A 57,671-nucleotide genomic window follows, 5' to 3' on the forward strand; every position below is an offset into this window, starting at 1 on the left:
AGCCGGCCACATCCGCTACGAACACGACGCCCAGGGCCGCATCACTCTCCGCCAGAAGAAGCGCCCCTCACGCACCCCCGACACCTGGCACTACCACTGGGACGCCGAAGACCGCCTCACCGCCGTGGTCACCCCGGACGGGACCCACTGGCGCTACCGTTACGACCCCTTCGGCCGCCGCACCGCCAAACAACGCCTCACCCCCGACGGCACCACCGCCGAAGAAACCCTCTTCACCTGGGACGGCACCACCCTCGCCGAACAAACCACCACCTCCCCCGACCTCCCCCACCCCGTCACCCTCACCTGGGACCACGACGGCCTCCGCCCCATCGCCCAAACCGAACGCATTACCGCCGCCGGCGCACCCCAGCACGTCATCGACACCCGCTTCTTCGCCATCATCACCGACCTCGTCGGCACCCCCACCGAACTCGTCGACACCACCGGCGACATCGCCTGGCACACCCGCACCACCCTCTGGGGCACCACCACCTGGCCCCGCCACAGCACCACCTACACCCCCCTCCGCTTCCCCGGCCAATACCACGACCCCGAAACCGGCCTCCACCACAACTACTACCGCCACTACGACCCCGAAACCGCCCGCTACACCAGCATCGACCCCCTCGGCCTCACCCCAGCCCCCAACCCGGCAACGTACGTCCACAACCCGCATGTCGCAGTAGATCCAGAAGGGCTGGCGCCTAAATGTCTGAATGGATTGGGTGTACACGGCAAGGATGCCAATGGCAATTTTCTGGCGGGTACTGCTGAAGGCCAGAAGCTTGGCGACGACATTCGGGTACGCTCCGCCCAGTCCGTCTTCACTCCTGACGGTAGGTTGGCCGAGCAGGTTGTGGGTGAATCAGATTTGATTATCCCTGGACGGCTGCTGGATAACCCTCATGTCATCAGCCACCTGACAGTCGACGGAAGTTCAATGGCGGATTGGGGTAAGTACTCTACGCCTACCCATCAAAGTCCTTACGGGGATTTCCAGGTGCACTTCTATCATAATGTCAAAACAGGGGAAATTGCGTTCGACTCAGATTATAAATCGGTAATGAATCGAAGGTGAGTAAAATGATCGTCACGCTGAAACGGGAGCTTGCTGGATCGGATGTGAGCCACCCTTCATCCCTGCGACCCGGGGTGGAGTATCCCGTCTTGGAAGTTTATGCTGAAATGAATGGTGATAATTTCTTCCGGGTTGAGAGTGGCAGCGGAAATCCGGCAATGTTTGGATCCCGATTTTTTGAGGTTCAGAGTCGGCGCATGCCGGAATGTTGGATTCTTCGAATCATCGAACCCGGTAGTGTGCTCATCCAGCCTGCGGCCTGGTCTCGGCAGGGGTTCTGGGAGTCGTTCTTCGATGGTGAGCAGAATGCGCGCGATCTGTATGTGAGGTGGCGGGAAGAAGTGATTCTGGGTTCGTGACGGGGGATTTCGGTTGCCGATCTTGAGGTCAAGGTGTCGCGCGGTAGGGCAGTAGAAGGTCTCGTGATCCGGAAACGGTTAGAGAAAGGGACAGGCCGGCGCCGATGACCGCGATCCTGCACGAAGCCGCTCTCCGTATGGGATTCGGGGGTCCCGAGACGACGAAGGCGCAGCTCCTCCACCTTGTCGCCATGAGCGAGCGACCCGAACTCACTATTGTGGTGATGTCGTTCGGCGGGGGAGCCTTCCCGGGCTCGGGGCAGCCCATCGTGTACGCCTCGGGGGACGTTCCCCAACTCGATACCGTGCAACTCGACACGGATCACGGTGTCGAGTTCCTGGATGCGGAAGCGCAACTGTCGAGATATCGATCGGTGCTGGATCGGATGGAGTCCTGTGTTCTGCCGCCGCTCGAATCACGGAATTTCATTCACGGCTTGGCGAGTGATCTCTGAGAAGGGGTAATGGTGTCAGAACTTGAGTGGCAGAAGTCTTCTTACAGCGGGCAAGGTGCGAACTGCCTGTACTTCGCGGCTGCTTCCGACGGCACGGTACGCATCCGGGAGAGCGCGCAGCCCGGCGTCGTTCTAGCCGCGGCTCCGGAAGCGCTCCGAGAACTCATACGCGAGATCAAGGCGGGGGAGTACGACGATCTGACCTGATTCCCGTGAACCGGCCGGCTTCGGGGACCTGAAGCTTCCGCTTTGATCGTGGCCCCTGGAAGGTGGGGGACGGGGATGACTCTCCCGGTGCGGTGCGGTGCGGTGCGGTGCGGTGCGGTGCGGTGCGGTGCGGTGCGGTGCGGTGCGGTGCCGGGCCCAGGGACGGGGACGGCACCCGCCCGCACGTCGGCTTGACGGGCGTGGCGGTACCGGGCGATGGAACCGCCGACGCCCAGGGCCGCATCACCCTCCGCCAGAAGAAACGCCCCTCCCCCACCCCGTCACCCTCACCTGGGACCACGACGGCCTCCGCCCCATCACCCAAACCGAACGCATCACCACCGCCGACGCACCCCAGCACGTCATCGACACCCGCTTCTTCGCCATCATCACCGACCTCGTCGGCACCCCTACCGAACTCATCGACACCACCGGCGACATCGCCTGGCACACCCGCACCACCCTCTGGGGCACCACCACCTGGTCCACCGACAGCACGGCCTACACTCCTCTCCGCTTCCCCGGCCAGTACCACGACCTCGAAACCGGCCTCCACCACAACTACTTCCGCCACTACGACCCCGAAACCGCCCGCTACATCACTGTGGACCCACTGGGTATCGAGCCGGCGCCAAACCCGTGGTCCTACGTGGCGAACCCTCACATCTGGACCAACCGCCTCGGACTTGCGCCTGATTGCGCAGATTCATTCCCGATTTATCGGACGCCGAAGGCGAGGGACGCTGAATATGAACTGGCGCATGGGCCGAACCCGCTCAACCATCAAGCCGGTGTAGACATAGGGGGCGGTTTTAGATCTGACGGTTCGGTGTATTTTGGTGAACGGAGTGTGGCGGCTGAGTACATAAGTCCTACCGGGCGAAATTTTGCAACCGGAATGGTTCGTTATGACATGCATCCGAAATTCCTTGAAGAATTCACGGATCCTAGATACATGAAGGTGTACGACTGGGGTGGCCCAAGTGGAAATCCCAGGATGGAATTCGTCATCCCTGTGGATAAGCTGGATCGTATTTTCGAGTTGACGCTCGGGGGGAGTTGGATTCCGGGTGAGGGGAGAGGTTAGATTGCTTGACGTACATCAGGAGATCAATGTCGTGGTCACGGCAATCCTGCCGTTCGGGCTAAAAGTAGACATCGATGGCATGGGCGGGGTCATTGACCAGACAAAACATCCTTCATGGTGGGATGATGTGGAGCCTGCGGAAATTGGTGATCTCCTTCATGCGGTTGTTCTCGACCCTACGAGGTCGCCTCCGCGTTTGAGTGCCTTGCGCAAGGATATTGAGACGGCGCGCCGCCTCCGGTCTCAGGGGTAAATGGAATGAAAGGCGATTCAATCCCTCGATGAACGCTCCGATATTCCTTTTCCTGACGAATTTACAGAGACAGTCCGCGCGCGACTTGGCCCGACTCCAGCTCGGGGCCGAACGTCGAGGACGGCGTAGCGTTTGTTCTGGATCAGAAGGTTACGGGAGTGGGGACGAGATGTCCTCTGGTCCGCCCCGGCGCGGGTGAGTGATGTCCCTGGTGGCTGAATTATGATTTGTCGGGAGGCGAAGTCTCGTGTTTGTGATGCCCGTCTCCAAAGAGGTCGTGGAGTTCCTTGAGGGGATCATCGAGGTGATGGCGGGGAATATTGGCCTGTCATACTCCGAGGCTGTGGCACGTATCAATGGGAAGTGGCTGACGTAGCAATTGATGGGTCAGTCGATCTCATCGAGCGCGAACTTCCTGAGTATTGGGCTCACCGGATCTGCTACGGCAATGCTCCCTCCGGGAAACCAGAGGCGGACCGTGTGCGATGGAAGCTCCTTCCGGCTCCACCCTCAGGCTCGTATTATTGGACGGTTTGATTCAAGAGGACAGGATTTCTGGGGGTGTTGTGTACCTGGTACGGGATACGTCAAAGGGAACCGAGTTCGGGTTGGGAGGAGTCGAGGGTGCAGATGGACTGGACCAGCGTGCTGCTGAACCCGGAAGGTATTCATCGCGTCTACTCGCAACCTGGGGAGGGAGACGCAGCTTCCTGAGTCCGATCCGCGGGGTGAGAGGTCACCCCTGCTTCGGGGCGCGTTCGAGAGTGGTCACCATGACGGCTCCGTGCAGCCTGTTCGGGCCGGAGGCACGGAGCCGTCGTGGTTGGGCAAGCTCTTTGGGTCTGGTCAGGCGTGTAGGTGGCCCTGCTTGACGGCGGCTATGAACGCAGACCAGTGGTCGGACGGGAAGGTGATCACCGGGCCGTGCGCGTGCTTGCTGTCTCGTACGGGAACGGCGCCGGTGAGGTCGTCGGAGACCTCGACGCACGCGCCGCCGTCCTGGTTGCTGTATGTGCTCTTGCGCCATGAGGCGGCGCTCAGGTCGTTGATCCGCACGGCACTTCCTCCAGCTTCCGCAGGATGAACTTCCGCGACTCGGCTGGAGACAGCGCCAGGTCGCGCACTGAATCGTACGCCTTCTGGAGGCGCACAACCGGCGCGGTTTCCTCGATGAGTTCACCCCGGTACCCGTTCTCGGTGTAGGCCACGGTCCGGCCGTCCGGAAGCAGCAGGTACCACAGGTCGAAGCCCAGCAGCGCGTGCAGCCCCGCGCTGTTCGGCAGCACGTGGACCGTCACGTTGTCGCGGTCCGCCAGCGCTGAGAGGTGCTCCAACTGTGCCGACCACGCGGCTCTTTCCCGGAGCGGTGTGAGGAGTGTGGCCTCGGAGAGGATGGTCCTGAAGGGTGGGGAATCCTCCTGGACCAGCAACTCCTTACGTCCCATCCGGGCGTTGACCTGCTGGTCCAGCTCATCGCCCTTGAGGCCGCCCGCTGCCAGGACCTCCCGTGCGTACTCCGGGGTCTGGAGGAGTCCTGGCAGGACGCTCGCCGCGAAGTGCCACAGGCTGACGGCCTCCGCCTCAAGTTTCATGTAGCGGCGGTACTGCTCGCGGAACTGGGTGTGGTCCGCGCGGGCCAGTTCCCAGAGAGCGAGGAGCATTCCGGGGGTGCCGTAGTAGTGGTCCAGGGCCTGGACGACCTCGGGGCTGCCGAGCGTCTCCCCCTTCTCCATTTTGCCGAACAGGCTGTGGTCCCAGCCGAGGCGTTCCCCGAGCTGGCGGAGCGTAGCGCCCTTGCGGGCGCGCAACTGCCGTAGCTCCTCGGCGAACCGGTGGCGCGGTTCGCGGCTGCGGCTCGTCGCGAGGCGTCGTTGCGGCAAGGTGGCTCCCCTCCGGCGCCCGGGGCCGGCGCCGCCGGTCGCCCCGGGGGCCCTGCGTTCCCGTGCTGATGCCGGGGCCGGGGACGTCGTGCCTGCTCGGCCCGGCGTTCCGCGCCACACCCGGCGGTCGATCTGTGATGGATCGACTGCACACCGTAATGCAGGTGGTGCGGGCGCGTCGGCGGAATCGTGAAGGTGGTGACCGGCCCTGGACCGGGCGGTACGCGAGCTGGCAGTTCCGCCTGCGGTGCGACGGTCCGTCAGGCCCCCCGGCGCCCCCGCCGGACGCCGCCCCGCCTCCCCGCCGGACGCCGCCCCGCCGCCCCGCCGTCACCCGTCCAGCAGTGACGACACCCGTTCCGGGTGCAGGGGGCGGGCGTAGTACCAGCCCTGGCCCGTGTCGCAGCCGATGCGGCGCAGCCGCTCCGCCTGGTCGGCGCTCTCGACGCACTCGGCCGTGACGGTCAGGCCCAGCCGGTGGGCCAGCCCGACCAGGGCCTCCACGATGGTGGCGTCCGCCGGGTTGGCCTGGGCGCGGTCCCGGAACCCCCGCACGAATTCCCCGTCCAGCTTGAGGACGGAGGCCGGGAGCCGGCTCAGATAGGCGAGGTTGGAGTAGCCGGTGCCGAAGTCGTCGATGGCGATGGACACCCCCATCTCGCTGAGCGCCTGAAGTGCCTGGAGCGGGCGGCCGGCGGAGCCCATGACCGCCGACTCCGTCAGCTCCAGCTGGAGCAGGCGCGGCGGCAGCCCCGTCTCGGCGAGGATGGCGGCGACGTCCGCGACGAGGTCGGAGTCCCACATCTGGCGCACGGCCACGTTGACGCTGACGAAGATCGGCGCGTGCGGGCGCTGCAACTGCCAGAGCCGGGCCTGGCGGCAGGCGCTGCGCAGCACCCAGCGGCCCAGCTCGACGATGGTGCCTTCCTCCTCGGCCAGTGTGATGAACCGATTCGGCCCGAGGGTGCCGAACTGCGGGTGCCGCCAGCGCACCAGCGCCTCGACGCCCTCCAGCACCCCGCCGTCCAGACTCACCAGCGGCTGGTACTCCAGGGTGAACTCGCCCCGTTCGATGGCCGGCCGCAGGGTGCTGGCGAGCGCCTGGCGGTTGATGCGGTCGGCGTTGCGTTCGGGGTCGAAGAGCGTCCAGCGGGACTTGCCGTCGGCCTTGGCCCAGTAGAGCGTGGTGTCGGCGGCCTGCATCAGCGCGGTGGCGGTCGTCCCGGCGGCGGCGCGCTCCACCACCCCGATGGAGGCCGACAGCGACAGCCGCTGCCCCGCCAGGTCGAACGGCTGCCGCAGCGCGTGGAGCATCGCCTCGGCCAGCTCGGAGAGCTGCTCCGTGCCGGTGGAGTCCTCGACGAGGACGGCGAACTCGTCCCCGCCCAGGCGCGCGACGAGATGCGCGCCGCGCCGGCCGTATCCGGCGCGGTCCGTGCAGAACGCCAGGCGCTGGCCGACGGCGTGCAGCAGCCGGTCGCCGACGCGGTGCCCGAGGGTGTCGTTGACGGCCCGGAAACCGTCCAGGTCCAGGTAGCACAGGCCGATCCGGCCGGTGCCGGCCGACGGCTCCGCCGGGTCCAGGACGGCGGCCAGCCGTTCGAAGAAGTGGGCGCGGTTGGGCAGCCGGGTCACCGGGTCGTGCATCCGCAGCTTGCGCAGGCGCGCCTGGAGGCCGCGGCGGTCGCTGATGTCCGCCACCGACAGCAGTGCCCGGGGCCGGCCGCCGTCCGCCGCCCCGCTTTCCGGCAGCGGGTCGACGGTGACCTCCGCCCAGAGCGGCTGCCCGTCCTGCTGCTTGAGCCGGCGCGTGCACCGCAGCCGCCCGCCCCGGCCGGTGAGCACGTCCCGGTACGCGGCCCAGGTGCGGGCGTCGTGGCCGAGGTTCAGCAGATCGGCGGCGGGTTCGGTGGCGAGCCGGGCGGGATCGGCGCCGAGCAGCGCGCCCAGGGCGGGGTTGGCGGTGACCACCGCGCCGTCGTCGTCGAGCACGGCCATGCCCAGGCGGGCGGCGTTGAAGGCGGCGCGGTAGTCACTCTGTTCGGCCGGGGTCGCGGTGCGGGGCGCCCCGGGGGCGGCGGGCGCGCCGGGGGTGGCGTCCGGGGGGAGGGGGCCCGGGGTGGGGGAGGAGTCAGGGGCGGGGGAGGCCGCCGCCCCGGCGGGCGTCTCCCCCGCGGAGCGCGCTCCGGCCGGGAGGGCGCCGGGGGAGGTTCCCGGCGGCGTCTCCGCAGGCGCCTCCCCGGACGGCCCGAGGGGTGGCCCCACCGACGGCCCGGCGGACGGCTCCCCGGACGGCTCCCCGGGCGCATCCGGGGACGGGGGCGGGGGCGCGGGGAAGCCGGCCGGGAGCGTCCGGTCGGCCGGGCCGGACGGGTCGGCCGCGCCGGGCGCGGGCGCGGCCGGTGGTGCCGGGGGCCGCGCGGCCCGGGCCCCCCGCGAGCGACGGTAGACACGGCTACGTTCCGTGAACGTCGGCAGGGTGAGTCCCGGCGCCGTACCTGGCCTCTTGGGTGATCCGCTCACCGTTCACTCCCGCGGGGGGCTCGTCTGGAGGGTCGCGGAAACCGCCTGCCCGGGCGGGCCGCCGGCCGCCGGACGCAGGGGATCCGCGCTGGAAATGTGGCGATCATAGAGGTTGGTGGCGACTCCTTCCATCGAACGGCCCAGGGATGCCCAGGGAGATAGGTACGGATGGGTGACGGCCCGATCGTTTCTGCGCCCGGGCGCCGGGCCAGGGCGCGTGCGCCCCCCAGGTGTGACGTTGAGTTACGTATAGGCATACCGGTTCCCTCACCCGTGCGGAGCAAGGAAACAGGCTGCGTACGTCAATATCCCCGCAAGGTGGACAGGTGTCCTGTCCCACGTCCGGGGAGGCCGACGTGCTGCACTGGCTGACGTCCGGGGGGACGGGGGATCGGCCGCGCCGGTCGCGCCCACGGCTCCGCAGGGCGGCGGCGGGCGCGATGTCGTTCACGGCCGTGCTGGCCACCTCGCTCGTCGCCGGCCCCGCCACGGCCCACGCGCTCGCGGACGCCTGCGCCCTGACGCGCAGCGCGGTTCACCACTCCGAGGGGCTGAGCAGCTGGAACGGCACCTATCCCCGCCCGCACGGCGAACTCCGGGCGGTGATGGCGTTCCTCTCCTTCCCGGACGCGGAACCGCTCGACACCCCGGACGAACTGGTGGCCGACCACTTCCCCGACACCACGGAGTACTTCACGCGCGCCTCGTACGGGAAGTTCCGCCTCCGCGTGGACCCGGTGAAGCGCTGGCTGGAGATGCCCGCCGACTCCACCACCTACGGGATAGGGCGGGACTGGGACACCGCGCTGCGCGCCGCCTACCTCAGCGACGCCGTCGGGCTCGTCGACCGGGTGGTGGACTTCTCCCGCTACGACATCGTCTATCTCGTCGCCGACCCCAACGCCCCCGGCGTGGACTCCGACGCGACCAAGGTCGTCAACTTCGACCAGCCGATGCGGGTGGACGGCACCGACCTGCACCGGATCGTCACCGTGTTCGAGCAGCGTCCCCCGGACCGCAGCGTTCTCGCCCATGAGACCGGACACGTCTTCGACCTGCCGGACCTCTACCACCGCCCGCGGAGCGGCACGGGCGACTGGGACACCCACGTCGGCGACTGGGACCTCATGGGAAGCCAGTTCGGACTCGCCCCGGAACTCTTCGGCTGGCACAAGTGGAAACTCGGCTGGCTGGACCGGGGTGAGATCGACTGTGTGCGAGAGCCGGGCCGCAGCGCGCACCTGCTGGTCCCCGTCTCCGCGCCGGCCGGGCGGAACGCGCCGGCCGGGCCGCGGCTGATCGTGGTCCGCACCGGGCTGACCCGCGCGCTCGCCGTCGAGGCGCGCGCCGCGACCGGCAACGACGCGGCGACCTGCACGGAGGGCGTACTGGTCTACCGGGTGCACAGCGAGACGCCCTCCGCCGAGGGGCCGGTCGAGGTGCTGGACGGGCACCCGCGCTCCGGGGCCTGCTGGGAGGCGTCCGTCTACCCCGAGCTCGCGGACGCGCCGCTGGGCGTGGGGGAACGGCTGCGGGACCCGGAGAGCGGGGTGAGTGTCGAGGTGCTCGGCACGGACACCAGTGGCCGCTGGACGGTGCGGGTGGAGGTGGAGCCGGAACCGTCGAGGGTGCTGTGAGGCGTGCGGGCCGCGCGGGGCGTGCGGGCCGGGCGGGGCGGGGAGTGTGCGGGGCGGGGAGTGTGCGGGGCCGGACGCCGGAGCCCGGTCCCGGCGGGCGTGGGGGTGGATTCGAGCGGGTGGCCCCGGCCCCGAGGCGTCGTGCGGGGACGGATCCGGAGACGGATTCCGGGGAGGGCCGGGGGAGAGGGGAGCGGGCCGGGGCCGGGGGAGAGCCGGGCCCGGAATGACGAAAGGCTTTCCCGCCGGAACGGAAAAGCCTTGGTCAACGGTATCGAACCGTGAGTACGCCGCCAGGGACTCGAACCCCGGACCCGCTGATTAAGAGTCAGCTGCTCTAACCAACTGAGCTAGCGGCGCCCGATGGGAAAAACCCTAGCACCCACCTCCGGGTGGACGAAAATCGGCCGTCCGGACCCCTGCCGCACCCGTTCGTACGCCTGCCGCGCCCCGTCGCGCCTGTCCGCGCCCGCGGGCGGGCCGGTCGCGCTCCGTCCGGTGGTGGACCCGTCCGGCCCGATCCGGGGTGGACGGCCGGAGCCGGCGGCTGCCCGGCCGGTGATCACGCCCGCGGCCCGCGACACGTCCGCCCGGTGCCGTCCAGGGAGAAGCCCGGGGAACTCCTGTTCTGCCGGTGCGAAGGCCGGAGTACGTCATCGCCTGGCCGGAGACCGGGAGCAGCACGCCCCGGGGGTGAGGTTCAGCGCCGCCTGCTGCCCGTCCCGGCGAGCAGTGGGCCGGCCGGACCCCGCCCCGGGCCACCCGTCCCGTCCGGTCCGCGCCGGCCCGCGCCGGCCAGGACCGCGCGGGCGCAGGCCCAGTGCAGTGCCTCGTCCCCCGGCAGCCAGGGGGTCCGCACGTCGGGGGCGACCAGCCAGCGCGTGGGGGCCGGGCGGGTGGGGTCGGCCGGGGGAGCCAGGGAGGGAGGGGTCTCCTCCCGGGCGGCCGGACCGTCGGGGGACGCGCCCGCCCCGCCGGTGGTGACCGCCGTGCCCGGGGCCCCGGCTGTTGCCGTCGCTCCGGTGTGCGTCTCCGCCGCCGCGGGTGCCGGTGGCGGGGGCTCCGCCCCGCCGTCCGTCCGTGCCGCCCCGTCCGTACCCGCATCGATGCCGGTCGTGCCGGTCGTGCCGGTCGTGCCGGAAGCCTCCCGGGCCGGCGGGCCCGGTGGGGGGACGGTCACCATGTCGCCCCGGCCGTGGCAGAGCAGCGGCGGGACCAGGTCCGCCCACTCCTCCGCGGCGAGCCGGGCGGGCAGCCGCCGGGCCGTGCCGGGCGCGGTGAAGAGCAGCAGCCGGCCCCGGTGCACCGCCACGGGCCCGGTGCCCGGGCCCTCGCTCCACAGCCGGTCCAGCATCCGCCGCCCGAACACGCCCGGCGCGCTGACCACGTCGAACGCCGTTCCGCACGGGAGGTGGACCGGCGCCCCGGGCCGGGCCGACCAGTGCGCGAGCACCCGCTGCGGGGCCTCGGCGGCGGAGGCCAGCCAGGCCGCCCCGGCGGCGTTGGCCCGCGCCGGGAGGAGGGACGGGTCCTCGGCCGCGGGCGCCCGGAACAGGGCGAAGCTGCTCGGTCCTTCGGAGTGCTGCCACGCGCGCGGCTGCCAGTCGCTCATGAGGTCCATGTCTATCGCTCCGGGGCCGCCATTTCCGGTCCTTGCCGGAATTTTGCGGGCGGGAGCGGAACCTGAGGGTCACGGGCCGCCGCGGACGGGACGCCGCGCGGGGCCGATCCGGGGCTGCGCGGGGCCGTTCCGGGGCAGTGCCGGGCTGTTCCGGAGCCGCGCGGGGCGGGGCCGAGCCGGCGTCGGCCCCGCTCAGCCCGCCGTGGGCCCGTGGCCGCGGAGCAGCTCGCGGCCGAACTCGATCATGCGCCGGGTGTAGTCCTCCGACCACCCGGCGCGCTCGGCGACGGCCGCCTCCGGCAGCCGGTCGAACCGCCGGGGATCGGCGAGCTGCGCCGCGGCGATCGCCTGGAACTCCGTCGCCCGGTCGGCCGCCGCGCGGAAGGCCAGGGCCAGCTCCGTGGAGCGGCTGAGGAGCTGCCGCGGGTCCTCCATCGACTCCAGGTCGAAGAAGTGCTCGGGGTCGGCGGCCGCGCCCGGGGGCTCGAAGAGCAGCGCCGCGGGCCGCCGGTGGCGCGGCGCCCGGCCGCCCTCGCGGTCGTCGCGGTGATCGGGAGCCGAATGCGGCTCGGTCATGAAGGTGCCTCCCGGCTGTCGGATCGCTCGGTGTCGGGGCGGGGTGCCGGCGATTCCACACAAGGCCCCACTTCCGCACACCGCCTTCCATTGTCCAGGGACGCGCAAGGGGGCCCGCGGCGCCCGTCGCCACCCCGTTCTCCGGCCCTGCCCGCGCCCCGGGGGCCCGTCCGCGTCCGGCCGGCCGAATCACCCCGGGCCCGTGCGTGACGGCCCAGGGGCGCCCGGCCCGCCTCCCGGCGTCATACCTCCCAGGTCACCCGGTGGCGGCCGAGGTGGGTCAGCACCGCGTGGTTGGCCTCCCAGCCGTCGGGGAACTTCACGGTGACGCCGAGCTGGACCGGTTCGGTGGACGGGTGCCCGTCCAGCAGCTCCGTCACGCCTGCCCGGCACACCACCACACAGGCATGGCGGTGGCGGGAGGCCAGCACGCACAGGCGGCCGGTCTCCAGGTGGAACGCCGTGGCGTCGGGCCGCCCGGAGAGCGGGTGCAGCACCACGGTCACGTCGAACTCGCGGCCCTGGAGCCGGTTGGCCGTGTCCACCGCCACGCCCTCCACGCCCAGCGCGGCGAGCGCCTCACGCACCGCCGCGGCCTGGTCGCGGTGCGCGGTGCCGACGGCGATCCGGCGGGCGGTGAGCGGCGCGCCCTCCTGCCGTTCGTCGGCCGTCACCCCGCCGCGGTCCAGCAGCCGCCGCACGACGAGGGCGAGCGCCGCCACCGCCTCCGGGTCGGTGCGGGGGGTGTGGCGCGCGGGCAGCTCCAGCAGGCCCCAGCCGGCGGCCGCCGCCTCGTCCAGCACCCGGTCCACCGGCGAGCCGTCCGCCGGGGCCGTGAACGACAGCCGGCGGTCCCCGGGGCCGGTGCCGCTGCGGAACGGGGTGTAGGGGTAGAACGCCTCGGACACCAGCGGCGCCGCCGAGGCGGGCAGCCGCCAGGACACCGGCAGCCGGTGCTGCGGCAGGTCCGGGTGGTGCGCGAGCAGGGTGGAGACGGCGCTCGCCGACGGGTCGTAGCTCAGCCCCGCCCACTGCTCGGCGCCGACCACGGCGAACGGGTCGAGCTGCCCCGGATCTCCGACGAACAGCGCGCGTTCGAAGAGACCGGCGACGGCCAGCAGCGCGTCCGAGCGCATCTGGTACGCCTCGTCCACGATGGCGTGCGGCCAGGGCTCGGTGTTCCGGACGTGCGCCCACTTGGCGGCCGTCGAGAGCACGACGGCCGACTCCGCCAGCTCGGCGATCTTCGCGGACTTGCGGACGGAGGGATGCCCGTCGAGCACCGGGTCGTACGGGGAGGGGTCGCTGCTGTGCAGCCGGCCGACCGGGAGTTCGGGGTCGGCCGTCGCCAGCCGGTCGACGAGGTCGTCCACCTGGGCGTTGGTCTGTGCGACGACCATCAGCCGGTGCCCCGCCGCCGCCAGTTCGCGGGCGGCCCGGACGACCAGGGTGGACTTGCCCGCGCCGGGCGGGGAGTCCACGACCACGCCGCGGTGCGGTCCGTGCAGCGTGTCGTGGAGGATCGCCGCCGTGGCGCGCGCCGCCTCCGCGCCCGGGTCGAAGGCGCGGGGCGGAGGCGGCGGCGCGGCGGGATCGCCGGGGCCGCGCGGGCCCGGGGCGCCGGGCGCCGCCGTGCCGGATGTCGCTGTGCCGGACGTCGCGGCACCGGGCGCCGCCGTGTGGGGCGCGGGCGGGACGGCCGAGGCCGGCGGGACCGGCGGGACCGGCGGGATCGGGGACGTGGAGGAGGGCGCGCCGGTCACAGGAAGTCCTCGGGGGTCGTCGGGTCCGGGCCGGTGTCGAGGACGACGGGGCGCGGGGCCGGGGCCGGCGGGGCGGCGCTGCCCGTGCCGTCGTCGAGGACCGGGGGGCCGCCGTGGGTCCACGGTGTCCGTTCCGGGTCGGGCAGCTCGGGGCCGCCGCGCGGCGCGTGCTCGAAGAGCGTCCAGCAGATGTGGTCGCCCGGCTCCGGTACCGATCCCTCGGCGGGCACCTTGCCCCGGCCCATCCCGCCGGTCAGCCGGACGGTGACGCCCTCCGGTCCCCGCGCCACGCACTGCCCGGGCTGCGAGCGGCCGTCCGGCAGGACGCGGTGCACCACCGTCCCCTCCGCCAGATGCGGCAGGTCGTCCGTCACCACCGTGACCAGCGGCCGGGGCATGGGGCGCGGGCCGTCCGAGACGGCGGGCTCCACGGCCGTCACCTCTCCGGCGAACGCCTCACCCGCCAGCCGCCGCTCGGCCATCACCAGCGGGTCGTCCAGCGCCTCCTGGGCGTCCAGCCGGGCCTGCGCCGTCTCGCGGGTGGCCAGTTTCTGCGCGGCCGTCACCGCGTCGTCCCGCTTGGGCTGCGGGGGCTCGCCGGCCCGGACGCGGTCCCGGTGCGAGGTGTAGGACCAGCGGTCCCGCTTCCAGCGCTCGGCCACGTGCGCGCCGGGCGGCAGTGCGCGGAGCAGGTCCACGCCTCGCCACACGGCGTCCCAGACGGGGCGGAGCTGGCTCTCGACGAGCGCGCGGACCTCCTCCCCGGCGGCCGTCACGTCCTGCCACGCGGCGTCGAGCCGCCGGCCGGTGTGCCCGGCCTCCTCGGCGTGCGCGGCGGCGGCGCGCGCCCGGTCGTAGCGGGCCATCGCCGGGGCCAGCCGGCGGTTGTCGAACGCCGGGTCGGTCGCGGGTCCGGCGGGCGGGCAGACCAGCAGGCCGTCCTCGTCGCGCTCCAGTTCGGCACGGAGCGCGGCTTCGGCGCCGGTCAGCCCCGCGGGCGGGTCGATCCAGCCGAGCAGCGCGCCGAGATGCTGGTCCTCGGCGCCGCTCTGGCCCGTCGTCCAGTGCCGCGTCAGCAGGCCCGTCATCGGCAGCAGCAGGGACGAGCCGGGCACCCGGGCGCGTTCCCCGTAGTGCGTCAGCCAGCGGCCGAGCAGCGGCACCCCCGGCGGGGCCGGACGCGGCGCCTCCGGGTCCTGCTCCGCGGTGCGCCGGAACCGCATCGAACGGCCGAGGAGCTGGACGAACGCGACCCCCGCCCCGCTGGGGACGAGGAGCTGCGGCGCGTCGGCGCAGAGCTCGGCCTGGACCGTCACCTTCCTGCCGCTCTCCGGGTCGGTCTCCCGGCGCTCCTCCGTCTCCACGGCGTCGGCGTAGCCGTCGAGATACGGCAGCAGGACCTCCGCCAGCTCGGCCAGGAACGCCGAGCGCAGCTCGCGGTCGCGCGGCTGGGGGACGACCAGCAGCCGGGGCGCGGCGCGGTCGGTGCCGGCGAGGGCGCCGAGCGGGGCGCCCGCCTCACCGGCCGTGGTCAGCGGCACGAACACCAGGGGCCGGCCGGAGAGGTGACGGTGCAGCACCGTGGCCCCGGGCCGGGCGTGCCCGCTGTCGGCCGCCTCCAGCCGGGCGAGGGTGGTGATCAGCGACATCCGGCCCCTCCCGCCGTACCGGCCGTCGCCAGGGCCTCCGCGCGCAGCGCCGCCGCCCGGCGGAGCGCGGCCACCGCCGGGTCGGACGGATCGCCGGTCTCCCCGCGGGCGGCGCCGAGCGCGCCCGCCACGGTGGTCAGCCCGCCCAGCTCGCCGCGCGCGCCGCGGCCCAGCGCCTCCACCGCCCCGCTGCCGCGCGCCTGGGACCGGCAGTGGAAGGCCAGTTCGCAGGCGGCCAGGCAGTCCGGGGCGTAGGCCGGGGGGACCGTGTCGACGGCGGCGGCCAGCTCCCCGGCCGGACGGGTCGGCGTGCGGCCGTCGTCGGTGAGGCGCAGATCGAAGGTGGTGTCCTCCGGCAGGGCGGCGGCGATCTCCTCCAGCCGGGTCATCCGTTCCAGCTGGCGCCGGGTGACGGCCAGTTGCTTGCGGATGTCGACGGGCTCGGCGGTGGGGAGGTTGGAGAAGTCGCGCGGGCAGACGAGCAGCACGGTGGAGCGCACCCGCGCCCCGGCCTCCGGGCCGGCGGGCGCGGGAGCGTCCGGGGGGACGGGCGCGGCGGCCCCGGCCGGGCCGTGCTCCCGCGCCGGGTCCTGCGCCTGCGCCGGGCGGTGCTGCTCCGCCTCCGCCGGGGCCTGCGCCTGCCCCGGGTCCTGCGCCTCCGCGGGGTCCTGCTCCTGCGCCGGGTGCTGTGCCTCCGCCGACCGCGGGGCCACCGGCCCCCCGGCGGCCGGTGCCGGATTCCGGGTGGCCGGCGCGGCGGTCCCGGCGTCCCCCTCCACTGGTCCCACCGGTCCCACCGGCCCCGCATCCGGAGCCGGCCCCGGTGCGGCGGTCGTGGCTGCTTCCGCCGTGGCCGCCTCTGCCGTCACCGCTTCCGCCATGGCGGCCGAGGCCGCGTCCCGGAGCGCCAGGACGTACACCGCCGCCTGCCGCGCGGCGGCGCCGACCTTCGCGGCATCCGCCGAACCGTCCAGCACGGGGAAGGACTTGACCTCCACCACCGTGCACACCCCGTCCGGGTGGACCACCACGGCGTCCGGCTCCAGGAAGACCGGCGAGCCCGCCACCTCCAGCCGCACCATCGGATGGAACATCAGCGTCCACGCCCCGGCGGCGAAGGCCTCGGCGAGCGCGGCCCGGGTGCGCGCCGCCCGCCCTTCGGGGCCGGGGGCCGCGAGGTCCGGCACCCGCACCTCGCCCGGCTCCGGCGGTTCCCCGCCGCCGAGCCGCCCGTGCACGAGCCGGATCAGCTCCGCGCCGCCGTCGGCCCGGATCCGCGCCTCGAAGGCGTTGCCCCGGACGAAGGCGAACTCCGACCGGCCGAACGGCGCCGGGGCGCCCAGCGCGCGGGCGAGCGCCGTCTTGTCCACCCCGGCGCCGTCCAGCAGCGCCCGTCTGCGGCAGCCGGGGTTGGCCGCCAGGGCGGCCAGGGCGCGGGCGTCCAGCGGGCGGGGCGTGGTGCCCGGCCCGCGCAGCTCAGCGAGGCGCTGCCGGAGCGCCGCCACGGGCCGGGGCGCGGGGGTCCGCGCCGCCGTCGGCTCGGGCGTCGGGTCCGGGCTGGGGAGGGAACCGTTCACCCGCCGAAGTCTCGCATCCCCCACGGACAGCCGGGCGGGCCCCCGCCCGGTGCGCCCTCCCGCCCGCCGGACGGGCTGCCCCGCGGGCCGAGGGGGCGGCGGGCCCGGGAGCGGGCTCGTACAGGGCAGGCGCGGTGGGGGTCGATCGCGCCGGTTCGGCCGGTCCCGTCGCTCCTGTTGCTCCGGTCGTACCCGTCCTCCTCGCCGTCGGCGCCGTCCCCGTCGTCCCCGCCGGTCCCGGCGTGCGGGCCTGCCCCGCGCTCGCCGCCGTGGGGCTGCCCGCCCTGCTGCCCGGTGCCGGGCCGTTCGCACCGACGGCCGCGGGGCGGTTCATGCCGCCGCCGGCCGAACCGTCCGCCGGGCGCCCCGACGAACCGTTTCCCCCGTCCTCCGCCCGCCGCCCGGCGAGACGTTCACGCAACCGGTCGGCCAGGCGCAGTGCAGGCCGGGTGGCGAGCAGCCCCAGGCCCATCACCGCCGCGCCGGCCACCGCGTCCAGGAAGTAGTGGTTCGCCGTGCCCATCACCACCAGGGTCGTGAGCAGCGGATAGGCGACCGCCGCGGCCCGGGTCCACCGGCCGCGGGCCGTCCGCCAGATCACCAGACCGCACCAGAGCGCCCAGCCGACGTGCAGACTCGGCATCGCCGCGTACTGGTTCGTCAGCCCGCCCAGGCCGCGCGGGGCGCTCGCCTCCCCGCCCCACCAGCCGTACGCCGCGTACTGCGCCATGGAGTCGGTGAAGCCGTGCGCCGCGGCCAGCAGCCGCGGCGGGCAGGTCGGCAGGAGGCTGAAGCCCACCAGCCCGGTCAGTGTGGACAGCATCAGCCAGGTGCGGGCGGCCCGGTAATGCCCCGGGCGGCGCCGCCACAGCCAGATGAGCACCGCCGGGGTGACGAGGTAGTGCAGCGTCGCGTAGAAGAAGGCGGCGGGCACCCCCAGTGCGGGGGACGCGGTGAACCAGGCGTTCAGCGGGCGTTCCCAGGCGAGACCGAGCCCGTCCTCGGCCCGGAGGAGGGCCAGCCCGTGGTCGACGGCCGTCCCGGTGTCGCCGCGTACCACCAACCGCCCCGCCGAGTACGCCAGGTACACCAGCGCGATCAGCGGCAGCTCCGCCCACCGGCGCGGGGCCGGGCGCCCCGCTCCCGGCGGCCCCCACCGTCCCGGTCCCGGCGCGGGCCGGGACGGTATGCCCGCCGGGGCGGCAGGCACGGTGCTCTCCACTCTCTCCGCTCTCTCCACGCGGACGATCCCCCGTTCCGTCGGGCCGCCCGGAGGTGGCCGCGCGGCACACGGCGATCGGTCCGCGCACCGGCCCTCCGGGCGACCCGCGGACGCGGAGTTCACCCGGATTCCAGCCCCCCGTCAGGGCCTTGACGGGCGGAGAGACGCGGGGGCGGGGGCCGGGGTTGATCGGGGCCCGCCCCCGGCGCGGTACCGCGACTCGGACCCCGGGCGTACCGGAGACGCGCGCCGTCACCCGCCGAACCACCGCCGCCGCCCCTGAGGCCGCCGTCGCAGGGGCCCGGTGGGGCGCGGAGGGCACGATCCGGCCGGGGGGCCGGCGGCAACCGGATCCCGGTCGGTGGTCCTCCGGGCCCGCCGTCTGGCGCGGGGGTACCGGACCGGACGGAAGCCGGGTCACCGGAAGCAGGGAACGGGGCCCGGTGACGAGGTCCGGAGCCGGTCACGGGGCGTCGGTGAGCGATGGCGGCCGACCGTCTCCCGGTCCCGTCCCCCGGCCCCGTTCCCGGCCCGTCCCCCGGCCCCGTCACCCCGGTCCCCGCGCCGGGGGCGGCCGTTGCCGCCTGGCCCGTGCCGTCGGCTGCCCCGGGGCGGCACGGGCCACGGCGTCACCGGCCGGATCGGCGCACCGCGGCATCAACCCGCCCGGATCAGCCCCTCCGCACAGCTCACGCTGCCCGGACCGCTCACGAACCGCGCAGCGCCAGGAAGCCGGCCACCGGGGCCGAGTGGCGGTGCGGGGCCAGGGCGCGGGCCGTCCCGTCGAGCATCGCGCGGATCCGGGCCGACCGCACCTGGGCCAGGAGCGCGAGCACGTCCCGGCCGGTCTCGGCGGCCTCCTCGAACTCCCCGGCCCGCGCGAGGTCCCCGGCGAGCTGGGCGGCGAACAGCGCCCGGTTCCGCACGAAGTGGGAACCCTGGAGCCGGACCGCCTGCCGGGCGTGGTCCGCCGCCCGCCGCCAGTCGCCCAGGGCCGACCAGCACTGCGCCTCCAGGCCCTCCAGTTCGGCCTCGCCGAAGAAGGACATCCACTCCGGGTCGTCGTCCGCCGGCCCGCGGGCGAAGAGGGCGCGGGCGCGCAGCAGCGCCTGCGCGCAGCCCGCGTGGTCCCGGAGCCCCGCGAGCCCGCCGGCCTCGCGCAGCGCCAGCAGCGAGCGCAGCCGGTGGGAGGAGAGCCGCCGCGCCGCCTGCTGTGCGGCCTGCGCGGCCCGGACGGCCTCCCGGGGCCGGTCCGCGTCCCGGGCCAGGAACGCGGTGTTGCAGAAGGCGTGGGCCTCCAGCGCCGGGTCCCCGGCGACGCGGGCCGTGGCCAGCGCCTCCGCGTAGTGCGAGCGGGCGTCCTCCAGCCGGCCGGAGTCGTGGGCCAGCCAGCCCACGGAGAGGGCGAGTTCACCGGCGCCCACCTGGAGCCGGTCGGTCACGGACCGGCGGGTGGCCCCGGCGTCGAGGAGGGCGTAGGCGGTGCGCAGTTCCCGGCCGGCGCGCCGGTAGAGGTCGTCGCCGCCGTGCCGGTCGTCGTGGAGGCGGATCGTCCGGACGGCGGCCTCGACGGCCTCGGCGTCGGACGCGCCCGCCCGGCGGGGGGAGGCGGCGGCGTCCGCCGGGGTCAGGGCGGCGAACGCCACGGCGGCGGTGGAGCCGGTCATGAAGGCGCGGCGCAGCACGTCGCTCTCCTCGGGGGTCTCACAGGACGGTCGGGGGACGGCGGCGGGGACGGGCGCCCCGGGCGCGACGGTGAACAGCTCGGGAAACGGTGGGGGAGGCGCGCCGGCGCCGTGGGCCCGCGCGTCCGGGGGCGCTCCGGGAACCGGGCCGCGGCCCCCGCGGCCGCGTACCGAGGCGCGCGGCTGGAAGCCCAGGTCCTCCAGCGACCGTCCCGGGAACATGTGCCGGAACACGCGTTCGTAGGCGTAGTTGGGGCACCGGATCTCACCGGACTCCACCCGTCCGACGTACCGGGCGTCGCACGACACCTGCTCGCCGATCTCCCGGGCGGCGCGGCGCACCGCCGCCGCGAACTCCGCGGGCGACCGGGAGCCGCGCACCTCGCGGAAGGCGGTGTTCGGCCGTGGTGCCGCACGCCCGCCGGGGGACGGGGACGCGGCGGGGGGCGTCGGTGCCATGCCACTCCTCCTCCTGGGTGCCGGCCCCGGGCGGGGCGGGGGGTTCGCACGAGCCGCGCGGCGGTGCGCCGGAGGCGCCGCCGATGGCAGCAGACCGTACTCGTTGTAGCGGAGTTGTTACACGGAGTTTGATGACAAACCGGATATCCCGCCTCTGATCCGCCATGAACCGCCATCCTTTCCGGGGGTCTGCCGCCGTAGCCATTGACAGCCCTTGTCGTTGTCAGGGGGTCAGCGGTCACTGAGGGACGCGGAGCGATGGGCTCCCTTCGGAGGAGGGGTTTCTCGTGGTGAAGTCCGGCGTGGAGAGCGGCGGCTCACGGACGGCGGCCGGGCGTGGCCCGGCGGACCGGGACGGCGCCCGGGAGCGCGCGCCGGGCGAGGCGCGCGGTGGGCCGCGCGCCCCGTACGGCGGCGCGCAGTGCGTGCGGCGGGAGCAGGGGGCGGTCCCGGGGCACGGTTCCGGCCGGTGCGATCTGGTCACCGTGCCCGCCCGGCAGGGCCTGGAGGCGGTGGACATCCTCCGCCGCCGCGGTGGGCAGCGGGCCGCGGGCGGCGGCGAGGGAGGTGAGGGCGGCGGCGGCGCCGGGGCCGCCGGGCGGATCGGGCCCGTGCTGCACGACGGAGGCTGCGACACCATCGGCTTCCTGGTCCCCGCCGGCACCGCCGAGCGCTGGGACCTCCCGGGCAGCGCCTGCGTCCGCGCTCCCGGCGCCGGAACCCGCCAGGCGGCGGCCGCCGGCGCACCGCCGGTCGACGGCACGGGCTGGCTGCTGCCGCCGGACTCCGTGGCCGAGGTCACCGACCCGGCCGTGCTGCGCGCGGCCCTGGGTGAGGCGGGCCGCCTGATCGAGGCCGTCGACCGCTGCCGGTGAGCCCGCCGTACCGGCCGGCGCGCTCGTTCCGCCTGCTCCCACCCGGCCTGCCCGGTGCGGGACCGGAGGGTGTGGCGTCAGGCGGGTGGTCTCCGGCGGCCCGCCGGGGCGCCGGCGTTCGGCGGCCCGGTCACCGGGTCGTTCCCGGAGGACGGCGGCACATCGCCCCCCGGGCCCCGGGCCCGTCGTGATCACGCCGTACGGCCGGGCACGGTGTGGCGGCCGATCCCGTCCCGGGACTTCCCGTCCCGGCGCTGCGGCCGGATCCGTGGTGGGCGCCGCGGCCGGTGACCCGCTCGCGTCCCCCGCCCGGTCAGGGCCGATACTGGTCCCCATGGCGAAGGGCAGGGACGCGGCGCGCGGCGATGGTGGCCGCGGGCGGCGGCGGGCGGCCGAACCCGCAGGTGAGCGGGTGGACGGCGGACTCGCCGAACTCGTCCCGGACCGCGAGCGGCCCCGGGCCTGGACGCTGCTGCTCGACGGGGCGCCGCAGTCCCACGTCGACCTGGCCGACCCGACCCGGCTGGACTTCGCCTACCAGCGCCGGCTCGGCCATGTCATCGATCTGGCCGCCCCGCCCGGCCGCCCGCTGCGCGTGCTGCACCTGGGCGGGGGCGCCTTCACCCTGGCCCGCTACACGGCGGCCACCCGGCCCCGCTCCACCCAGCAGGTCGTCGAGATCGACGCCGGGCTGATCGCCTTCGTCCGGCGCGAACTGCCGCTGGACCCCCGATCCCGGATCCGCGTGCGCACCGCCGACGCCCGCGCCGGGCTGGCCGCCACCCCGGACGGCTGGGCCGACCTCGTCCTCGGCGACGTGTTCGGCGGGGCCCGCACCCCCGCCCATCTCACCTCCACCGAGTTCACCGCCGACGTCCGGCGGGTGCTCCGCCCCGGCGGCTGGTACGCCGTGAACGTCACGGACGGCCCCCCACTGACGCATCTGCGGGCGCGGATCGCCACCGTCCGCGCCGTCTTCCCCACGGCGTGCCTCGCCGCCGATCCGGCCGTGCTGCGCGGCCGGCGCTTCGGCAACGCCGTGCTGCTGGCGGCCGACGGGGAGCTGCCGGTCGCCGAGTTCACCCGCCGGATCGCGGGGGACCCCCACCCCGGGCGGGTCGAACACGGGCGCGCGCTGGACGACTTCACCGGTGGCGCCGCGCCCGTGCCGGACGCGTCGGCCCGGCCGTCCCCGGCCCCACCGGCACACACCTTCGACTGAGACGGCCCGGCCCGGCCCGGGATCGGGATCGGGATCGGGGCCGGGACCGGGACCGGCGAGTCCCGCTCGGCCGCGGGGCTCGATGCCCCGGCCCCGACCCGGCCGGACCGCGCCCGGCCGACCCGCGCCCGTGCGGCCCGCTCCCGTCCGGACCGCCCCCGTACAACCCGCCCCCGTCCGGGCCGCCCCCGCCTCGGCGCGCCATGCCGCGGGAAGAGAGGTGCCCCGGAGCCTCCCGCATCCGGAGAGGGACGGCCCCGAGCCGGCCGTGGGCCTGATATGGGGGCCGCCCGCCCCCGCGCGACGGGAACGGGCCGCTGTTCGGCCGGCCCGGGGCTCAGCCGTCGACGACCTGGACCTGCGGCGGGTGCCCGTTCCACGTGCAGAACACCGAGGTCGTCCGGGTGCCCGCGGTGAAGTCCACCCGGATCCACTCCGATTGCTCCCAGACCTGCATCTGCCAGCCCGCGTCCGGGGTGGCGGACACCAGGCTCGCCGAGTGCTCGCGGAGGTCCAGCACGACGCGCCCGCCCGTCACGGGATAGCTCTTGATGTCACCGTCCGCGGACGGGGGAGCCGCCTGGCCCTCGCTCCGCGGCGGTTGTGGCGTCCTCCCGCCGTTCTCCGCCCGGCCCTCCGGGGACGGCTTCGCCGAGGGCTCGGTTTTCCGGCCGGTCGGGGACGGCGAGGGCGGCGGGGAGGACTCCGCGCCGGCGCCCGGCCCGTCCGGGCCGGAGGACTCGTCCGCGTCATCGCCGTCCGCCGCGCCCGCGTCGCTCGCTCCGTCCCCGTCGGCGGCTTCGACCAGCGGGAGGGCGCGCGGCCGGTCGTAGGCCGTGCCGGTGAGCGCGGTGTGCACGCCCCACCACGACAGGGTGGTGGCCGCGCCCGTCGCCAGCAGCCAGGCTCCGGTGTGCAGCAGTCCTCTCCTCATGGCGCTCCATCCTCCCTCGCCCCCGCGGCAGTTGACGAACCGTCCCGTCACGGGTGCCCGGGACGGGCCGCGCCGGCATGGCGTACGGTGCGGTGCCATGGCACGTGTGCTCGTGGTCGAGGACGACCAGTTCGTCCGCTCGGCCCTGATCCGGCACCTGTCCGACGCCTCGCACAGCGTACGCAGCGTCGGGACGGCGCTGGAGGCGCTCCGCGAGGTCGCCCAGATCGGTTTCGACGTGGTCGTCCTCGACCTGGGGCTGCCGGACCTGGACGGGGCGGAGGCGCTGAAGATGCTGCGCGGCATCACGGACGTCCCGGTGATCATCGCCACCGCGCGCGACGACGAGACGGAGATCGTGCGGCTGCTCCATGCCGGTGCCGACGACTATCTGGTGAAACCATTCTCCGTCGAACATCTGTCCGCGCGGATGGCGGCGGTGCTGCGCCGGTCCGGCTCGGCGGCGGGGAGTGAACCGCCGGACCGGGTGCTGCGGGTCGGCGGGCTGCTCATCGACCCTCTGCGCCGCCAGGCCGTCCTGGACGGGGCGGAACTCGACCTCACCCGGCGCGAGTTCGACCTGCTGGCCTTCCTCGCGGGGCGGCCCGGTGTCGTGGTCTCCCGGCGCGAACTGCTCGCCGAGGTGTGGCAGCAGGCGTACGGCGACGACCAGACCATCGACGTCCACCTCTCCTGGCTGCGCAGGAAGCTGGGGGAGACGGCGGCCCGGCCACGCTACCTGCACACCCTGCGGGGTGTCGGCGTCAAGCTGGAACCCCCGCGATGAGCGGCGCGCGCGGGTGGCGCACAGGAGCGGGGGCGTGGCTGCCGGAGCGGCGCCCGGCATCGGCGGGACGGCGCGCGATGGGGGAGCCGGCGGGACGGCGCGCGATCGGGGAGCCGGCGGGACGGCGCGCGATCGGGGGCCGCCGATGAGATGGGCGCTGGTGAAGGTCTGTCTGGCGGTCACCGCCATGGTCGCCGTCGCGTTCGCGGTACCGCTGGGGCTGGCGGTGCGGGAGATGTCCCGGGACCGCGCCTTCGCCCACGCCGAGCGGCAGGCCGCCGCCATCGGCCCCGCGCTGGCCATCACCACGGACCGGGACGCGCTGGAACGCGCCGTCGCCTCCACGGAGTTCGGCGCCGACGGCCGGATCGCCGTCCATGTGCCGCCCGCCGCCCGCACCGACGCGGACGGTACGGCCGGGGCACGGGGCACGGGTGGCCCGGGCGGCACAGGTGGCGCGAGCAGCGAGAACACCCCGGACGGCCCGGACGGCCCGGACAGCCCGGAGGGTTCGGACAGCACGGACCGTTCAAGCGGTTCAAGCGGTTCAGGCAGTTCAGGCAGTGCGGACGACCGGAGCGGTGCGGACGACCAGGGCCGCGCCGGCGGTACGCGGACGGAGGGCGAGCGGGCCGTGGCGGCGGTGGAGATCGGCGAGCGCCGCGCCTCCGCCGGTGACCTGGCCGCCGCCACCCGGCTCGGCCGGTCCACCGTCACCGCCGTGGACGGTGGCTTCGCGCTGCTCCAGCCGACCGCGGTCGGCTCCGGCAAGACCGCCGTCGTCGAGGTGTTCGTCCCTCATGGCGAGGTCACCGCCGGACTGCGCACCGCCTGGCTGGTGCTCGGTGGCGTCGCCCTCGTCCTCGTCCTGGGCTCGGTGGCCGTCGCCGACCGGCTCGGTACCCGGATGGTCCGCCCGGCCGCCCGGCTCGCCGGGGCCGCGCAGGAGCTGGGCTCGGGCCGGCTGGCCACCCGCGTCCCGGAGGACGGGCCGCCCGAGCTGCGCGCGGCGGCGTCGGCGTTCAACGCCATGGCCGACCAGGTCGTGCGGCTGCTGGCCAACGAACGCGAACTGGCGGCCGACCTCTCCCACCGGCTGCGTACCCCGCTCACCGTCCTGCGCCTCAACACGGACTCGCTCGGCGAAGGGCCGGCCGCCGACCAGACCCGGGCCGCCGTCGCTCAGCTGGAGTCCGCGGTCGACCAGATCATCCGCACCGCCCGCGAGCGCCCCCTGGCCGCCGGGGGCGGGGAGCCCGTCGCCCCGGGCGGTGGCGGCGGCCGTGGACTGGCGGGCGCGTCCGCCGCCGGCTGTGACGCCTCCGAGGTGATCCGTGAGCGGATGGGCTTCTGGTCCGCGCTCGCCGAGGACGAGGGCCGCTCGGCGGGGCTGGCCGGCGTGGAGCGCGCCGCGCAGGTGCCGGTCGCCCGCGCCGACCTCGCCGCCGCCCTGGACGCGCTGCTCGGCAACGTCTTCCGGCACACCCCCGAGGGCACCGCCTTCGCGGTGGACGTCCACCACGCCGAGGACGCGGTGGTGGTCCTGGTCTCCGACGCCGGGCCCGGCATCGACGACCCGGAGGCGGCGCTGCGCCGCGGTCACGGCGACGGCGGCCCCGGCTCCACCGGCCTGGGCCTGGACATCGTCCGCCGCGTCGCCGAGTCGACCGGGGGCGACGTACGGGTGGGGCACTCGGTGCTCGGCGGCACGGAGGTCCGCATGTGGCTGGTGCTGGACGGCCACCGCCGCCCGAACGGCCGCCGCCGCGACCGCCTGACCCCCCGCGGCCGGTGGTGGGCACCCTGGACCCGGCCCGGGGTGGGCAATCGACGGGGTATGGGCCCGGTGGACGGGGTCGGCGCGGCATTCTCCCCGGGCTCGGGAGAACACCGATCCCGTGTTCCGGCCTCGGACGACTGACGCGCGTCGGTGCCGACCGAACCTGGGTGAGGCGGGCATACCGTGCGCACGCCGGATGTTCCCTCCTCGTCGCACAGCACTCGGAGGAAACTCCGGAAGCCGCCATGAGCCGGTACGAGCATCCCGGCCGGGGCGCCACGCGCGGGACGCATTTACTCCCGAGCGGTTGCAGTTGTCTCGCCACGCGGTAATGTGGTTACCGAGCCAGGGGCCGTGGGCCGCTGGAAGTGGAGCCAGGTGACCTGGGGCAGACCAGGAGCCTGGCTCGGCGTCTTTCCGGGGGCTCAGCAGCCGGTGGGGATGGAGAAGTCCATCACGACCTCCCCGAGGATGTCCCTGTAGCGGGCGTTTCCTTGCTTCTGGGCGCGTACAGCGCCCGCGACGATGTCGGACATCCACAGCAGTGGTTCGGCCGAACCCACTACGTGCTCCGCGCGTAAGACGGTGCCTTTCGGCAGGCCGCGACGTGCCTCGATGACTGTCGTCACATCTGGTCACGACATCACGCTACGAAACCCCGGGCAGGCCGGTTCACGGTCAAGCTCGCTCCTTGGCTCCGGCTTGAAGCTCGTCGGTTAAGCCGGGGCGATCCCCGTCTTAAGGGAGGTATAAGCCGATCGCCGCACTGCGCTTTGCGGTGATTTGCCGGATTCCGCTGAGCTAACGTACGAGCTGTACCGCCCCCGCCGTTGCGTGCGGGGGCCGGACGGACGCGCGGCGTGTGGCGGCGCGGGGCACCGGAAGGACGAGCCGGGGCTTCGGGACCGCCGCCGCCGGGCGCACCCCCCACAGGTGCGCCCCGGCCGGTGCCCCCACCCCGGCCGGGGCGCCGTGGTGGTTCCGTGAGCGCCCCGCCCGGTGCGGGGCCGGCAAGGGCGCGTTCGCCCCGTCTCACGCCTCCGAAGGGCGCCCCTGTCTCACGCCTCAGGAGTGGGCCCCCTGTCTCATGCGCCTCCGGAGTGGGCCCTCGCCTCACGCCTCCGGGAGGAAGGAGCGCCCCGCCTCACGCCTCCGAGGGGAGCGCTGCCACCGGAGGCGGATCGATCACCCCGGCGTCCTCGTACCGGTCCCCGTCCGGCCCCGGCTCCCACGTGGGCTCCGGCAGGACGCCCGAGCGGGCCAGCCGGGAGTACCAGTACGCGCTCGACTTCGGGACGCGGCGCCCGTCCGCGTAGTCCACGCGGATCAGCCCGAACCGCTTGGCGTAACCGAAGGACCATTCGAAGTTGTCCGTCAGCGACCAGAGGAAGTAGCCGCGGACGTCGGCGCCGTCGGCGATCGCCCGGTGCACGGCGGCGAGGTGGCCGTGCAGGTAGGCGATCCGCTCGGGGTCGTGGACGGCGCCCGAGGGGCCGGGCCGGTCCTCGTAGGCGGCGCCGTTCTCACTGACCGTCAGCGTCAGTCCGGGCGCTTCGCGGCTGAACCGCGTCAGCAGGTCGTACAGCCCCGTCGGGTCGACGGACCAGCCCATCGCCGTGGTGTCGCCCGGCGGCTGGTGGAAGGCGACGTCCTCGGCGCCGGCCCAGGGGGAGTGGGCGCTCGCCCCGTGCCCGTCCCGGCGCGGGCCGGTGCCCGCCGCGTCGCCCGCCGAGACGACCGACGGGTTGTAGTAGTTGAGGCCCAGGGTGTCCAGCGGCTGGTGGATGGTGGTGAGATCGGTGCCGCGGACGAAGGACCAGTCGGTGAGATGCGCGGTGTCCGTGAACAGCCGTTCGGGGTAACGGCCGTGCAGCACGGGGTCGCTGAAGACGCGTGTGGCCACGGTGTCGATCCGCTCGACGGCCTCCGCGTCGGCGGCCGAGCCGGTCAGCGGGCGGACGACCGCCGCGTTGAGGCTGATGCCGAGCCGCGCCCCGCCGGGCAGGGCGGCGCGGAGGGCCATGGCGCCCAGCCCGTGGGCGAGGTTGAGGTGGTGGGCGGCGCGCAGGGCGGCGACCGGTTCGGTGCGCCCGGGGGCGTGCACCCCGGAGCCGTACCCGAGGAAGGCGCTGCACCAGGGCTCGTTGAGGGTGGTCCACAGCTCCACGCGGTCACCGAGCGCCTCGGCGACGAGGTGGGCGTAGTCGGCGAAACGGTGCGCCGTGTCGCGCTCGGTCCAGCCGCCCGCGTCCTCCAGCTCCTGGGGCAGGTCCCAGTGGTAGAGGGTGAGGGCCGGGCGGACGCCGGCCGCGAGCAACCCGTCCACCAGGGCACGGTAGAAGTCGAGCCCCCGCCGGTCGGCCGGGCCCCGGCCGGTGGGCTGGACGCGGGGCCAGGCCACGGAGAACCGGTAGGCGCCGTAGCCGAGGCGCCGCATCAGTTCCACGTCCTCGCGCCATCGGTGGTAGTGGCCGGTGGCGGTGTCCCCGGTGTCGCCGCCGTCCGTCTTCCCGGGGGTGTGGGAGAAGGTGTCCCAGATGGAGGGGGTGCGGCCGTCCTCCCGTACGGCCCCCTCGATCTGGTAGGCGGAGGTGGCGGTGCCCCAGAGGAATCCGGGCGGGAAGCGGCGCTCACCGGTCGGCGCGGAGTCGGCAACGGTCATGGAATCGCTCCCAGATGAAGGTGCGGACGGGTACGGACGGGGACGGACGATGACGGACGGGGACGGCCGGAGACGGCCGAGGCCGTCCCGGCGGGACCGGACCGGAATGGAGGGCCGCGGGCCGGTACGGAGGAGCGCGGGCCGGTGCGGAGGGCGGCGGGGCCGGGCGGGGCGCCGCCGGAATGGGCCCCGGAGGGCTTCGCCGGGCGGGGACGCACCCGGTCACCCCTTCACGGCACCGGCCCGCTTGTGGCCGAAGACTCCGTGGACGCCGATCGTCACGACCGTCCGGCCGTCTCTCCCGCCACCCGTGCCGTCCGCCGCGCCTCCGCCGTCGTCGGCGCGGCCCGCCGGCGGTCCGGCGCCGAGCGCCGCCGCGAGCGTCCAGGCGTCGGTGCGCCGGAGGAGTGGTGCGGAGCGGCCCGCTCCGCCGGCCGATGGGTGGTCTGAGGTGTGGGCTGACCTGCGCATGGCATCCTCCTCGCCCTCTCGTGGGATTCCCGGGCCGCGGCCGGCCCCCGGTCGCTCCACGGGCGGCGCGGACGGTGCGCGCGCAGGCCGGCGGAGCCCGGCCGGGTCATGGCGAGAGGTGGACGACCGACTGGGCGATACTGCGTGAGAGCGCTCTCACGGCGATGCCCTGAAGGTTCACGGCTCCGGTGGGAGAGTGTCAAGGCCGCGTCAGCGGAACGTGCCGACGGGGGAGTGATGTTGAATGGTCCAACAGCCACGGACACGGCTGCCAGCGGGAGGCGCACCATGCCGATGACGAGGAAACACGGGGGACGGCCCACCCTGGAGGAGGTTGCCGCGCGCGCCGGAGTCGGCCGCGGCACCGTCTCCCGCGTGATCAACGGTTCTCCCCGGGTGAGTGAACGGACCCGGACGCTCGTGGAGAGCGCCATCGCCGAACTGGGCTATGTGCCGAACCGGGCGGCGCGTGCGCTCGCGGCCAACCGCACCGACGCGGTCGCCCTGGTCATCCCCGAGACGGAGACCCGCCTCTTCGCCGAGCCGTACTTCTCGGACATCATCCGGGGCATCTCCACCGAGCTGGCCGAGACGGAGATCCAGCTCCTGCTCACCCTCATCCGCACCCCGAAGGAGCGCCACCGCCTCACCCAGTTCCTCGGCGCGCACCGGGTGGACGGGGTGCTGCTCGTCTCCGTCCACGCCGACGACCCTCTCCCGGACCTGCTGGAGGAGCTCGAGATGCCCGCAGTGCTCAGCGGCCGCCGCGCGGCCGGCGAGTCCGTGCCGTACGTCGACTCCGACAACGTCGGCGGGGCGAGTGCCGCCGTCGAGCACCTGCTCGGGCGCGGCCGGCGGACGGTGGCGACGATCACCGGCCCGCTCGACATGTACGTGGCCCAGTGCCGTCTCGACGGTTACCGCCAGGCGATCGCGGCCTCCGGCGGCGAACCGGACGAGACGCTGGTCGAACGGGCCGACTTCACCGAGGAGGGGGGCCGCCGCGCCATGCGCCGGCTGCTGGAGCGCCGCCCGGACCTCGACGCCGTCTTCTGCGCCTCCGACGTGATGGCCTCCGGCGCCCGCCAGGTGCTGCGCGAGGCGGGCCACCGCATCCCGGAGGACGTGGCGCTCGTCGGCTTCGACGACTCGCCCGTCGCCCGCCACATGGACCCGCCGCTGACCAGCGTCCGCCAGCCGATAGAGGAGATGGGACGCACGATGGCCCGGGTGCTGCTCCAGCAGATCGGCGCCCGCGAGACGACGGGCCATCAGGTCGTCCTCCCGACGGAACTGATCCGGCGGGCCTCGTCCTGAGGGAAGCCTCGTCCTGAGCGAGGTCCCGCCCTGAGCGAGGTCCCGCCCCTGAGCCGGCCTCCGCCCGAGCGGTCCCGGCCGGTGCCGGGAGCGGAGGACGCGGGCCGGTCCGGCGGCCTCCGCCTCCGCGACCGCCAGGCCCCGGGGACCAGTGGCCGGACCCGCCGCCCCGGCCCTGACCGGCGCCGGTACCGGCCGGGCGTCAATGACCGAATTTCGCGCACGGTTGCGGGAATCCCCGTCGTGGTCCCGGGAGTTGGGTCCGGCATGACGACACTGGGACTCATCGGCAGCGGAAACATCGGCTCCACCGTGGCGCGGCTCGCGATCGAGGCCGGGCTACAGGTGGTGGTCAGCAACTCCCGGGGGCCGGAGACGCTGGTCGGGCTCGTCCAGGAACTGGGCGACCGGGCGCGGGCCGGAACCGCGGAGGAGGCGGCGGCCGACGGGGACCTCGTGGTCCTCTCCGTCCCGTTCAAGGCGTACCGCGAGGTGCCGGCCGAACTGCTGGCCGGCAAGGTGGTGCTGGAGACGCTGAACTACTACCCGCAGCGCGACGGGGACTTCCCCGAGCTGGACGCGGACGAGATCACGAGCAGCGAGCTGGTCCAGGGGCACCTCGCGGGCGCGAAGGTGGTCAAGGTTTTCAACAACATCTACTTCGGCCACCTCCTCGGCAACGCGCGCCCCTCGGGCGACCCGGACCGCAGCGCCCTGCCGATCGCGGGCGACGACGCGGACGCGAAGGAGCAGGCCACGCGGCTGCTCGACAGGCTCGGCTGGGACACGGTGGACGCCGGCACGCTGGCCGACAGCTGGCGCTTCCAGCCGGACACGCCGGCCTACGGGGGTCCGTACATGGCCGATCCGGGTGTCGGCGTCGAAGGCATCGCGGAGGACCCCGGGACGCCGGCCCAGGTCGAGAAGGTGGAAGCGGCGCTGGCCGCGGCCCGGCGCTGACCGGAACCAGGGCGCGGCCGACCGCGAGGGGAGCCGGCCGCGCCCACCCCAGCCCGCTCCAGCCCAGCCCAGCCCAGCCCACCCCGGACCCGGCGCGGACCCGGAGTCGCCGGGCCGGGCGGGTACGCACCAGCGGTGTGCGGGCCGGCGGCGCGCGAATCAGCGACGTGCGAACCAGCGACGCGTGATCCAGGGGTGTGCCGAGAACGGGGGCGTGAACCAGGTACACGCGAGCCGACGGGCGCGCGGACCAGGAGCGCGTCGCCCGATCCCAGCCCGTCCGCGCGGGGGCGGCGGGTCGCGGCGGGTCGCGGCGGTCCCTTCGGCGGGGCGGTCAGGACCGGGCCGCCCCGCCGCGCCGCCTTCCCTGCCCTCGCCTCTGCCGGGATTCCTCCTCCCGGCGGGCGTGGGTGACCGATTCGATGAGCGCGATCTCGTCGGCCCCCGGGAGTGGTGGATATTCCGGCAGGTGGAGGGGGCAGGCGTAGAGGGTGATGCCGGGGCCGGATGCGCCGGACCTGGTGGCCACCCGCACCAGCGCGTCGGTCCGTTCGCACCCTGCGCACTGCTTCATCGCCCCGCCGCCTCGGGCCGGTGGGCGGTGGCGCCGGCCGGCCCGGGCTCGCCCTTCCCCGTCTCCGCCTGCCGGGTTCCGGCCGCGCGTACCCCTGCCGTCCTGGGCCCGTGGGTCTCCGCGATGACGCGGTTCAGGGCGGTGTGCAACTGTTCGGGGTCGGTGTGGAGCCGGGGCGTGGGCTCGACCTTCCAGAACGGGCTGCGGCCCCGGGTGTGCCCGGCGGACGGGACCTCCAGCCAGCAGGCCGGTCCGTAGACGTCCACCGCCGGGAGCCGGTCCCAGCGGGCCGCCGTCCCCGGTGGCACCAGCCAGATCACCCGGTGCAGATACCCGTCCCCGATGACCCCGCCGCACACGTCCCCGAGCAGCGCCAGCGCCCGGTCCCCGAGGTACGACGGGGCCCTGACGGCGTCCCAGTGAATACCCACCCGCTGCATCTCGTGGTGGATGGGCGGGCGCCAGGCCGCCGACGGCGCGATGCTCGATTCCATGGGTCGCTCCTTGCCGCGTTCTCCGAGAGGGCGGTGCCGGCCGTTTCCTGTCAGGACGGTGGTCCGGGCACCTCGTTCGTGAACACGCTATGGAGTGGCGCGGTTACCCGGCCAGGGGCGGAGTTCACCATCCGGGCCCCTGGGCCGGGCCCCGGTGGGACGCGCCGTCCTACTTCTTCACAGGCTCGGATCCACTCCGAGCCGCGCCGCCAGGTTGCGCAGGGCGCAGTTCCGGCGGCGTGAGGTCTCCAGCATCTCCCGTACCGTCGAGGTCGCCAGGGTCTGATACCGGATCCACTCCGGCTGGTCCCGCTCCACCTCCAGCAGGGTGGCCAGAGCGCCCTCGCAGTCCCCCGACTGATACCGCGCCTGAGCCACGTCCACGCGGTGAGCGGCGCTGTGTACCGGCCGGGAGATCGCCGGCAGCTCCACCCGCGCCGCGAGCATCAGGGCCTTGCCCGGTTCGGGTGTCTCCCCGGCGAGTGCGGCGTTCACCTGCTGGGTCCTCACGTCCACCGGCGAGAACGCGGTCCCGTACGAGCGGAGTGGCCCCGAGCGCACGGCCGTGGCCTCCGCCAGGTTCAGGAACTCATCGGCCTCGTCCCCCCGCCCGCGCCGCGCGGCTGGGATCGCCGCGGCGAGCAGCACGTTCCCGTAGACGGCCAGTTGAGCCTTCGTCGCCTTCCGGAACACCGGCTCGATCTCCTCGGCCTTCCGTTCCGCGACCCGCTGGGCCTCCTCCCAGCGCCCCTGACGCAGCAACACCCAGGAGAGGGTGGAGACCCCCATCGCCGCCATGAGGGGATCCGAGGCCCGGGCGGCGGCGTGAAGCTGGGCTTCCACCGCCTGGAACGCCCACGCGGTGTGCCCCGCCTGCGTCGCCAGCGAGGCCGCGAGCTGATAGGCGAGGGCGAGTCCGGCCCACACCCGGGGCGCTTCCGCCGCCGTGGCCTCCCTCGCGACGGCCCGCCCCTCGTGGAGCAGGAGGGGGAGCCGGCCGGCCAGGGTGCTGTAACCGCCCTGCCAGTAGAGCGCTGTCGCCTCGCGCACGGCGTCGGCCCACGCGTCCTTGTCGGGCGGTGCGTCCGATGCGTCGTCCACCGGTACTCCCGGCAGGCCGGTGACGTCCTGGATCGCGTCGCGCAGGGCGAGGAGCCCGCCGGTCCGGTCCTCGGGTGGGCGCGAGGTCACGGTCGGGCTGCCGAGGAGACGTTCGAGTTCCGTGTCCAGGGCCGCCGCGATGGCGCGCAGCGTGGTGAGCCGCGCCGACCGGCGTTGCCCCTGCTCCAGTTTGCGAATGGTGTCGACGTGGATGCCGGACCGCGCGGCCAGCTCCTCCTGCGTGACATCGCGGAACTCCCGCAGGGCGCGGATCCGGTCGCCGATGGTGCTCTGTCCCGCCATGGTTGCCCCCCGTCGGGAAACGTGCGTCCTCCGCTTGACGCGTGGGGTGGAGGGCCGTGAGGAGAACAGCGATGCGGACGCACCGGCGATCTCACGGCGTGCCCCACTCCTCGGTGCGGCTCGTCACTGTCAGCTTACGGGGAGTGCCCTCTGCGTGAAGGGGCTGTGGACAAGCGGGGCGCCGCTGGACGGAGCCGCCCGGGCGGACGCCATCCGGAGCGGAGAGTCGCCCAGGGGAGCGGGGAGGGGCGCCGGGACTCGTCCGGCCATCGTTTGGCCATCGTTTGGCCGGACACGGAAAAAGATCAGCCGCCGACCCGTCTCCGCAGGTCGGCGGCTGATCATCAAGGGTGAGTAACGGGACTCGAACCCGCGACATCCTGGACCACAACCAGGTGCTCTACCAGCTGAGCTATACCCACCGCGACCGGTCGAACCGGCCGAGAAAAAGTGTACACGTTCCGCAGCGGCGCTCGCGCCAGGCTTCGGGCGGGCAGGCCGGGAGCCGTCAGGCCGGGGCCGGCGCTCCCCTGCCGGTCAGGGGTGTGGCGGCCCGTCGTCCGTCGGCGGGGGAGGCCCGCCCTGCGGTCACCGGTGAGAAGACCGGCACCCCGGCACCCCGGCGTCCCCCACACCTCGTCGCTCCGGCGCCCCGCCGGCCACCGGACGGGCCGGGACACCGGCGACCCCGGCGTCCGGCGTGCAGCCGGAGCCGGGGCGGCCGGTGGTGGGGCCGGAGCGGCGGCCGGGTGGCCTCAGCCGTCCGCGGTCCGCCGCTCCGCGGACACGGTGTGCTTGGCCGCGACGGCCTTGGCGGTGGCCGAGTCCGGGCCGGGGGCGGGTACGAAGACCGCCTCCCGGTAGTAGCGCAGCTCGGCGATGCTCTCCCGGATGTCCGCGAGCGCCCGGTGGTTGCCGCTCTTGTCCGGGCTGTTGAAGTAGGCCCGCGGGAACCAGCGGCGGGCCAGCTCCTTGATCGAGGAGACGTCCACGATCCGGTAGTGCAGATAGCTCTCCAGGTCGGGCATGTCCCGGGAGAGGAAGCCCCGGTCGGTGCCGACGGAGTTGCCGCACAGCGGGGCCCGGCCGCGCTCCGGCACGTGCTCGCGGACGTAGGCGAGCACCTGGCGCTGCGCCTCCTCCAGCGTCGTGCCGCCGTCGAGTTCCGCGAGGAGGCCGGAGGCGGTGTGCATCTCGCGCACCACCTCCGGCATCGTTGTCAGCGCCTCGGCGGGCGGGCGCACGACGATGTCCACCCCGTCACCCAGCACGTTCAGCTCCGAGTCGGTGACCAGGGCGGCCACCTCGATCAGCGCGTCGTGCTCCAGCGAGAGGCCGGTCATCTCGCAGTCGATCCACACCATCCGGTCGTTCATGGCCCTCACCCTACGGGCCGGTCGCGCTGACCGGGCACGGTGGACCTGCTCACCGCCCTTCCGCCGTGCTCCACGAACCGTCCGGCGTACGCCTCCTGCTCCGGCGGGGAGGATTCCGCCACCGGCGCGGGGTGGGGCGCGCCGTGCTGGACGGCGGCCGCGCGCCGCAGCGCCGCCAGCGAGGCGGCCCCTTCCGGCCCGGCGCCCTCGGGGCCCGCCGGACGGTCGTGCCGGTCGAGGCGGTCGGGACGCTCCGGGCGCTCGCCGCCCTGCGGCCGCCGGGCCCGGTAGGCCGCCCGGTACGCCGCGGGGGAGGAGCCGAGCTGCCGCCGGAAGTGGCCGCGGAGCGCGACCGGCGACCGGAAGCCGCAGCGGCCGGCGACCTCGTCCACGGAGTAGTCGGAGGTCTCCAGCAGCCGCTGGGCCTGGAGCACCCGCTGGGTGATCAGCCACTGCAACGGCGCGCTGCCGGTGAGCGACCGGAAGCGGCGGTCGAAGGTGCGCCGGCTCATGTAGGCGCGGGCCGCCAGGGTCTCCACGTCGAACTGCTCGTGGAGGTGTTCCAGCGCCCAGGCGACGACCTCGGCGAGCGGATCCGAGCCGATCTCCTCCGGCAGCGACCGGTCCAGGTAGCGCTCCTGGCCGCCGGTGCGCCGGGGCGGTACCACCAGACGGCGGGCGAGCGCCCCGGCGGCCTCGGCGCCGTGGTCCGTCCGCACGATGTGCAGGCAGAGGTCGATGCCGGCGGCCGTCCCGGCGGAGGTCAGCACGTCCCCGTCGTCGACGAAGAGTTCCCGGGGGTCCACGTGGACCGACGGGTAGCGCTTCGCGAGCGTCGGGGCGTACATCCAGTGGGTCGTGGCGGGCCGGCCGTCGAGCAGGCCGGCCGCGGCGAGCACGAAGGCGCCCGTGCACAGCCCGACGATGCGGGCGCCCTCCTCATGGGCTCTGCGCAGCCCCTGTAGTGCCTCCTGTGGTGGTGGCGACGTGATCGACCGCCAGGCCGGGACCACGACGGTCCCGGCGCGGGCGAGTGCCTCCAGGCCGTACGGCGCGGTCAGTTCGAGACCCCCGGTGGTGCGGAGGGGAGCCTCTTCACCGGCGCACACCAGAAGCCGGTAGCGGGGAACACCGGCGTCCTGGCGGTCGATACCGAATACGGAAAGCGGGATGGAGCTCTCGAATATGGGGCCGCCGCTGAAGAGCAGCACTGCGACGATCTCCCGGCGGCGGCGGCCGGAGAGCTTCCGGGCGGCCTCCGGTACGGTCGTGGAGTCCTGGCTCATGGCACTAAGCCCCCCTTGGTGGTCGCAGCTCCTCGATAGTGTCGAACCTGCACGTTTCCCCTCGGTCCTGCACGAGTCCCCCGCCGTGAATGGCCAAGATCGAATCTACTGTGTCCGATGTGGTCGGCGAGACAAGTTCACCACCCACCGCTAAGTCGACATGGCAACTTGGCGTAAAGCATTCGATCACGAAGCGTCGCACTCGACGGCGTCGCTGGGAAGTGGGCCCCGTGGCCAACAAGCCGCCGCCGTAGGGAGTGCGGGCCGGCTCCGGTCCTTTCTTCGCAGGTGGGAAGGGGGGCGGGGGCGCTGTTCGGCAACGGGTGTACGGGGGCGCGAAGTTGGCTGAAAAGGAGTGTGACCACCAGTTCGGGTCAGGTGGGTGTACGGACTAAGCTGCGCGCGCGTGTGTGCGCCGCCCGTGCGCCCCCTGCATGCGGGTGACGGGCGGGTGACGGTGCGGGGCGCCGAGCCTGCGGGAGGGTCCTTCCGGGGCCCGCCGCCACGCCGTCCCCGGGTCACTCCCGCAGCCCTCCCGTGAGCCTTCCCGTGAGCCGTTCCGGGCGCGGTGGCGTGGGCCCGCGCCGCGCCGCCGGACGAGGTGGGGCGGCCTGCCGCCGCTCGCGCTCCCCGCGCGGGGCCCTTCCCCCGCCGGTGCCCCGCAAGCCCCCTTCCGCGCGGGCTCCCCACGGCTCTGCGCCGGTTCTGCCTCCGCGCGCGCCCGGCTCGCGCGGCGACCGCCGTCCCGGTCGTCCCTCCGCCCGCCGGATGTCCGCCACACCGGGTGGCCGGAAGGCATTGCGCTCCGGGCCCTCCTCCGGCATGCTCCCGGGACAGCCGCACCAGCGGCCGCGCCGGTGGGGGCTTCCGAGCCGCCGGGCGGCGGAGCCTGGGCAGGCGCGCGAAGTCGCCGTACCCTTGGGGGTACGGGCTTGGGAAGATGATTCCCGGACTATCCGCCCCTGCGACCGCTCGGCCGCCAACCGTCGTTCCCTCCCAAGAGGACTGTCTTCGCCGAGATTCCGATGGCCGGTCACGAGATCCCAGAACCCGCCGACCGCAAGAGGGTCGCCGATCCCCTGGCGCACCCGGAGTCGGCGGAACAGACGCGCGTACTCCACGACCCCGCCTTCCTCCACGGGGTCGTCGTCGGCTTCGACGGCTCCACCTCCAGCGAGCGCGCCCTCGCCTACGCCATCGGCATGGCCCGGCGCACCGGCAACGGTCTGATCATCGTCCATGTCGCCAACCGGCTCCCGGCCACTGTCTGGGCCGGCTGCGAGCCCCCCGTCTTCGTCGACGTCCCCGATCACCGCACCGAGGTGCTGGGTCTGGAGCTGGCCTGCGCCGACCATCTCACCGGGATCCCGTGGATCCTGGTCGAGCGGGGCGGGGACATCTGCCACGAACTGGAGGAGGTCGGCCAGGAGTACGCCGCCGACGCCATCGTCGTGGGCACCACGCACGGGCTGGCGGGGCGCCTCTTCGGGTCGGTCGCCGGACGGCTCGCCCGCCGGGCCCGCCGCCCGGTCGTCACCGTGCCCTGACGGACCGCCGGCCGGCCCCGGCGGACGCCGCCGCCCGGTCCGCCCATGCCCTGATGGTCACCCCCGGGGCCATGACGTCACCTCTGGTGGCTTCGCGCCGTTCCCGGTCGTTCGTCACGCAGGCCGGGCGGGGTCCGCACGCCGATCCGCCGTTTGAAACGCCCCCGTGCCTCCGTACGCCCCCGGACGCTTCTTTCACGCCTCGCCGGAAACCGGTCCGGCGGCCGGTTTCCGCCCTCCGCCGCGCCCGCGCGGTCGCGCCGCGGTCCCGGGAGCCCCACGGGAGTGGCACGCCGCCACGATGAGAACGGTGGGTTTCAACTCGTGCGGGCGCGATCGTCGCGGATCCCGCCACGCAGACTCGCGGCGCGGGCCGATACGCCATCATCCTGTCCCCCGCTACATCGACGCACTTCGAACAGCTCCGCGCCGAGGGCCATAAGCCGCGCGACAAGGGCTTCACCCGTCCGATGGCTCAGCGGGCCGCCGGGCCGGCATGGGAGCACTTCGCAGATGCGGGTGAGGGCAGTGAATCGGATCGCCTTGGCGCGGCCGTTCTTGAGGGTGGACAGGTTGACGGCACGTTCGTGCAGGGAAGGGGCGTTACGCTGCCGCGGTACGGAGTTCATTTCGCGTTTTCCCTGAGAGTGAGTTCGAGTGGGTATGGCGCTGGGTGTCGCGATCCTCACCATGGGGACCCGCCCCATGGAACTGGCGGCGCTGCTGTCCTCCGTCCGTTCGCAGACCACGCCTGCGACACGCACGGTGGTCGTCGGCAACGGGTGCTCGCTCGCCGACCTGGGGTTGCCGCACTGGGTGGAGACGGTGGAACTCGCTGAGAACCTGGGGGTGACCGGCGGCCGGAACGTCGCCCTGGAGCATCTGCGGGACATGGATCTCGTCCTGGACCTGGACGACGACGGGCTGCTGGTCTCCGACACCGATTTCAAGCGGATCGTGGAGCTGTACGAGGCCGACCCGCGACTGGGAATCGTCGGGTTCCGGATTGCGGACGAGACCGGGTTCACCCAGCGCCGCCACGTCCCGCGCCTGTGCTCCGGCAACCCGATGCGCGGGGGGCGGGTGACGGCGTTCCTGGGCGGAGCGCACGTGTTGTCGGGGAAGATGCTCGAGCAGGTCGGCCACTGGCCCGACGCCTTCTTCTTCTCACACGAGGAGACGGACATGGCCTGGCGGGCGATGGATGCGGGGTGGAAGATCCTCTACGCTCCGGACCTCCTTCTCCAGCACCCCCGCACCTCGCCCACCCGTCACGCCATCTACTACCGCACCAATGCCCGCAACCGGGTCTACCTGGCCCGCCGTCACCTCCCGGCGCCGCTCGTACCCGTTTACCTGGGTGTGTGGGTGGCACTGACGGTGGCACGTACACGTGACGCGCCGGGGTTGCGCGCCTGGTTCGCGGGTTTCGCGGAGGGCTGGCGCACCGCCTGTGGACCGCGCCGTCCCCTGCGCTGGTCCACGGTGTGGGCCATGACCCGCCTTGGGCGGCCTCCAGTGCTCTGAGCCTTCAGGCACTCCGGGCGCTGAGCCAGGACACGTGCCCTTCGGGGACGGTCGTCACGTACGGTGCCCCTCACCCCGGGCAGGTGCGCGCGCCGCGTGAGCGTGAGGCCGTTCCCACCCGTGTCCCCCCGGGTTGCCCGGTGCGTCCTTCATGGGCCGACGGCGCCCGGACCGCCGGTCCGGGATCCGCGCGGTCACGATGCGGTCCCGGTCACAAAATACTCGCGGGTGGGGGTGAAATCGCTGCTGCCAGCGGGTATTTGACAGACAGTGCCGCCGTTCGGACGTGACGGTCACCGGGCGGGCGGCAACCGGGCCGGCGCACAGGGCGGTGCCGGTCCCCGGGGGAGACCGCCCCCCGCGCGTATGGTGGCACGCGCGGGGGCCGGCCCCCGCCGCCAGGCGCCGCCCGGGCCCGCCGTCACCGGCCAGGTGTTCGCCCCGGGCCAGGCCGCGGGAGCCCTGGGACGAGGCGCTTACGCCGGCTCCCGGTCCGATCCGTCCCCGCCGGGTGCGCGGCGGGTCGTCCACCGGCGCCGGAGGTCTACTCGACGGTCACGGACTTCGCCAGGTTGCGCGGCTTGTCGATGTCCCGGCCCAGCGCCAGCGCCGTGTGGTAGGCGAGCAGTTGCAGCGGGATGCCCAGCAGGACGGGGTCGAGTTCCGGCTCGTTCGCCGGCACCACGATCGTGTCGTCCGCCTTCTCCTGCTCCACGTGCGCCACCGCCAGGATGCGGCCGCTGCGCGCCTTGATCTCCTCCAGCGTGGCCCGGTTCTTCTCCAGCAGGTCGTCGCCCGGGACGATGGCGACGGTCGGCACGGCGGGCTCGATCAGGGCCAGCGGGCCGTGCTTGAGCTCCGACGCCGGATAGGCCTCGGCGTGGATGTAGGAGACCTCCTTGAGCTTCAGCGAGGCCTCGCGCGCCACGGGGAAGCCGCGCACCCGGCCGACGAACATCATGCTCTTCGCATCCGCGTACGCCGCGGCCAGCTTCGCGATCCGCTCCTCGCCGCGGAGGATCTCCTCGATCTGCCCGGGGAGGCGGCGCAGCCCGTCGATGATCCGGCGGCCGTCCGCGACCGACAGATCCCGGATCCGCCCCAGGTGGAGGGCGAGCAGGGCGAAGGCCACCGCCGTGTTGGTGAAGCACTTGGTGGAGACGACGCAGACTTCCGGCCCGGCGTGGACGTAGACGCCGCCGTCCGTCTCCCGGGCGATCGCGCTGCCCACGACGTTGACGACGCCGAGGACCCGGGCGCCCTTCCGCTTCAGCTCCTGCACGGCGGCGAGGGTGTCGTACGTCTCGCCGGACTGGCTGACGGCGATGTAGAGGGTGTCCGGGTCCACCACGGGGTTGCGGTAGCGGAACTCGCTGGCGGGTTCGGCGTCCGCCGGGATGCGCGCCAGCTCCTCGATCATCTGCGCGCCGATCTGGCCGGCGTGGTACGCCGAGCCGCAGCCGAGGATCTTCACCCGGCGCACGGCGCGGGCCTCGCGCGCGTCCAGGTTGAGTCCGCCGAGGTGCACGGTGGCGAAGCGGTCGTCGATACGGCCGCGCAGCACGCGGTCCACGGCGTCGGCCTGCTCGGAGATCTCCTTGTGCATATAGGTGTCGTGGCCGCCCATGTCGTAGGACTCCGCCTCCCACTCCACCGTGGTCGGGGCGGCGGCGGTGCGGCTGCCCTCGGTGGTGTAGGTGCGGTAGTCGTCCGCCGTGAGGGTGGCCATCTCGCCGTCGTCGAGAGTGATCACCTGGCGGGTGTGGCTGACCAGCGCGGCCACGTCCGAGGAGACGAACATCTCCTTCTCCCCGATGCCGAGGACCACCGGGGAGCCGTTGCGGGCGACGACGATCCGGTCGGGGAAGCCGGCGTGGAGCACGGCGATGCCGTAGGTGCCCTCGATGTGGCGGAGGGCGTGGCGGACCTTCTCCTCCAGGGTCTCCGCCTCGGCGCGGCCGATGAGGTGGGCCAGCACCTCGGTGTCGGTCTCGGAGGCGAAGACGACCCCGGCGGCGGTGAGCCGGGCGCGCAGCTCGGCGGCGTTGTCGATGATCCCGTTGTGGACGACGGCGACGCGGCCGGCGTCGTCCAGGTGCGGGTGGGCGTTCTCGTCGCTGGGCGCGCCATGGGTGGCCCAGCGGGTGTGGGCGATGCCGGCGGTCCCGGCGAACCGCGGCGGGAGCTTCGCCTCCAGGTCGCGCACCCGCCCCTTGGCCTTGGCGGTGCGCAGGCCGCCGGCCCGGCCGGTGCCGCTGCCGTGCAGGGCGATGCCCGCGGAGTCGTAACCGCGGTACTCCAGCCGCTGGAGCCCCTCCAGCAGCAGCGGGGCCACGTCACGTTTGCCGATGTATCCCACGATTCCGCACATACTGGGTCCTCCGGTGTCCTCGGGTGTTCTCGGGTGCTCTCTCCCCGGGCGGCCGTGGCGGGCGGGCGGCCGCTGGGTGTCCGCCGGTTGGCGGGGCGCGCGGGGGCGCGGGACGCGCGCTCAGCCGTAGACGATGCGGCGGAGCTGCCGCAGCGTGAGGGTGGGCGGGGCCACCGCGCGGTGCGGCAACTCCGCCGCGATGCGCTCGAACACCGCGTCGTTCCCGAGTCCGCCGGACCGCAGTTCGCGGTGGCGGCGGCGGACGAACTCCTCGACGGGTTCGTCGAAGTACGCGAGGACGTCGAGGATCACCCGGACCGCCTCGCCGCGCCGCAGCGGCGTGGTGCGGACGAGGTGGTCCACGAGGTCGTGGTGGGACGCGGGTTGTTCGAGCACAGAGCGATACTGCGGGCCGGGCTCTCCCTTGTGCAACATTTCTGCCCGATATCGGGCAGGACGAGGCGTCAAGGGGGTGGGGGAGGGCGTCGAGGCGGTGGGGGCTGGGCCGGGCGGAGGCTGTGGTGCGGCGGTGCGGCGGTGCGGCCGGTTCGGGCAGGACGGCCTCGGGGGAGCGGGCGCGGGGGAGAGTGGGCCCCGCTGGTGGTGGTCAGGGCCGTGGGATCACGGGGACGGGACGCCCGGCCGGCGCGCGGGGCGGGGGCGTGTGGCCCGGCGGCGCGCGACCCCGCGTGCGGGGCGTGGCAGCCGGCCCGGCCCGGGCCGGCTGTGCCGCTCAGGCCGAGGCGCCGTGCGGTGCGGGGCTCTCGCCCTGCTGGTGGACGGTGATGGCGATCTTGCCGTTGGGGCGCCGGTGGCCCTCGGCGGTGGTGCCGCTCTCCAGCAGCTGGTGCGCCTGGGCGATCTCGGACAGCGGGAACACGGCACCGATCACGGGCTTGAGCCTGCCCTGCTCGACCAGGCGGCCGAGCGCTTCGAGCCCCGCCCGGCCGGGGCCGACGAAGAGGAAGTGGTAGGTCGCGTTCACGGCCCACGCGGCCAGCAGATTCTGCGGCTGCGGGATGTCCACGATCGACACCACACGGCCATGGTCGGCCAGGACCTCCGGGCTGCGGCTGAGGGTGTCCCCGCCGACGGTGTCCAGCACGACGTCCACCCCGCCGAGTGCGCGGACCTGCGGCACGTAATCACCGGCCGAGTGGTCGATCGCGGTGGAGGCTCCCAGCGCGCCGACGAACGCGTGGTGCTCCGCCCGTGCGGTGGTCACGACCTCGGCTCCCAGCGCGACGGCCACCTGGACGGCCGCGGAGCCGACCCCGCCGGCTCCTCCGTGCACCAGGACCCGCTCACCGGCCCGCAGTCCGGCGCGCTCGGCCAGCGCCTGCCACGCCGTCATGCCCACCAGGGTGAGACCGGCGGCTTCGACGTGTGACAGCTGCGCCGGCTTGCGTGCGACCAGGTCCTGGTCGATCACGTGGTACCCGGCGTAGGTGCCCTGCCCGGCGAAGATCGGTGCCAGGTACCAGACCTCGTCACCCGGCCGGAAATCGTTCGCGCCGGGGCCGTTGCCGACGACCACACCGGACACGTCGTTGCCGATCACGGCGGGCAACGGCAGGTGGTCGCGGTAGTCGCCACGCCGGGTCTGGAGGTCGAGCGGGTTGACGGAGGTCGCCATCACCCGCACCAGCACCTGGCCGGGGCCGGGGGTGGGTACGGGCAGCTCCCGGAGGGTGAACGCGGTGTCCGGATCGCCGAAGCGGACGAGTTCGGCTGCGCGCATGGAAGTTGGCATGCGGCAATCTTGGATCGTCATATCGCGGATTGTCAATGTGTTACTGGGTTAGGATCGTCGCCGTGTTCGAGGAAGCTGAGTTGCTGGCTGTGTTCCGGGCCTTGTCCAACCCCGCCCGCCGCCAGATGCTGGTGTGGCTCAAGGACCCGATGAGCTTCCCCGGGCAGGAGGCGGGTGACGCCGAGATCGGCGTCTGTGTCAGTGACATCCAGCGGCGCACGGGCCTGGGGCAGTCGACCACCTCGCAGTACCTCGCGACGCTGCGGCAGGCGGGACTGGTCATCGCCACCAGGCGGGGCAAGTGGACCTACTACCGGCGCGACGAGGCGAACATCGCGCGCCTGCTGGACACCCTGCGCGATGTGTTCTGACGTGTTCTCGTGGCGATTCCCGTCCCCGCCCGCGGGCCCGCCCCGGGTGCCGGATGCCCGCGCCGCGCCCCCGCTCCCCGGGCGCCGCCCGAGGCGGCTGCCCGGCCGCAGCGCGGCGGGACCCCGGGTGACCTGCCCCTCCTTGCCCGATTCCGGCGGCACGACCTAGGGTGAATGCGCTTTCATGGTGCAACCATCCGCACAACCGCTTCGAATCCCAGGTGGTCCGGTGAGCGCAGCTCCCACGGTGTACGACGTCGCCCAGCGGTCGGGCGTCTCCATCGCGACGGTGTCGCGGGTGTACCGCAACCCGGACTCCGTCCGCCGGGAGACGCGCGACCGCGTGCTGGCGACGGCGCGCGAGCTCGGCTACGTCCCCAGCGCCAACGCGCGCGGGCTGGCCAGCCGTTCCACGGGAGTGCTGGGCCTGTGCTTCCCCGACTACGCCGACCCGGACGCCGAGGCCGGCGCCGAGGCGAGCGATGACGACGACGCGGCGATGCTCTACTCCGACCAGATCATCCGCGGCATGGAGCGGGCCGCGCGCCGCCACGGGTACGCGCTGCTCATCGCGGCCTCGCTGAACGGCGGTCCGGCGAGCCTGGTCTCCAAGGTCGCCGGGCGGGTCGACGGGTTCGCCGTGCTGGCGCGCACCGTGCCCACCGAGGACCTGGAGGTGATCTCCCGGCGGCTGCCCGTCGTCATCCTGGCGGGCCCCCGCGAGATCGACCACCTCGACCACATCGAGGTGGCCAACGCGGACGGCCAGCGGGAACTCACCCGCCATCTCATCGAGGACCACGGGCTGCGCCGGCTGGCGTTCGTCGGCAGTGAGGAGAGCTCGCCGGATGTGGAGGCGCGATTCCGGGGGTACCGGGAGGCGTGCCTGGCCGCCGGGGTCCCCGTCCCCGCGGAGCCCGACCACCGGGCGTCGCTGATGACGCAGACCGAGGGGGACCGCGCGGTCGACGTCCTGCTGGACCGGGCCGGCGAGCCCCCGCGGGCGCTGGTCTTCGCCAACGACCAGATGGCGGTGGGCGCCCTGCGGGCGCTGGAGCGGCGCGGGGTGCGGGTGCCGGCCGACATGGCGGTGACCGGCTTCGACGGCATCCCGCTGAGCCGGCTGGTCCGCCCGGCGCTGACCACGGTGCGGCAGCCGACGGTGCGGATGGGGGAGGAGGCCGTGGGCCTGCTCGCGCAGCGGCTGGCGGACCGGACCCGGGAGCCGGTGTCGCTGATGCTGCCGGTCACCCCGGTCCGGCGGGCGAGCTGCGGCTGCGGATAGCGGGACGGCGGGACGAACGGGACGGCGGGACGGCGGGGCGGCGGGGCGGTGGGGCGGCGGGGCGAACGGGACGGCGGGGCGGCGACGGGCGGCCACCCGCCGCTGGGGCGCCGGCGTGCCCGGTTGCCGTCAGGCGTCTCTCAGTGGCCGATCTTCGCCGCCGGCCCGCCCTCTGTGTCCGCTGCCTCTCGCCATCACCCCCGCACCACCCTCGCATCACCCCCGCCGTCACCCTTCGTCGCCGGTCCCACGGCCCGCGTGACGTCCGGGCCCGGTGGTCGCCGTCCCGGAATGGCGCCGCGATCCCGGCGTGACCTGGGGCGGACCGTCGGCGCCTAGGCTCGGCCGTGGGTTCGCGGGCGGGCGGGAGCGGCCGGTCCGGCGGCCCCGCCCGGTGTCCCCGGGCACCCTCAGGGGGGCCCGTATTCCGTTATCGGAGCGTTACCTGACCGCCTCTTGCGGTTTCCGGAACCGGTCCCCAGAGTGATGTATGCGCTTACAGGTAGCGCATACATCAGCCAAAAATCTCCGTACCGAAGCCCGGTACAGGGCCCCCACCTCAGCCCCCCACCTCAGCCCTCCACCACCCCTCTCATCCCAGATCCCTCCCCGGCGGCACGCCCGGTCGTGCCCCCGCACCCGCCCGGCCGGGGAACCCCGAAGGAGCCGTCCATGCACCGCGCCGCCAGAACCGCATCGGTCGCCGTCTCGCTCGTGACGGTCGCCGCCCTGTCCGCCTGTGGCGGGTCCGGAGGCGAGGACGTCGCCGCCGACCAGAAGCAGACCCTCACCGTCTGGGCCATGGGCGCCGAGGGCGAGAAGCTCGTGGACGTCGCCAAGGAGTACCGGAAGGCGAACCCGAACATCACCGTCAAGGTCACCCCGGTCGGCTGGGACGTCGCCCACCAGAAGCTCGTCTCCGCCGCCGCGGCCGGCAGCCTGCCCGACGTGATGCAGATGGGCTCCACCTTCATGGGCGAGTTCGCCTCGCTGGGTGTCCTGGAGCCGGTGGACACCGGGAAGTTCACGAAGGACGACTTCTTCCCCGCCTCCTGGGAGGGCAACGTCGTCGACGGCACGGCCTACGGCGTCCCGTGGTACGTCGACACCCGCGTGCTCTACTACCGCACCGACCTCGCCGAGAAGGCCGGGATCGACCAGGCGCCCGCCGACTGGAAGGAGCTGTCCGCCCTCGCGGAGGCCTACCAGAAGAAGGCGGACACCAAGTGGGGCATCTCCCTCCAGCCCTACAACCTCGACGCCTGGCAGAACTGGCTGCCCTTCTTCTACTCGGCCGGCGGTGAACTGATCAAGGACGGCAAGCCCGCCCTGGACAGCCCCGCGGCCGTGAAGGCCCTGGAGGAGTACCGCACGTACTTCGACAAGGGCTTCGCCAAGAAGAGCGTCCAGCCCGGCTACGACGTGGTGAAGGACTTCGGCAACGGCAGCGTGCCGATGTTCTTCTCCGGCCCGTGGCAGGTCACCAACATCGCCGACAACCAGCCGCAGCTCAAGGGGAAGTGGGCCGCGGCCCCCGTCCCGGCCGACGCCTCCGCCACCTCCTTCGCGGGCGGCTCCTCGCTGGTGATCTCCAAGAAGAGCGAGCACAAGGCCGCCGCCACCGACTTCGTCGCCTACCTCTCCGAGGCGGACACCCAGGCCGACTGGTTCGAGCGCACCACCGACCTGCCCGCCAACCAGGCCGCCTGGGACGACAAGCGGCTCTCGGGCAACGAGAACCTGAAGGTCTTCCGGGAGCAGATGGAGAACGCCAAGGCCGTCCCGGCGATGGCCGAGTGGGCCCAGTTCTCCTCCAAGATCGACGCCGCGATCGAGTCGGTGACCCAGGGCAAGGCCACGCCCGAGCAGGCGGCGAAGAAGATGCAGTCCGAGACCGCGGGGCTCGTGAAGTAACCCATGACCTCCCCGACCACCGACCCGACCACGGCCGCGGCCGGCGACGCCGCCGGCCCGCCGGGAGCGGGCGGACGGCCCGGCCGGCCGGAGGGCACGACCCCTCCGGCCGGGCGGCGCCGCCGCCGCTCCGGCGTGGCCCGGCAGCACCTCGCGGGCTGGCTGTTCTCCGTCCCGTTCCTGGCGCTGTTCGCGGCGTTCATGGCACTGCCGATCGTCGCCACCCTGGTGATGAGCTTCACCGACTTCGGGCTGGCGCACGTCACCGACCCGTTCTCGGCGGAGTTCATCGGGCTGGAGAACTACACGAAGCTGCTGGCCGACGAGCGCTTCCTCACCTCGCTCTTCAACACCGTGTACTTCGTGGTCGCCGGGGTGCCGCTGACCATCGGCGCGGGCCTCGTCGTCGCCGTGCTGCTCAACAACGGCATCGACCGGATGCGGACCTTCTTCCGGGTCGGCTTCTACGCCCCCGTGGTGACCAGCATCGTCGCCGTCGCCGTCGTCTGGCGCTTCGTGCTGGACCCCGCCGACGGGCTCGTCGCCGGGCTCCTCGCGGAGGTGGGCCTCGGCTCCCCGGACTTCCTCGGCTCGACCACCCTCGCCATGCCCTCGCTGATCGTCATGGCCGTCTGGCGGAACCTCGGCACCGTCATGGTGCTGTTCATCGCCGGGCTCCAGGCCATCCCGCCGGACGTCCGGGAGGCCGCCCGGCTCGACGGGGCCGGCCTGTGGCAGGAGTTCCGCCGGGTCACCGTCCCGCTGCTGCGGCCCACCCTGCTCTACGCCACGGTGATCACCACCATCGGCTATCTCAACGTCTTCGAGGAGCCGTTCGTGATGACCGCGGGCGGGCCCGCCGACTCCACGCTCACCGTCTCGCTGAACATGTACCGCGAGGGCTTCAACTTCTTCCACATGGGCTATGCGAGCGCGATGGCGTACGTCCTCTTCGTCGTGATCATGGGCGTCACGGTGCTCCAGCTCCGTCTGCTGAAGGACAACACCCGATGAGCACCGCACCTCTCCCCGACCCCGCGCGGAGCGCGACCCGCCCGGCGGACGCGCGGCCCGGCAAGGAACCGGCGGGCCGGCGGCCGGGCACCGGATCCCGGCTGCGCAGGCCCGCGGTCTACGCCCTGCTCTCCGGCGGGCTGCTGGTGATGGCGGCGCCCTTCGTCTGGATGGCGCTCTCCGCCTTCAAGACCAAGCCGGAACTGGCGGCCAGCCCGCCGGTGTGGATCCCCACCGAGTGGACCCTCGCCAACTTCCAGGAGCTGCTCGACAAGCTCGACATGCCCCTGTACTTCCTCAACTCCACCGTGGTGGCCACCCTGGTCACCGTCTCCAACCTGCTGTTCTGCTCGATGCTCGGCTACGCCCTGGCCAAACTGGACTTCGCCGGGCGCGGCAAGCTGTTCGGCCTGGTCCTGGGCACCCTGATGGTGCCGGGCAACCTGATGCTGCTGCCGCTGTTCGTGCTGATGAGCCGGATGGGGCTGATCGACACCTACGCCGGTCTCGTCCTGCCGTTCGCCGCCGGGGCGTTCGGGGTCTTCCTGATGCGGCAGTTCATGCTCTCCGTCCCCGACGAACTGCTGGCCGCGGCCCGGCTGGACGGCGCCGGCGAGTGGTACATCTTCTGGCGGATCGTGCTGCCGCTGGTCAAGCCCGCGCTGGCGACCCTGGCGATCCTCACCTTCCTCCAGTCCTGGAACAACTTCGTCTGGCCGCTGGTGGCGACCAACAACCCCGACCTGTACACCCTCCCCGTCGCGCTGGCGACCTTCGCCACCGACCCCAACCGGGCCAACGGCGCGAACGGGGTGCTGATGGCCGGGTCCTTCCTGATCGTCCTGCCGGTGCTGCTCGTCTTCGTCGCCATGCAGCGCCACTTCACCCAGGGCCTCGCCACGGCCGGGATGAAGGGGTGAGGCGAGCGCCGCGACCCCTCTCCCCGCCACGCCCGCGCCGCCCCGCACGAGCGGCCCGCCCCCACCACCCAGGAAAGACATGACGATGACGCCTGCCTCCTCCACGCCCTTCCCCGACGGTTTCCTGTGGGGCGCCTCCACGGCCGCCCACCAGATCGAGGGCAACAACACCAACAGCGACTGGTGGCACAAGGAGCACAGCGGCACCCCCCACATCAAGGAACCCAGCCTCGACGCCGCCGACAGCTACCACCGCTGGCGTGAGGACATGGACCTGATGGCCGTCCTCGGCTTCACCGACTACCGCTTCTCCATCGAGTGGGCCCGCATCGAGCCCGCCCCCGGCCACTTCTCCCGCGCCGCGCTGGCCCACTACCGGCGCATGGTGGAAGGCGCGTTCGAGCGCGGGCTGCGGCCGATGGTCACGCTGCACCACTTCACCGTGCCGCGCTGGTTCGAGGAGCGCGGCGGCTGGACGGCCGACGGCGCCGCCGACCTCTTCGCCCGCTACGTACGCGCCTGCGCGCCCGTCCTCAACCAGGGCGTGCGCCACGTCTGCACCATCAACGAGCCCAACATGATCGCCGTCATGGCGGGCGCCGCGAAGAACGGCGACGGCGGCTTCCCCCCGGCGGGCCTGCCCACCCCCGACGCGGAGACCACCGAAGCGATCATCGAGGCCCACCGCGCGGCCACCGCCGCCGTCAAGGAGATCGACGCCACGATCAACACGGGCTGGACGATCGCCAACCAGGTCTACCAGGCCGTGGACGGCGCCGAGGAGGCCACCGCCGCCTACCGCCACCCCCGCGAGGACGTCTTCATCGAGGCCGCCCGCGCCGACGACTGGATCGGCGTCCAGTCCTACACCCGCACCCGCATCGGGCCCGACGGGCCGATCCCCGCGCCCGAGGACGCCGAGCGCACCCTGACGCAGTGGGAGTACTACCCGAGCGCCGTCGGTCACGCGCTCCGTCACACCGCCGAGATCGCCCCCGGCGTTCCGCTCGTCGTCACCGAGAACGGCATCGCCACCGCCGACGACGACCGCCGCCTCGACTACTACGCCGGCGCGCTCGACGAGGTCGCCGCGGCCATCGAGGACGGCGTCGACGTCCAGGGCTACCTCGCCTGGAGCCTGCTCGACAACTACGAGTGGGGCTCCTACGAGCCGACGTTCGGCCTGGTCGCCTTCGACCCGGAGACCTTCGCCCGCACCCCGAAGCCCTCCGCCGCCTGGCTGGGCGGCTTCGGCCGCACCCGCACCCTGCCGCGGCTGCCCCGCACGCCGTGACCCCCTGACCGGCGGCCGGCCCGGACCCGGGGCGCGCGGCGCCTGACGCCCGTCCCGGCGGCCGCCGCCCGTGGCGGCTCCCAGTCCCCCCGGGGAGCCGCCACCACGGGGCCGGGAGCCGGCGGGGACCTGACGGTCCCGCCGGCCCCCGGTGCCCCCTCCCTCCCCTCTTCTCCTCTCTTCTCCTCTCGTTTTCTCGCTCGTCTCCGCCGATCCGGCCGCCCCGCGCCGCCGCGCGGAGTGGATACGTCACCCCCCAGGGCCGCCCGGTCCCTCTCTCCGGGCTGCCACGCCACCCCCGCCGGACGCTCCGCACACCCACACCGTGGGCCGGGCACCGCGCACCCGTACGCCAGGAACCGATCCGTCCCTCCCTCACCCGCAGCCAGCAGGAGGATTGCCATGGACCGTCGTACCTTCCTCACCTTCGCCGGAGCCGGGGCCGCAGCGGCCACCGTCTCCTTCGGCGCCGCGAGCGCCGTCGCCGCGCCCGCCGGGACGTCAACCCCGGCCGCCGCCCCGGGAGGTGACCGCGCGCTGCTGCTGAAGTGGTTCCGCGACACCTACCGCTCCATCGAGGCGATGACCACCGACTTCGGGCTCACCGCCGACAAGACCGACCTGAGCGCCGGGGGCCGCCCCGTCCCCTCGCAGGAGACCTCGCCGACCAACATCGGCTGCGGCATGTGGGCCACCGTGGCCGCCGCCGGGCTCGGCGTGATCAGCCGGGACACCATGCGCCGCCGCCTCACCGGCACCGTCGCCGCCGTGGAGAAGCTGGAGCGCCACCACGGCTTCTGGCTCAACTGGTATGACGCGCACGACGGTTCGGTGCTGAAGGTGTGGCCCGACGGCAACCCCGTGCGGCCGTTCCTCTCCTCCGTCGACAACGCCTGGCTCGTCACCGGTCTGCGGATCGCCGCCGACGCCGAGCCGACGCTGCGGGGCCGCATCAGCAAGATCCTGGCCACCGCCGACTGGTCGTACTACTACACGCCGTACGACCCGGAGGACCCGGCGGCCCGCCCCGGCCAGCTTCGCGGCGGTTTCTGGACCGACACCGGCGAGCCCACCGGGCACCACTACGGCGCCCTCAACACCGAGCCCCGAATGGCCAGTTACCTCGGCATCGCGGACGGCTCACTCCCCGGCGACCACTACTGGCACATGTTCCGCACGATGCTGCCCGAGTGGGAGCAGGAGCAGACCCCGGGCGGCGGCTACGAGACGATCGGCGGCGTCCGCCTCTTCAACGGCCACTACACCTACCGCGGCAAGAAGCTCGTCCCCACCTGGGGCGGCTCGATGTTCGAGGCGCTGATGGTGCCGCTGTTCGTGCCGGAGCCCGAGTGGTCGCCGCGCTCCTGGGGCACCACGCACAGCCGTTACGTCCGCAGCCACATCGAACACGGGATGGAGGAGGCCGGTTACGGCTACTGGGGCTTCTCGCCCTCCAACATCCCCGAGGGCGGCTACAGCGAGTACGGCGTCGACGCCATCGGCATGCAGGTGGACGGCTACAACTCCAAGGGCGTCGTCACCCCGCACGCCTCTTTCCTGGCCCTGCCCTACGCGCGCAGCGAGGCCATCGCCAACCTGCGGGCGCTGGAGAAGGACTTCGGCGCGTACGACGAGCGCGGTTACGGCTTCCGCGACTCGGTGAACACCGCCACGGGCCGCGTCAGCGACTTCGTCCTCGCTCTGGACCAGGGGATGATCGCCGCGGCGCTGGCCCAGGAGCTGAGCCCGGGGCTGCTGCAACGGCCGTTCCGCACCGGCGGGTTCGCGCGCCGGGTGCGTCCGCTGCTGGCCCAGGAGAGGTTCAGCATCTGACGTCCGGGGAAGCCGGACGGCAGAGGGCGCGGTACCGCGGGGAGCCCCACCCGCGGCACCGCGCCCACGCCTTCTTCCGCCCCCACGATGGCGCGTCCACACGGTTTCCCAGCCGAGCGGCGGTCCGTCACCTCGCAGATTCTCCTCGACCACCGCACGTGCGGCTCTCTACCGACTTCTGCCATGACGCGAGAGGAGTAGGTAAAGAACCGGAATCGCGGCGATGGCAAAAATGAGCATGGCCGAAGGGTGTGAGAATCCAGGAAACCCAACCACCAGGCCAATGGCGAGAAAGGTGAGAACCGTGCAGAGGATGAGAACGAGACGCTTCTCATCCATTCCGCTCCATTGGCCGGATCGCTGTGAAGGCGGCTTTCAGGGCCTGCCAGCAGAGAATGATGGCGAACCACATGGCGGCTGCACCAAGTCCCCTCCATGTCGACTGGCCGGCACCGGATTCAGTCAGAATCCAAGTGATCAAGAATACGGCACCCCCCATACGGTGCAGAAAGCGGCGATGGCGGGCAACTCTCGAATCAGGCCCTTCATCTCGTTCCGCACGGTCGATCTGCCTCCGCGAACAAGTAGGCGATACCTTCAGCAAACAGCGCGATCCTGATGGCAAGTCCGCCTCCAAGTTCATGCAGGGCCGCAGGTGTTGATCCGCCCCTCACAGGTATTTGCCCCTGCCCTTTTTCAGGCCTCGCCAAGTGGTGAAGGTCAGTACCACGAGACAGGCGAGCGCAGAGAACCCCAGGGACAAGTAGACTGCTCGGTCGGTACTGTCCGCCCTGAATCCGGCCACCAATATGGCAACGACCGCAAAATACCCTGCGGCTATGAATATCTGGAGTTTCAGTTTCATGTTCATGGATACTCCGTTACGGTAGGCTGCCGGCGACCGCCAAAACGGCGACCTTCTCCGGCACCAGCCCGGAAAGGTCGTCATGTTTGTAATCGAAATCGCCGCTTGCCCGCCCTGCCAGGGATCCCCAGTTGGCCAGCTCGAACGAGCCCTCCCGCTCCTGGGTATCACCAACAACCCCGAACCTTCAAGGAACTTGATCAAGCCCTGGAGTCGGCCTGAGTGGCCATCAGGCTTGCTATCCGGTCCACATCATCGCATCAGGGGTGATTCTTCCGGCGCCCCAGGAAAGCGAAGACCGCCAGAACTACTCCACAGACCGAGGCGATCACTCCGAGCGTGATCGGCACGGCATCTCCGGTAGTAATTCCAGCAAGGCAAGCGCATATTCCTCCTGCGATCAGAATCGCAGAAAAAATTTGCACCCTCTTTATTGCGTGATCCATTGATGCACTCCTTCGTCGTTTTTTCCCGCGACTCCCCCGCATGCGCAGGGAATCCGTGGGTCGGAAAGGAGTTCCCGACCCACGGGGATTCGTGGTTCCCTGTCCAGCTATTCTTCGCGTGTCATCCGTAGGTGATGATGTCCGCTCCGTAGTACCCTGCGACGCCTCCGAGCGCACAGCTGCCGACTACGGCAGCACCGGCGCCTACCGCGCTGCCAACTCCGGCACCGACCACGCCACCGACCGCGGAGGCGTATGTGATGGCGCCGGTCTCTGCCGCAGCCCCGATCCCTCCCAAACAGCCTGTGACGACTCCGAAGATGTCACTGCCCGTGTCGAAGACATCGGAGAAGCTGAACAGCCCGGTGGGGTCGGTGCGGTTGACGCAGTCGCCGCTCGCGTAGAGGTACGGGTTGGTTTCCTGGCCGCTGGGGTCGGGCTGGGTGAAGCGGCCGAGGTGGGGGTCGTAGTAGCGGTGGCCCATTTTGTAGAGGCCGGTGGGGTCGAGGTAGGTGCCGGTGTAGCGGTAGGGCTGGGTGGATTGCGGGCCGGTGGCGGTGCGGGGTTCGCCGTAGGGGCCGTAGCTGTAGCCGGCGGTCCGCTCGCCGGAGGCGTCGACCAGGCCGATGACGCTGCCCTGGACGTCGGTGAGGTAGTAGTGGCTGGTGCCCCCGCTCCGCATGGCGGTGAGGTTGCCCGACGGCTCGCGGACGAAACCGGTGGCCTGGCCGCTGCCGCCGGTCTCCCGGGTCAGGCCGAGGGCGGTCTGGGTGAAGGTGGTGCCGGAGCGGGTGAGGCGGTCGGTGTTGTCCACGCCCGCGTACGAGGCGGTGGTGGACTCACCGCCGGCGGAGAGCCGGGTCAGCTGGGTGAAGGGGGACCAGGTGGCCCCGGTGCGGGCGCCGGCCGGGCTCGCGGCGGCGGTCTCGTTGCCCGCGCCGTCGTAGGCGAAGGTGTCGTCGCCGTCGTAGGAGGTCAGCTCACCCGCGTCGTTGTAGGTGTAGCTGTGCTCGGCGTCCGCGCAGCTTCCGGGGAGGCCGGCGCCGGTGGAGGAGCCGGTGCGGTTGCCGGCCTTGTCGTAGCAGTATGACCAGCCGGCCGTGGTCTCGCCGTCTTCGGTCTCGACGGCCTTGGTGAGCCGCCCCTGGGTGTCGTAGCTGTAGGCGGTGGCGGCGCCGTCCGCCGTGCGCTCACGGATCTTGTCCGTGTCCTCGCCGGAGCGGGTGTAGTCGTACTCCAGGGTGGAGAAGGTGGTGGAGCCGTTCGCGGCCTTGATCCGCGTGACGCGCCCGGAGTCGTCGACGGTGACGCTCTGGGTGGTGCCGCCGGGGTACGTGGTCCTGGTGCGCTTGCCGTTGTCGTCGTACGCGTAGGTGGTCTCGGCGCCGCCGGCCTCGGTGAGCGTGGTGAGCTGGTTGGCCTCGTCGTAGGCGTAGCGGGTGGTGCCGCCCGCGTCGGTGACGGTGGCGGTGTTGCCGTTCTCGTCGTAGGTGACGGAGGTGGTGCCGCCCGCGGGGAGGGTGCGGGAGCGCTCCCGGTTCTGCTCGTCGTAGCTGAAGGCGGAGGTGCCCGCGGGGGTGCGGCGTGTGGTCAGGTTGCCGTCGTCGTCGTAGGTGAAGGACGCGGTCTGCCCGCCGGCTTCCTGGCTGGTGACGCGGTCGCGGTGGTCGTAGCCGTAGGTGGTGGTCACGCCGCGGCCGTCGGTGGTGGTCTTGGTGCGGCCCAGCGCGTCATAGGTGTAGCTGACCGGCTTCTGCGGGGACGGCGGGGTGACCTTGGTGAGGTTGCCCTGGTCGTCGTAGGCGAAGGTGGTCTTCTTGCCGCGCGGGTCGGTGGCGGAGCAGCGCTGGCCGGGCAGGCCGCCGCAGTCCATCTCCCCGTCCTCGGGGTTGTAGCGGTAGGACCACTCCGCCTCGGTGCCACCGCTGGTGGAGTCGGTCCGGCTGAGCAGGTTGCCGGAGGTGTCGTACGCGTTGCTGATCTTCTCGTCACTGGCGGAGGTCAGGGTCTGCGGATACTGGCCGCCGGAGCGTTCCACCCAGCTCATGCTCGCCTGCGCGCCGGTGGGGATGGTCGCGGAGGTCGGGTTGAAGGCGTCGTCGTAGGAGAACGAGGTGACGTTGCCGTCGCCCGGGGTCGCGCCCATGGCGTCCACCGCGGTCAGGACGTTGTTGTCCGGGCCCCAGCTCTTGGAGCGGGTGCGGCCGAGGGGGTCCTCGGTCTCCCGGACGCGCCAGCGGTGGTCGACGGCCTTGAGGGTGTGGTGGCCGCGCGGGTCGGTGACGCGGACGACGCCCTCGCCGCCGGTGGCAGGGGGCAGGATCCAGCGGAACGCCGTGGTGTTCCCCTCGCCGGAGGAGGTGTTCACGACCCGGGTCACGGAGGCGACGCGCGTGCTGTCCCAGGTGAAGGTGGTCTGCCGGCCCTCCGGGGTGGTGATCTTCGTCAGCCGGCCGGAGCCGTCGTGGGCGAAGCGGGTGGTCTTGCCCTCGGTGTCGGTGACGGAGGTGAGGTCGTCCCCGGTATAGGTGTAGGAGACCGAACGCCCGGCGTTGTCGGTGACCTTGGTGATGTGGTCGCCGTCATGGGCGAAGGTGAGGGTCCGGCCGGAGGCCGAGGTGATCTTCGAGGTGAAGCCGCCGGAGTAGCTGACGGTGGTGGCGTTGCCGTTCCGGTCCTCGACCTTGGTGACGTGCGCGAGGCCGGAGGTGCCGGAGCGGGAGAAGGTGGTCTTCTGCCCGTTCTCCCGCGAGGTGAGGGTGAAGGACTTCTTGTCCGCGGACTGCGTGAGGTCCTGCCGGTAGCCGGCGGCGGGGATGAAGCCGGAGCCGTCCCGTTCGAAGACGGCGACGGTGCCCGAGGGGCCCTGGACGTAGACGGCGTTCGGGGTGACCTCCCGCACGTGGTGGTCGGTGCCGGTGGTCGCCTGCCAGCCCACGCCGTTGAGGCTGTTGTGGACGTGACCCAGCGACAGGCCGGGCCCGGCGTCGGCGACGCCGAACTCCTCCACGCTCACCAGCAGGTTGCCGGAGCCGTAGTTGACCTGCGCGGAGACGGCGTCGGAGAGCTGCGCCGACCAGAACTCCGACCAGGGCACCTGGCCGAGGCCGAACGGCCGGAAGCCGGGGTCGGCCGCCGTTTTCACCAGCGGCTGCCCGGCATCGGCGGACTTCACCGGCGTGCTCGCCGGCGCCTTCGTCTTCCCGGCCGGGGTCGGGGAGGTGGTCTTGGCTCCCGCGGCGGCGGGCCGCTGGGCGGGCCCGGACACCGGCGCGGCGCCGGCCGGGACGGCGCCGGCGAGGGTCACCGTCGCCGTGGCGGCGGCCAGGACGGACAGCGGCAGCCACCGTCTGCGGCGGTGGAACCGGGGTATGCGAGAGGTCACGCGGGGTTCTCCTGACTCGTCGGGATGGGTGCGCGGAGATCCGGCGAGGGGGCGCCCGCCCACCGGGCGCCCCCTCCGCTCCGTTCCGCCGCGGCGCGATGCGCCCGCGCGGCGGCGGGGTGGGAAGCGGGGGTGGTGGAGGCCGGATCGGTACAGCAGGGGGCGGTGACGGCTCACGGCAGCGCCGCGCGGGCGGCGCGCCGCTGCCGCCGGGCCCCGCTCAGCAGCGCTTCGAACTCCGGGCCGAGTAGGGGCCTTCCTCACCGGCGAGGCTCAGCGCGCCCTCGGCGGCGGTGCACTCCGCCACCGTGTCGGCGGGGTTGCCCCAGAACTCCTGCTCGTGGGTGTCGAAGGCCCGGTGCGCACCGACCAGGTACTCGCGGTCGTAGGACCACACCCCGACCGTCAGGTCGAAGCGGAGGTCCTGGTCGAGGAAGGACTTCCACACCCAGGCATAGCCGTAGTTCTCGTCGCAGCCGGGCGAGTAGAACTGCTTGACCGAGGCGATCGTCTCGCCGTTCCGGTAGATGTAGGCGGTGGAACCGATCTGATGGGCGTCCTCGCACACTCCGGACGCCTGGGCCCGGGCGCTGGCCGGGTTGCCGGATTCGGAGCCGGCGGCCCCCTCCGGTGCGCCGCCGGGAGCCGGCGCGGGGCCGGAACCGGCCGAGGCCACGCCCGTCCCCAGCGCGGTCGCCGCCAGGCAGGTCGCGGCCACGAGGGCCGCGCGGGCTGTCCGGGCTGCCCCGCCGCCGGTGGTGGAACCGGTACCGGTACGTCTCCGGGCACGCCGGACGGACGTGCCCGAGGCACGTGAGATCTGCATCTTCCCCCCCAGGAAGCGCTGGGCGGCCCCCGTGACCGCCACGGCGAACACCTTCACACGGTGTGCACATCGGCCCCAGGAGGTTCCCTGAAGATCGATTCGCACACGGGTGGGTTCAAGCCCCGTATGAGCAGCAAGTTTTGA

The 57,671-nt window shown here is 73.2% G+C and carries 44 protein-coding genes, 2 tRNA genes and 4 pseudogenes; 22 read left to right on the plus strand and 28 right to left on the minus strand.

The window, feature by feature from the left end; translation table 11 throughout:
* From HCK00_RS18485 to HCK00_RS18510, 6 genes and pseudogenes are all read left to right on the plus strand, one after another.
* Nucleotides 1-1,081 (plus strand): RHS repeat-associated core domain-containing protein (locus tag HCK00_RS18485; protein WP_168103113.1); only part of this gene is annotated, 1,081 nt, incomplete at its 5' end.
* Nucleotides 1,082-1,086: 5 nt separating this feature from the next.
* Nucleotides 1,087-1,440, plus strand: a complete 354-nt coding sequence (locus HCK00_RS18490; protein ID WP_168103114.1) for a hypothetical protein — start codon at nt 1,087-1,089, stop codon at nt 1,438-1,440.
* Nucleotides 1,441-1,529: 89 nt separating this feature from the next.
* Nucleotides 1,530-1,895: pseudogene (locus tag HCK00_RS18495) on the plus strand (Scr1 family TA system antitoxin-like transcriptional regulator); the annotation flags it as partial.
* Between the two features lie 9 nt (nt 1,896-1,904).
* Nucleotides 1,905-2,102 carry a DUF397 domain-containing protein gene (locus HCK00_RS18500; protein WP_206320571.1) on the plus strand — a complete coding sequence of 66 codons (198 nt, stop codon included), beginning with the start codon at nt 1,905-1,907 and terminating at the stop codon, nt 2,100-2,102.
* A gap of 268 nt (nt 2,103-2,370) precedes the next feature.
* A pseudogene (locus HCK00_RS27760) lies at nt 2,371-2,826 on the plus strand (RHS repeat-associated core domain-containing protein); the annotation flags it as partial.
* 364 nt (nt 2,827-3,190) lie between these two features.
* Nucleotides 3,191-3,442 carry a hypothetical protein gene (locus tag HCK00_RS18510; protein WP_168103117.1) on the plus strand — a complete coding sequence of 84 codons (252 nt, stop codon included), beginning with the start codon at nt 3,191-3,193 and terminating at the stop codon, nt 3,440-3,442.
* An 846-nt stretch (nt 3,443-4,288) separates the two neighbouring features.
* Here the strand turns inward: HCK00_RS18510 and HCK00_RS18515 are convergent.
* From HCK00_RS18515 to HCK00_RS18525, 3 genes are all read right to left on the minus strand, one after another.
* Nucleotides 4,289-4,498 (minus strand): DUF397 domain-containing protein, encoded by a 210-nt coding sequence (locus HCK00_RS18515; protein WP_168103118.1) that lies wholly within the window; start codon nt 4,496-4,498, stop codon nt 4,289-4,291.
* Nucleotides 4,480-5,322, minus strand: coding sequence for a helix-turn-helix domain-containing protein (locus tag HCK00_RS18520; protein WP_168103119.1), 843 nt, complete (start codon nt 5,320-5,322; stop codon nt 4,480-4,482). Before HCK00_RS18520 ends, HCK00_RS18515 begins: the two co-directional genes overlap by 19 nt.
* Nucleotides 5,323-5,652: 330 nt before the next feature.
* A complete protein-coding gene (locus HCK00_RS18525; RefSeq protein ID WP_168103120.1) occupies nt 5,653-7,587 on the minus strand; it encodes a putative bifunctional diguanylate cyclase/phosphodiesterase in 1,935 nt (644 codons plus the stop codon).
* Nucleotides 7,588-8,285: 698 nt separating this feature from the next.
* Between HCK00_RS18525 and HCK00_RS18530 the strand changes: the two genes are divergently transcribed.
* Complete coding sequence (locus HCK00_RS18530) at nt 8,286-9,482, plus strand: M6 family metalloprotease domain-containing protein (protein ID WP_168103209.1); 1,197 nt, start codon at nt 8,286-8,288, stop codon at nt 9,480-9,482.
* Between the two features lie 286 nt (nt 9,483-9,768).
* On the opposite strand, the gene HCK00_RS18535 is transcribed toward HCK00_RS18530, so the two are convergent.
* The 8 genes and pseudogenes from HCK00_RS18535 to HCK00_RS18570 form a co-directional block, all read right to left on the minus strand.
* A tRNA-Lys gene (locus HCK00_RS18535) sits at nt 9,769-9,842 on the minus strand.
* A 340-nt stretch (nt 9,843-10,182) separates the two neighbouring features.
* On the minus strand, nt 10,183-11,094 hold the full coding sequence (locus tag HCK00_RS28755; RefSeq protein WP_168103121.1) for a bifunctional DNA primase/polymerase: 912 nt from the start codon (nt 11,092-11,094) through the stop codon (nt 10,183-10,185).
* Nucleotides 11,095-11,295: 201 nt separating this feature from the next.
* On the minus strand, nt 11,296-11,679 hold the full coding sequence (locus HCK00_RS18545) for a DUF8844 domain-containing protein (protein ID WP_168103122.1): 384 nt from the start codon (nt 11,677-11,679) through the stop codon (nt 11,296-11,298).
* A gap of 242 nt (nt 11,680-11,921) precedes the next feature.
* Nucleotides 11,922-13,202, minus strand: a complete 1,281-nt coding sequence (locus HCK00_RS18550; protein WP_168103210.1) for an AAA domain-containing protein — start codon at nt 13,200-13,202, stop codon at nt 11,922-11,924.
* Between the two features lie 236 nt (nt 13,203-13,438).
* Nucleotides 13,439-15,091: a hypothetical protein gene (locus tag HCK00_RS18555; protein ID WP_240965677.1), complete on the minus strand. Its 1,653-nt coding sequence runs from the start codon at nt 15,089-15,091 to the stop codon at nt 13,439-13,441.
* Nucleotides 15,082-16,668, minus strand: a complete 1,587-nt coding sequence (locus tag HCK00_RS18560) for a hypothetical protein (protein ID WP_375781979.1) — start codon at nt 16,666-16,668, stop codon at nt 15,082-15,084. Before HCK00_RS18560 ends, HCK00_RS18555 begins: the two co-directional genes overlap by 10 nt.
* Nucleotides 16,669-16,822: 154 nt before the next feature.
* Nucleotides 16,823-17,857, minus strand: a pseudogene (locus HCK00_RS18565) (phosphatase PAP2 family protein); the annotation flags it as partial.
* A 740-nt stretch (nt 17,858-18,597) separates the two neighbouring features.
* Nucleotides 18,598-20,034: an NsdA family TPR-like regulatory protein gene (locus HCK00_RS18570; protein WP_168103123.1), complete on the minus strand. Its 1,437-nt coding sequence runs from the start codon at nt 20,032-20,034 to the stop codon at nt 18,598-18,600.
* Nucleotides 20,035-20,321: 287 nt separating this feature from the next.
* Here HCK00_RS18570 and HCK00_RS18575 point away from each other — a divergent pair, with 287 nt between their 5' ends.
* Nucleotides 20,322-20,909 carry a hypothetical protein gene (locus tag HCK00_RS18575; protein ID WP_375781980.1) on the plus strand — a complete coding sequence of 196 codons (588 nt, stop codon included), beginning with the start codon at nt 20,322-20,324 and terminating at the stop codon, nt 20,907-20,909.
* A 334-nt stretch (nt 20,910-21,243) separates the two neighbouring features.
* Complete coding sequence (locus tag HCK00_RS18580; RefSeq protein ID WP_168103124.1) at nt 21,244-22,131, plus strand: spermidine synthase; 888 nt, start codon at nt 21,244-21,246, stop codon at nt 22,129-22,131.
* A gap of 337 nt (nt 22,132-22,468) precedes the next feature.
* Here HCK00_RS18580 and HCK00_RS18585 read toward each other — a convergent pair whose 3' ends face one another.
* Nucleotides 22,469-23,065 carry a hypothetical protein gene (locus HCK00_RS18585; protein ID WP_168103125.1) on the minus strand — a complete coding sequence of 199 codons (597 nt, stop codon included), beginning with the start codon at nt 23,063-23,065 and terminating at the stop codon, nt 22,469-22,471.
* Nucleotides 23,066-23,162: 97 nt separating this feature from the next.
* Between HCK00_RS18585 and HCK00_RS18590 the strand changes: the two genes are divergently transcribed.
* Together HCK00_RS18590 and HCK00_RS18595 are read left to right on the plus strand one after the other, a co-directional pair.
* On the plus strand, nt 23,163-23,852 hold the full coding sequence (locus HCK00_RS18590) for a response regulator transcription factor (protein WP_168103126.1): 690 nt from the start codon (nt 23,163-23,165) through the stop codon (nt 23,850-23,852).
* A 145-nt stretch (nt 23,853-23,997) separates the two neighbouring features.
* Nucleotides 23,998-25,773, plus strand: coding sequence for a sensor histidine kinase (locus tag HCK00_RS18595; protein ID WP_240965678.1), 1,776 nt, complete (start codon nt 23,998-24,000; stop codon nt 25,771-25,773).
* Between the two features lie 284 nt (nt 25,774-26,057).
* On the opposite strand, the gene HCK00_RS18600 is transcribed toward HCK00_RS18595, so the two are convergent.
* The 3 genes from HCK00_RS18600 to HCK00_RS18610 form a co-directional block, all read right to left on the minus strand.
* Nucleotides 26,058-26,195: a hypothetical protein gene (locus HCK00_RS18600; protein ID WP_168103127.1), complete on the minus strand. Its 138-nt coding sequence runs from the start codon at nt 26,193-26,195 to the stop codon at nt 26,058-26,060.
* Between the two features lie 581 nt (nt 26,196-26,776).
* Nucleotides 26,777-28,294, minus strand: coding sequence for a GH1 family beta-glucosidase (locus HCK00_RS18605; RefSeq protein WP_168103128.1), 1,518 nt, complete (start codon nt 28,292-28,294; stop codon nt 26,777-26,779).
* A 222-nt stretch (nt 28,295-28,516) separates the two neighbouring features.
* Nucleotides 28,517-28,765 carry a hypothetical protein gene (locus HCK00_RS18610; protein ID WP_168103129.1) on the minus strand — a complete coding sequence of 83 codons (249 nt, stop codon included), beginning with the start codon at nt 28,763-28,765 and terminating at the stop codon, nt 28,517-28,519.
* A gap of 288 nt (nt 28,766-29,053) precedes the next feature.
* On the opposite strand from HCK00_RS18610, the gene HCK00_RS18615 reads away from it, so the two are divergent.
* On the plus strand, nt 29,054-30,082 hold the full coding sequence (locus tag HCK00_RS18615) for a LacI family DNA-binding transcriptional regulator (RefSeq protein ID WP_168103130.1): 1,029 nt from the start codon (nt 29,054-29,056) through the stop codon (nt 30,080-30,082).
* Between the two features lie 267 nt (nt 30,083-30,349).
* Nucleotides 30,350-31,042 carry an NADPH-dependent F420 reductase gene (locus HCK00_RS18620; protein ID WP_168103131.1) on the plus strand — a complete coding sequence of 231 codons (693 nt, stop codon included), beginning with the start codon at nt 30,350-30,352 and terminating at the stop codon, nt 31,040-31,042.
* 334 nt (nt 31,043-31,376) lie between these two features.
* Here HCK00_RS18620 and HCK00_RS18625 read toward each other — a convergent pair whose 3' ends face one another.
* From HCK00_RS18625 to HCK00_RS18650, 6 genes are all read right to left on the minus strand, one after another.
* On the minus strand, nt 31,377-31,616 hold the full coding sequence (locus HCK00_RS18625) for a hypothetical protein (RefSeq protein ID WP_168103132.1): 240 nt from the start codon (nt 31,614-31,616) through the stop codon (nt 31,377-31,379).
* Nucleotides 31,613-32,110 carry a hypothetical protein gene (locus HCK00_RS18630; protein WP_168103133.1) on the minus strand — a complete coding sequence of 166 codons (498 nt, stop codon included), beginning with the start codon at nt 32,108-32,110 and terminating at the stop codon, nt 31,613-31,615. The genes HCK00_RS18625 and HCK00_RS18630 overlap by 4 nt, the downstream gene beginning before the upstream one ends.
* A gap of 177 nt (nt 32,111-32,287) precedes the next feature.
* Nucleotides 32,288-33,514, minus strand: coding sequence for a helix-turn-helix domain-containing protein (locus tag HCK00_RS18635; protein WP_168103134.1), 1,227 nt, complete (start codon nt 33,512-33,514; stop codon nt 32,288-32,290).
* Nucleotides 33,515-33,863: 349 nt separating this feature from the next.
* Nucleotides 33,864-33,936 (minus strand) — tRNA-His (locus HCK00_RS18640).
* Nucleotides 33,937-34,269: 333 nt separating this feature from the next.
* A complete protein-coding gene (orn, locus tag HCK00_RS18645; RefSeq protein WP_168103135.1) occupies nt 34,270-34,890 on the minus strand; it encodes an oligoribonuclease in 621 nt (206 codons plus the stop codon).
* Nucleotides 34,891-34,895: 5 nt separating this feature from the next.
* Entirely contained in the window at nt 34,896-36,176 is a 1,281-nt protein-coding gene (locus HCK00_RS18650; RefSeq protein WP_168103136.1) for a helix-turn-helix domain-containing protein, read from the minus strand.
* A 1,025-nt stretch (nt 36,177-37,201) separates the two neighbouring features.
* On the opposite strand from HCK00_RS18650, the gene HCK00_RS18655 reads away from it, so the two are divergent.
* Entirely contained in the window at nt 37,202-37,723 is a 522-nt protein-coding gene (locus HCK00_RS18655; protein ID WP_168103137.1) for a universal stress protein, read from the plus strand.
* 470 nt (nt 37,724-38,193) lie between these two features.
* On the opposite strand, the pseudogene HCK00_RS18660 reads toward HCK00_RS18655, so the two are convergent.
* A pseudogene (locus HCK00_RS18660) lies at nt 38,194-38,352 on the minus strand (helix-turn-helix domain-containing protein); the annotation flags it as partial.
* Nucleotides 38,353-38,386: 34 nt separating this feature from the next.
* Between HCK00_RS18660 and HCK00_RS18665 the strand changes: the two are divergent.
* On the plus strand, nt 38,387-39,250 hold the full coding sequence (locus HCK00_RS18665) for a glycosyltransferase family 2 protein (protein ID WP_168103138.1): 864 nt from the start codon (nt 38,387-38,389) through the stop codon (nt 39,248-39,250).
* A 544-nt stretch (nt 39,251-39,794) separates the two neighbouring features.
* On the opposite strand, the gene glmS is transcribed toward HCK00_RS18665, so the two are convergent.
* From glmS to HCK00_RS18680, 3 genes are all read right to left on the minus strand, one after another.
* Complete coding sequence (gene glmS / locus HCK00_RS18670) at nt 39,795-41,621, minus strand: glutamine--fructose-6-phosphate transaminase (isomerizing) (protein ID WP_168103139.1); 1,827 nt, start codon at nt 41,619-41,621, stop codon at nt 39,795-39,797.
* 120 nt (nt 41,622-41,741) lie between these two features.
* Nucleotides 41,742-42,017, minus strand: a complete 276-nt coding sequence (locus HCK00_RS18675) for a hypothetical protein (protein ID WP_168103140.1) — start codon at nt 42,015-42,017, stop codon at nt 41,742-41,744.
* A gap of 337 nt (nt 42,018-42,354) precedes the next feature.
* Nucleotides 42,355-43,374, minus strand: coding sequence for a zinc-binding dehydrogenase (locus tag HCK00_RS18680; RefSeq protein WP_168103141.1), 1,020 nt, complete (start codon nt 43,372-43,374; stop codon nt 42,355-42,357).
* Nucleotides 43,375-43,436: 62 nt separating this feature from the next.
* On the opposite strand from HCK00_RS18680, the gene HCK00_RS18685 reads away from it, so the two are divergent.
* The 7 genes from HCK00_RS18685 (at nt 43,437) to HCK00_RS18715 (ending at nt 52,005) form a co-directional block, all read left to right on the plus strand.
* Nucleotides 43,437-43,745 (plus strand): ArsR/SmtB family transcription factor, encoded by a 309-nt coding sequence (locus tag HCK00_RS18685; protein ID WP_168103142.1) that lies wholly within the window; start codon nt 43,437-43,439, stop codon nt 43,743-43,745.
* A 247-nt stretch (nt 43,746-43,992) separates the two neighbouring features.
* Nucleotides 43,993-45,030 carry a LacI family DNA-binding transcriptional regulator gene (locus HCK00_RS18690; protein WP_311765384.1) on the plus strand — a complete coding sequence of 346 codons (1,038 nt, stop codon included), beginning with the start codon at nt 43,993-43,995 and terminating at the stop codon, nt 45,028-45,030.
* 672 nt (nt 45,031-45,702) lie between these two features.
* Entirely contained in the window at nt 45,703-46,944 is a 1,242-nt protein-coding gene (locus HCK00_RS18695) for a sugar ABC transporter substrate-binding protein (RefSeq protein WP_168103144.1), read from the plus strand.
* A gap of 3 nt (nt 46,945-46,947) precedes the next feature.
* Nucleotides 46,948-47,958, plus strand: a complete 1,011-nt coding sequence (locus HCK00_RS18700; RefSeq protein ID WP_168103145.1) for a carbohydrate ABC transporter permease — start codon at nt 46,948-46,950, stop codon at nt 47,956-47,958.
* Nucleotides 47,955-48,878, plus strand: coding sequence for a carbohydrate ABC transporter permease (locus HCK00_RS18705; RefSeq protein ID WP_168103146.1), 924 nt, complete (start codon nt 47,955-47,957; stop codon nt 48,876-48,878). The genes HCK00_RS18700 and HCK00_RS18705 overlap by 4 nt, the downstream gene beginning before the upstream one ends.
* A 79-nt stretch (nt 48,879-48,957) precedes the next feature.
* Nucleotides 48,958-50,172, plus strand: a complete 1,215-nt coding sequence (locus tag HCK00_RS18710; RefSeq protein ID WP_168103147.1) for a glycoside hydrolase family 1 protein — start codon at nt 48,958-48,960, stop codon at nt 50,170-50,172.
* Between the two features lie 402 nt (nt 50,173-50,574).
* Nucleotides 50,575-52,005, plus strand: coding sequence for a glucoamylase family protein (locus tag HCK00_RS18715; RefSeq protein ID WP_168103148.1), 1,431 nt, complete (start codon nt 50,575-50,577; stop codon nt 52,003-52,005).
* Nucleotides 52,006-52,675: 670 nt separating this feature from the next.
* Here HCK00_RS18715 and HCK00_RS18720 read toward each other — a convergent pair.
* The 3 genes from HCK00_RS18720 to HCK00_RS18730 form a co-directional block, all read right to left on the minus strand.
* Nucleotides 52,676-52,876, minus strand: coding sequence for a hypothetical protein (locus tag HCK00_RS18720; RefSeq protein ID WP_168103149.1), 201 nt, complete (start codon nt 52,874-52,876; stop codon nt 52,676-52,678).
* A 561-nt stretch (nt 52,877-53,437) separates the two neighbouring features.
* Complete coding sequence (locus HCK00_RS18725; protein WP_311765378.1) at nt 53,438-56,701, minus strand: RHS repeat-associated core domain-containing protein; 3,264 nt, start codon at nt 56,699-56,701, stop codon at nt 53,438-53,440.
* A gap of 220 nt (nt 56,702-56,921) precedes the next feature.
* Entirely contained in the window at nt 56,922-57,569 is a 648-nt protein-coding gene (locus HCK00_RS18730) for a hypothetical protein (protein ID WP_311765379.1), read from the minus strand.
* Between the last annotated feature and the right edge of the window lie 102 nt (nt 57,570-57,671).

Source organism: Streptomyces zingiberis, assembly GCF_012034935.1.
In the GTDB taxonomy this organism is placed as follows: Bacteria; Actinomycetota; Actinomycetes; order Streptomycetales; family Streptomycetaceae; genus Streptomyces; species Streptomyces zingiberis.

Excerpts from the sequence above, each read along its gene's own strand:
- HCK00_RS18490 (WP_168103114.1), top strand. The coding sequence starts at position 1,087 with ATGATCGTCACGCTGAAACGGGAGCTTGCTGGATCGGATGTGAGCCAC.
- HCK00_RS18500 (WP_206320571.1), top strand. The coding sequence starts at position 1,905 with ATGGTGTCAGAACTTGAGTGGCAGAAGTCTTCTTACAGCGGGCAAGGT.
- HCK00_RS18530 (WP_168103209.1), top strand. The coding sequence starts at position 8,286 with ATGTCGTTCACGGCCGTGCTGGCCACCTCGCTCGTCGCCGGCCCCGCC.
- HCK00_RS28755 (WP_168103121.1), bottom strand. The coding sequence starts at position 11,094 with ATGAGCGACTGGCAGCCGCGCGCGTGGCAGCACTCCGAAGGACCGAGC.
- HCK00_RS18545 (WP_168103122.1), bottom strand. The coding sequence starts at position 11,679 with ATGACCGAGCCGCATTCGGCTCCCGATCACCGCGACGACCGCGAGGGC.
- HCK00_RS18555 (WP_240965677.1), bottom strand. The coding sequence starts at position 15,091 with ATGTCGCTGATCACCACCCTCGCCCGGCTGGAGGCGGCCGACAGCGGG.
- HCK00_RS18570 (WP_168103123.1), bottom strand. The coding sequence starts at position 20,034 with ATGGCACCGACGCCCCCCGCCGCGTCCCCGTCCCCCGGCGGGCGTGCG.
- HCK00_RS18580 (WP_168103124.1), top strand. The coding sequence starts at position 21,244 with ATGGCGAAGGGCAGGGACGCGGCGCGCGGCGATGGTGGCCGCGGGCGG.
- HCK00_RS18585 (WP_168103125.1), bottom strand. The coding sequence starts at position 23,065 with ATGAGGAGAGGACTGCTGCACACCGGAGCCTGGCTGCTGGCGACGGGC.
- HCK00_RS18590 (WP_168103126.1), top strand. The coding sequence starts at position 23,163 with ATGGCACGTGTGCTCGTGGTCGAGGACGACCAGTTCGTCCGCTCGGCC.
- HCK00_RS18595 (WP_240965678.1), top strand. The coding sequence starts at position 23,998 with ATGAGATGGGCGCTGGTGAAGGTCTGTCTGGCGGTCACCGCCATGGTC.
- HCK00_RS18605 (WP_168103128.1), bottom strand. The coding sequence starts at position 28,294 with ATGACCGTTGCCGACTCCGCGCCGACCGGTGAGCGCCGCTTCCCGCCC.
- HCK00_RS18610 (WP_168103129.1), bottom strand. The coding sequence starts at position 28,765 with ATGCGCAGGTCAGCCCACACCTCAGACCACCCATCGGCCGGCGGAGCG.
- HCK00_RS18615 (WP_168103130.1), top strand. The coding sequence starts at position 29,054 with ATGCCGATGACGAGGAAACACGGGGGACGGCCCACCCTGGAGGAGGTT.
- HCK00_RS18620 (WP_168103131.1), top strand. The coding sequence starts at position 30,350 with ATGACGACACTGGGACTCATCGGCAGCGGAAACATCGGCTCCACCGTG.
- HCK00_RS18625 (WP_168103132.1), bottom strand. The coding sequence starts at position 31,616 with ATGAAGCAGTGCGCAGGGTGCGAACGGACCGACGCGCTGGTGCGGGTG.
- HCK00_RS18630 (WP_168103133.1), bottom strand. The coding sequence starts at position 32,110 with ATGGAATCGAGCATCGCGCCGTCGGCGGCCTGGCGCCCGCCCATCCAC.
- HCK00_RS18635 (WP_168103134.1), bottom strand. The coding sequence starts at position 33,514 with ATGGCGGGACAGAGCACCATCGGCGACCGGATCCGCGCCCTGCGGGAG.
- orn (WP_168103135.1), bottom strand. The coding sequence starts at position 34,890 with ATGAACGACCGGATGGTGTGGATCGACTGCGAGATGACCGGCCTCTCG.
- HCK00_RS18650 (WP_168103136.1), bottom strand. The coding sequence starts at position 36,176 with ATGAGCCAGGACTCCACGACCGTACCGGAGGCCGCCCGGAAGCTCTCC.
- HCK00_RS18655 (WP_168103137.1), top strand. The coding sequence starts at position 37,202 with ATGGCCGGTCACGAGATCCCAGAACCCGCCGACCGCAAGAGGGTCGCC.
- HCK00_RS18665 (WP_168103138.1), top strand. The coding sequence starts at position 38,387 with ATGGCGCTGGGTGTCGCGATCCTCACCATGGGGACCCGCCCCATGGAA.
- glmS (WP_168103139.1), bottom strand. The coding sequence starts at position 41,621 with ATGTGCGGAATCGTGGGATACATCGGCAAACGTGACGTGGCCCCGCTG.
- HCK00_RS18680 (WP_168103141.1), bottom strand. The coding sequence starts at position 43,374 with ATGCCAACTTCCATGCGCGCAGCCGAACTCGTCCGCTTCGGCGATCCG.
- HCK00_RS18695 (WP_168103144.1), top strand. The coding sequence starts at position 45,703 with ATGCACCGCGCCGCCAGAACCGCATCGGTCGCCGTCTCGCTCGTGACG.
- HCK00_RS18700 (WP_168103145.1), top strand. The coding sequence starts at position 46,948 with ATGACCTCCCCGACCACCGACCCGACCACGGCCGCGGCCGGCGACGCC.
- HCK00_RS18705 (WP_168103146.1), top strand. The coding sequence starts at position 47,955 with ATGAGCACCGCACCTCTCCCCGACCCCGCGCGGAGCGCGACCCGCCCG.
- HCK00_RS18710 (WP_168103147.1), top strand. The coding sequence starts at position 48,958 with ATGACGATGACGCCTGCCTCCTCCACGCCCTTCCCCGACGGTTTCCTG.
- HCK00_RS18715 (WP_168103148.1), top strand. The coding sequence starts at position 50,575 with ATGGACCGTCGTACCTTCCTCACCTTCGCCGGAGCCGGGGCCGCAGCG.
- HCK00_RS18720 (WP_168103149.1), bottom strand. The coding sequence starts at position 52,876 with ATGAACATGAAACTGAAACTCCAGATATTCATAGCCGCAGGGTATTTT.